This window comes from Kibdelosporangium banguiense, assembly GCF_017876405.1.
GTDB lineage: Bacteria > Actinomycetota > Actinomycetes > Mycobacteriales > Pseudonocardiaceae > Kibdelosporangium > Kibdelosporangium banguiense.
The window spans coordinates 5155355-5211906 of record NZ_JAGINW010000001.1 but is presented as its reverse complement, the minus strand read 5'-3'; the positions used below and the strand labels follow the sequence as shown (position 1 = coordinate 5211906).

Genomic DNA, 56552 nt, shown 5'->3' with positions numbered 1-56552 from the left:
GCCAACATGGCCAAGATACCCGAGAATGTCCCCGACGACATGGCGGTGTACTGCGCCGACATGCTCTCCACCGGGTTCATGGGGGCAGAGAATGGGAACATCCCTGTCGGCGGGACTGTCGCGGTACTCGCCCAAGGGCCCGTAGGGCTGATGGCGACCGCAGGAGCCAAGCTTCGCGGAGCAGGCCTCATCATCGGAGTCGAGTCGGTCCCGAACCGGCAGGTGCTTGCCCGAACCTACGGCGTGGACGCGATCGTGGACTTCACGAAAGAGGATGTCGTGGATCGGATCCTCGACCTGACGCGAGGTGAGGGAGTGGACACCGCGATTGAAGCCCTTGGCGCGGACATCACATTCCAGACTGCCGTCAAGATAACGAAACCCGGCGGCACGGTGTCCAACACCGGCTACTTCGGAGACGGGGAATTCGTCCACATTCCGCGCCTCGATTGGGGCGTCGGAATGGCCGACAAGACGATCGCGACAGGACTCTGCCCCGGAGGCAGGCTGCGCATGGAACGGCTGCTGCGTGTACTGGAGACCAAGCGCGTCGATCCAACGCTCATGACGACCCACACGTTCCGCTTCGACGCCGTGGAACAAGCCTTCGAGGTCTACGACAAGAAACTTGACGACGTCATAAAGCCGCTTATCGTATTCTGACGCTGTCCCGATACTGTTTCAGTATCCAGGGTTGCGGGCCGCAGAGGCGCTCGCATTGGTCCGCCACAGGCCACGGTCGCGGCCCGCCAGCCGGTACGATGCTACGTCGTCCGCAGAGGTCAAGGTGCGGCGCAAGCAGTGTGCTCGCGGTCTCATCCTGGTTCTTCAGCGAACAACTCGCGCAGCCGGTTTTCCTCTGCGACAGAGAGGTTCGTGTACATCAACTCGGGCTTGTCGTGCTCGAAAGAGTTGCGGATCCGGTCAAGAACCGCGTCGGAGCTGAGGATGAACAATGCGGATGTGCCTGGGACGACCTTTTGGCGAACCCGTCGGATCAGGTCGTCACTGATGCCCACGTCGGTCATCACCCCGGTCAGTACGCCGAGGCCGGCGCCGACCGCCGCGCCGAGCAGTGGCACGAAAAAAATCAGGCCGATGAGCATGCCCCAGAACGCTCCGCTGAGAGCGCTCGCCCCGGTGATGTGATGAAGCTGGCGTGTACTGGGCCTTTTGCTGCCTTCAGGCCAGGAAACCATTGCCGCGTCATGCACTGCGATCAGTTTGTCCCCGGCCAGCTTCGCCAGGATCTGTGCCGCACGATCGGCTCCGTCCGGTCTGCTGAATCGCCAAACTGTCAACGTGGCCACGGGCGGGTCCTCTCGCTGGGCAGTGGAGACAAAAGCCATTCCACCGTGGCAGACATGGAGTGCGCCTCATCCGGTTGGGGTGATCATCGACGTTCACCGCAGCGCTTCCGTTCATCGGCTGCACAGTCCTGATCGCGGCGTTACCGTTGCTCTGCTACATCCTCTTCCGCGACCGTGCCGAGGTGCTCATGCCGAAGGTCCGCGACTGGATGAACGAGCGAAGCTGGCTGGTCAATATCGTCGTGTGTCTTTTCTTCGCGCTGCTCATCTTGTTGTGACGAGTGAGCGCGGCGGCCCAGTTGGCACCCGGGTCGATGTCCACAAGCACCGCCATGACGAGCAGCGTCGCCGGAATGGCCAGCAGCGTTCCCAATGGTCCGAGTACCCACGCCCAGAACACCAGCGCCACGAAGGTCATGACCGGCGACAGTCCAATACTGTCGCCGACATATATGGGCTGGATCAGGGACTGTACAACGAAGTTGACCGCACAGTAGATCAGGATGACGATCAGCATGAGCTGCCAACCGCCACTGAGCAGGGCAAGCGCCGCAGGCGGAACCAGGCCCATCAGGAATCCGATGTTGGGGATGTAGTTGGTCACGAACGACAGTAGTCCCCAGAGGACGGCCAGCGGGATGTTCAACAACGCCAACGCGATGGTGTCCAGGACGGCGATGATGAGGCCGAAGATCGTGGTCACGACCAGGTAGCGGCGGGTTCGACCGGCGAAGCTGCGTAGTGCCGAAGCTGCTTGTGGACTGCCTGTGGTGATCGCGGCCAGCCGGACCTCGACACCGGTTGCCTCAATACTCAGAAACAGCAGCAACGCGAGCAAGAACACCAGGCTGGTGCTCAGGCCTGTCAGGTCTCGGATGATCGAACCGAGATACGGCGCGATTTTTCCGAAATCCAGTGACGCCAGCGCGTCGCGCACCTGGGCGGGTGCGACGCCGAGCCGGTCCAACACGGCGGCTACATCCGCAATGATGCCGTTGAAGCGGTCGGCATACGCCGGCAACGTCGCGGTCAGCTGGGCCAGCGACACGAACGCGACCACGACGAACGTGATGAGCGTGCTGTAGACAAGCAGCACAAGCACCAAGGTCGCTGCCCAAGCGGGAAACCCCGCGCGTCTCAGCCGCCGGTGTACCGGGCTCACCGCGATCACGATGACGAGCGCCAGCAAGATCGGCGTCACCAGCCACGCGGTCGTCCGGACTCCGGCGACCGTGACGACGGCCGCCGCGGTGCCAAGAAGAATGACCAAAGCGCGCGGTATACCAGCCGTCCGCTCAGGAACTGTCACGGCAGATCGCTCGGGGCATCCTTGCCGTGCACGACGACTGCCCAGATCACCAGCACGCACAAGGCAATGACGATTGTGGACCAGAGGGGGTACGTGGGGATGAATGTCAGCTGGGCGATCGCGTTGACCGAGGCGACCGCGACGGTGACAACCCGGGCCCAGGTGGCCCCGGACAGCAGCGCGATTCCGGCGAGCCCCATCAGGACGCCGAGGAGCAGGTGCGTCCAGCCCCACCCGGTCAGGCTGAACAACAGCAGGTGCTCGCCGTTCGTGACATAGAACGCACGCTTCAACAGGGCCACCACGCCCTCAACGGCGTTGAACACGCCGGTGATGATCATGACGATGGCGGCGAACCAGATCCAGCCTGACCACATGGTGATCCGGCTGCTGTGGCGTGGTGCCGACCCGATGTCACGGTGCTGGATGTGTTCGGTCATCATGCCTCCTGCCGGTAGTTCCTGGAGCGATGTACGGCAGAATTGCCGGTGCGGGATGTGCGTTCTTCGCCTATCGCGGGTGATGACGATCCGCTGTGCGCCGGTTGTGGCAGGTCCTGAGCACGAGGTGCACGTCAAGGCCCGACAGTGGAATCATGTGACTGCCCAGCAGGTGTTCGACCGGAAAACGCTGGAACCAGCCGACCGCGCGGGCGAAAGGCGTGCTGCGGGCCCGCTGGAAGCGGGGACCCATGCCGTGTGACCACATCGCCGGCTCGTCGGCGATCACCGCCACTCGATGTCTCGGCAGATAGAGGTTCGTACCGCCGATCATGCCCGCGCTGATCGGCAGCATGCGCACAGTGACCCCGGAAAGGTCGAGGATGCACTCGCGGTCGATGAGAAGATTGGGTGCCACTCCAGGGTGGTAACAGCTGTCACGACGCCCTGCCGCGACGATCACGACATTGCCGCACCTGGCGTTGTCCTGATCGGTGATGGCGGTTGTGCCCTGGCAACTGGTGGTGGGGTGGTGTGGATAGATGATGGTGGTGACCGGCTCGCTGGTCAGGCTTGCAATCTGCTTGCTGATGGCCGTGCCGTGCCGGTGGCTTGTTCCGGTATTGATGAGCATCAGTCCGTCCGGCCCGGCGATCAGAACGCTGTTGAGCGGTCGTCCAGTCGTCGTGCGCAGAATCCAGATGGGCAGGTCCGCGAGTTGCCCCACGGACAGGCGTGGCTCGCCGCGCCGGTAAGGGCGTGCGGCAGCCCCCGAACCTCGGGGAATAGACATGCGACTCTCGCTTGTGTGAACGGGCTCAGGTTATGGCGGTCACGGTCGCTTCATGCGCCTGCGATCGCCTCACCCCTAGCAGGCGATCTGGGTGTGGGGAGAGATCAATTGCCGGTCGACGCGTGAACGCGCTTGAGCGCGGACCACAATTCCCCGGCGGCCTGGCTGGGCACCGAGTCGCCCACCCGGTCCATTTCGGAGTAGACCTGTCTGGTGAGCTCGGCGGCCAACGTCCGCACGTTGGTGTTCGACCGCCGGCAGGCGTCCTGCAGCAGCATCCAGGCCATTGTCTGGTCGATCCCGCAGGTGGCCATGACGACCCCCTTGGCCTGTTCGACCACATCTCTTCGTTGCAGCGCCGCAAGAACCCGGTTGGTGCGCTGGTCCGGGCCTGAGAATGCCGACAGTGCGGCGACATCGGCGGTGACGAGCCGTTCGTATCGAGTCATGACGTCCAACGCGCCATCGGTGGATGCCTCGGCGAGGTAGACGGTGATGACGATGAGCCCGCTGTCGTCCTGAAGCCCGGGTAGCGCGGCGGTGCCGCACACTTTCCGCAATACGCGAGCATGCTGAGGATGCTCGGTACATGCCTGTGCCAGGTTGAGCCTGGGCCATCGCCTGTCGTTCCACAGGTTGTCGCTCGTGACCGGCCCGTCTGTGATCGCCGCCTCCCGGGTCGGTCCGGTTTGGCACAGCACCTGAACATCCTGCAGGGCCGACCCGGCGCCGCAAGTGGCGAACACGATCGGACGGTCATCCCGGTACGCGGTGATGTCCGCGCCGAGCAGCCATGGCATGTCCTGCGCCATTCCAGCCAGTACGTTCGACATGAGGTCATCGACCCGTAGGTGGTTCACTTGCATTGTTCCTCCCTCGCATCACAGTTGGTGACAAGACGGACTGTGGCCGGGCCGGGAAGCTTCCGCGTCCCCCGTACCGGATGAGTGTCGCCCGTAGTGATGAGCACTGTCAGAGCAAGCCACGCTGACGCGCTACTGCGACGGCGTCTCGCCTGTGGTTCACGCCGAGCTTGCGGTAGATCCCGCGCAGATGGCTCTTGACCGTGTTGACCGAGACGAACAGTGCGCCGGCGATCTCTTCGGCGGTCTGCAACGAAGGAAGTTCGACCAGCAACTCTTGCTCGCGGTTGGTGAGCTGGTCTACCGGTACAGCAGATGAGGGGGGCAGTTTCGCCAGCATGGTGGTCACGAAACGGTCGAGCTTGCCGAACCGTCCCGCACCTTTGACGAGCAGGTCACGCACTGGCGGGCCGCCGTCACGAAACGGCCGAAGCGCGGATATCGGCACAGCTAGGATCAAAGCCTTGGTCATCGCGCTGTGTGCGCGATGCCAGTCGTCCGCGGCGGCCAGCAGGCTTGCCTCCAGCAGCCAGGCGTCGATCGCTGTGGTGACCACTACCGCTTGGGCGTCTCCGATGAGGGCCGGTACCAGGAGCCTGCGAGCTTGACCGGGTTTGGCTCGGTGAGCCTGCAGCGCTGCTTGAACGAGGGCTTGCTCGGCAGTGCACGCCAATGTCGCCTCAACGTGCTCCATCACATCTGTCGCCCAGTGCTGTTGCCCAGCGCGTAGGGCGATCCGTTGCATAGTCGGTGCGGTATAGGCGATCAGTTGAGGGGCGATTTGAGCGCTGCTGAGACATCGCCAGCGGTCATGGACTTGCTCAGCGGCGGTGGTCGAAAGCTCGGTGCCTTCGAGCGTGAGAACCGCGTCGAGAACGAGGGTGGCCAGGGCCGCTGGTGGCTCGGTGTGTGCAGGCACGAGTTGCTTTGCCAATGCGGAGAACTGCCTTGCTCGCTCAGAATCGAGCTGGAGATACGCCTTGGCACCTCTCATGGTGTACGCCGCGGCGCAGTCCATTGTCCTCGCCCAGCCCCGTGCAGTGGCGTATTCGACCGCGTGGGCAGCCTGTTTGTCCATCCGCGCCAGGTCACCGCGTGCACCGGAGACGGCCGCCAGCTGAATGAGGCTTTGCAGCACGGCATGCTCCAGCCGTCCATGAGTCGCAAGCTCCAGCGCACGTTGCAGGATCTGCTCCGCTTGAGCATGCTCGCCGTGGCTCAGCATGGCGATACCCCGGTTGATCATGCCCAGTGTGTCCAGGTTCAGATCGCCGGTGCGGTCTTTCGCGGTAGCGGCGAGGACCTCCGGTGATTCGGTGACCTGGCCGTCGAACCGGGCGCGCTGCAGCTTGACAGTGGAATGCAAGGCACGTAGACGACCGGAGGGCAACGGCCGGCCGAGTTTGTCTATTGCAGACAGACGATCGTCGGCCACGGGCAACTCACACACGTCGAGTGCGGCCGCTGCGGCAATGAGTACGGTGAACGGCCTGGCACGCATGGCCGTGGGCAGACCGCTCAGCAGGCGATGCAGCACACCGGCGTGACCTTTCAGGATTTCCTGCAGCCCATACGCTTCGACCAATTCATTGACGAGCTGGTCGTGTCCGGCCGCGATGGCGTGCTCCAGGGCAGTCAGAGGTTGGCTGGAGTCGCGAAACCATTCGGCCGCCGTCTGGTGCAGCCCGCGCCTGACGAACGGCTGCAGGCGATCCAGTTCGGCTAGCAGAACGCTGCGGAGGACCGGGTGGTAGCGATACCAGCCGCCAGGGCGGCTGGTTCTGTCCACAAGCGAGTTGGCGCGGTCCAGTCTGTCCAGGATCTCGCCGGAATTGTCCTGCCCCGCCAGCGCGGTGGCCAGATCGGCCGAGATGACATCGCAAATGCTCGTCGCCCGCAGGAACTGGTGAACCCGGTACGGGTGCGAACCGAGTACCTCCTCGGCCAGATAGTGCGTCACCGCGTGGTCATTACCAGGGAAAGCCGCGAGTTTCGCCGTACGCGTGGATTCGTCGCCGAGCGACATCGCAGCCAGCCGCAGGCCTGCCGGCCATCCCTCTGTCCGGTGCATCAGCAGGTCGAGTTCGGCCGGGGTGAGCCGCACCCGGTGACTGCTGAAAAGCGCCTCGGCCTCCGGCCTGGTGAACGCTAGTTCCGGCATGCCGATCTCCAACAGCCGGCCCTCCAGCCTCAGCCGGGAAAGATGCAGCCGCGGCAGGGTTCTCGCCGCCAGCACCAGCCGGAGGTTGTCCGGAGTCTGCCGGACGAGCGTTTCCAGGCTGCACAACGCTTTCTTGTCGCGCAGGCGGTCGGTTTCGTCGAGGAACAGCCACACTGGCACGCCCGCTGTATCGATCACGTTCATGACGCCGGCCGTGTCCTGTGGTGGCGGCCGGCTGGTCAGCGTACTCGTGGTGTCATGGATCCCGCTGAGCGACAGCGCTTCCGCGATGGCCGCCCACAGCCGGGTCGGGGCGTTGTCTCGCGCGTCGAGCGTGACCCACGCGACTCGGTACCCCTCACCCACGGCGAGGGAGCGCTGGGCGAGTTTGCGGGCCCAGGTCGCCAGTAATGTCGTCTTGCCAGACCCTGCCGGGCCGGATACCGCGGTAACAGGTCTTGGCCCTGAAGGGCCACGGTCGTCCAAGATAGCCAGCAACCGTCCGCGACAAATCGGTGCGATCGCGGTGTGGGGGATACGTAACTTGAGCGGTATCGACGGAGCGGGCTGCTTTGCGGATTGCCCGGCGTCCGCCTGTTCTCCCGGCTCCGTGGGAACATCCTGTGCCAGCATGGTCGCTCCCGGATCATCAAGCGGATGAATGGCCCAATTGCTCGAAGGGGCCGGGAGACTCGCCTGGCCGGCGGGTCAGCAGGACGTAGCGCGCGAGCGGACCGAGAATCCGCAACAAGTCGATCGGAATGCAGGTAAGCGTGCTCAACAAGGTGTTGTTCGTCTCGCAGGCGGGCCCCTCACGCGATTTCGCGGTCATCGGCATGAGTACCAGAAGAAGCCCGACGAGAACGAGTCTTCGTCCTCGATGTCTGCCGGACCCGTGTGACATGTTGACGCCTCCTCGATTGTCTCACGTCATGATCACCAACTCGAGGAGAGACTTCCTCGTCCGGTTCGGGTGAGTTTCTCATCCAAGTTCATCCGAACGGGGCGATCTGGATTCCAGATGTGACCCAGTAGCGTCGACGGCCAGCCATTGGGAGATCAGATGGGAACGCATCGAATTATCCGGAGCGGGGGATGACAGTGCGCGGTGCGGCATTCCTTGACGTGGGCTCCACGGTCGACACCAGAATCCTCGCATTGCTCGGTGAAGCCGGCACTGTTGCCAGTTCCGCTGTCTTGCGGCCGTTCCTCATCGCGGGCGTGGCGGCCTACCACAGGGATAAGCCGGGGCAAAGCTGGGCGCGATACCCGTCCAGCCAGGATAGCCACATTACCGCCTAAGGAGGCTGCGCACCCACGGCGGCCGGAGAGGTGCGGTCATCCGCGTTGGATGACGACCGGAATCCCGTCACCCCGCCAAGGTTTCGGTCGAGTCACCGGACCTCGAGGAGTTTCAGTGGATGAGTACCCATTGATCGCCGACCACGGCCTGATCGGGGATCTGCAAACGACCGCGCTGGTGAGCACCGAAGGCACCGTCGATTGGTTCTGCTGCCCGAGATTCGATTCACCGAGCGTTTTCGCGGCGCTGCTGGACCATCGCCACGGAGGCCACTGCCGAGTCAGGCCGGCGCGAGGGCGCTATCTGGTAAGACAGTTTTACCTTCCCGAGACGGCCGTCAAGCTGACACTCAAGCTCCTGACATACGTACCAACCGGCGCCATATGGTGGCGGCGCCCACCGCCGGGCTGCCCGAACAGATCGGCGGCGTGCGGAACTGGGACTATCGCTACACCTGGATCAGGGATGCGTCGTTTGCGGTGTACTCGTTGCTCAATCTGGGCTTCACCGAGGAAGCCGCCGATTTCGCTCGCTGGCTGGCCGACCGGTATCAGCAGGGAAGCGGCGGCGCGTGCGGGCCGATGAACTCACCTCGGCTTGTACGCCGGGGAAATCGATCCCGTGGGTGAACATCTCGGCAACTTCCCGCAGGCGTTCACCCATCTCGCCCTCATTGACGCCGCGATCACGCTCGATCACGCGTTGGACCAGCCAGTCGCGACATCGGCGCCGTAGTCACCGACGCCGTAGTCCCCATGAGTGCGCCGGCGGTGCTGGACCGGTCTGGGCGGCACGCAATCCGTCGCCATCGGCCACGGCCCCGAGCTTCACGCCGCCACGCCCAGGTGTGATCCGGTCCGGTCCAGCACCTGAGTATGACTATGCGAAGCCTGTTTCAGGCAGTCAGCACCCGCAGAGGATGATCACGCGCGCTACTCCGGGTATGCCCAGTCGGTTCCATTGCCGATCTTTTGGCGTCGGCCCGATAGGTCACCCGTTGCGGATGAGGGCTGCTCACTGGAATATCCGGTTGCGTCACCTGCCGTCGACGCGGGTCGTAGTCGCGGATTCCAGGCGGCCGAAGCCGGGACCAGGGCAGATCCTTCCGAAGCCGGGACCCGGGCAGATCCTTGAAGATCAGATGAACAGGCTCTGCGGATCCTCGGCACTACGCCTGCGCGTGTGCCCTGCCGCCCATCGGTCGTTCTCGTCGCGTCAGCCCGCTGACCAGGATCCCACCTGTTCGGAGTGAGGTAGTCGCGGGCCGAGGGACACAGGCTGGGTCGTGTCTTCCGCCGAGATCCCGCCTCGGGAGGTCGCCTGTGTATGTCGTGCCAGTGGTGCTTGTAGTGCTGATGATCGGCCCGTTGTTGCTCGAACGGTTGGAGCGGCGAGTGCCCGCGCTGCCGCGAAAGTCCACAGTGGAAAGAAGGCTTTCGTGAGCACCGATCTCCCTTCGTCTGCCGGCGGGCTGGACCCTGGACGGCTATGGGCGGGCGGATTGGCGACCGCGGTGGTGGCCGGCCTGATCGCCGTGGCCGGAATTCTGGTCGCCCGCGGTTTGTTCGATGTCGCGGTGCTTGCCCCCAAAGGCGAAGGGCTGTGGGGCAACGCGAACACGGCGACATACGCCCTGTCCGCAGGCGCCTGCGCACTCGCGGCCACCGCACTGCTGCAGTTGCTGGCCGCGAGCACGCCTGGCTTCGGCCGGTTCTTCACCTGGATCATGTTGCTGCTCACCGTTGTGGCGACAGCACTTCCGCTGAGTCTCGACGTCGAGCAGTCCAGCATGATCGCGACAGCGGTCATCAACTACGTGATCGGTATCGCCATCCTGACCATTCTGAACGGAGTCGCCCGCAGCGCCGGGCACGTCACACGCGGACAGTCCCGTTGAGACAATGCGATCAGAACCTTGCGCTGGCGCAGCCGACTGGGGTTCCAACCCGGACACCCAGGTTGCGTGGCCCGTCGTTCACGTCGAGTGCAAACCATCCGGTTCGGATGACCCTCGGTGTCCGCGTCGGCGGATCAGTTGCGCCCGTCCCGGCAGGAAGTAAAGGGAACATTTGCTCTCCGGCGTAGTGTCGATGCGTCATGTCGTCTACCGGTGCCGGGGTAGGGAATCTTCCTGCGGAGCAGACGAGCTTCGTGGGCCGTCGACCTGAAATGGCCGAGGTCAAACGGTTGCTGTCGCAGTCTCGTCTGGTGACGTTGACCGGGGTGGGAGGTGTGGGCAAGACCCGGCTGGGGGTGCGGGTGGCGGCCACGAGGCAGCGGGCGTTCGCCGATGGGGCGTGGCTGGTGGAGTTGGGCCAGGTGCACCAGCCGGCGTTGGTGAGCCACACCGTCATGGTGGCGTTGGGGTTGCGGGATCAGTCGTTGGGGCGTACGCCGGTGGAGCTGCTGGCTGACTATCTGGTGCCGCGGCAGGTGTTGTTGGTGTTGGACAGCTGTGAGCAGGTGGTGGATGCGGTGGCGAAGATGGTGCACGTGCTGCTGCGGTTCTGTCCCCACGTGCGGGTGTTGGCCACCAGCCGGGAGTCGTTGGGCATCGATGGGGAGACCGTGTTGCCGGTGCAGCCGCTGCCAGTGCCCGACCCCGAGCGACCCATTGCGCCGCGCCGGAAACAGTCTCTGGTGGCGGCTATGGCCCTCTTTGCTGACCGGGCTGCGGCGGTGGTGCCGGAGTTCGTCGTCACCCAGGACAACTGGGGGACGGTGGCCCAGATCTGTCAGCGGTTGGAGGGTGTGCCGTTGGCGATCGAGTTGGCCGCAACGCAACTGCGGGCGCTTTCGGCGGACGAGATTCTGCGGCGATTGGATGACCGCTACCGGTTGCTGACCGGTGGTGCCAGTGGGGTGCCGGAGCGGCAGCGGACGTTGCGGGCATGTATGGAGTGGAGTTATGGGCTGTGTGCGCCGTTGGAGCGGTTGTTGTGGGCGCGGGTGTCGGTGTTCGCCGGCAGCTTCGAGATGGACGCGGCCGAGGACATCTGCACCGATCAGGAGCTCCCCGAGGAGGACGTGCTGGACCTGGTACACGCTCTCATCGACAAGTCGATCCTGACCAGGGAGGAGCACGAGGGTCCGGCGCGGTACCGGCTGTTGGACGCCATTCGGGATTTCGGCCGGGAGAAGCTGGGCGAGACCGGTGAGGATCTGGTGTTGCGGCGGCACCGGGACTGGTACCAGCAGTTGATCCAGCGGGCCGACGCTGACGTGATCAGTGCTCGGCAGGTGGAGTGGCAGGCCCGGCTGGATCGGGAGTTGTCCAACGTCCGGGCCGCCCTGGAGTTCAGCCTGACCGAGCCGGGTGAGGCCGACGTGGGTCTACGGATGGCGGTGGCGCTGGGCTGGTACTGGTTCCGGGGCTTGTTGGGCGAGGGGCGGCAGTGGCTGGACCAAGCCCTGGCGCGACAGAGCGGCCCGCCGACCATCACCCGGCTTGAGGCGGTGTACCTCGGTGCGTTCTTTGCCGGGTTCCAGGGAGATGTGGAGGCGGCCCCAGCTCTGGCGACGCAGGCGCAAACGCTGGCTGAGCAGGTGAACACCCCCCTGGCGCGGGCACTCGCCACGCATCTGCGCGGGCACCTCGCTGCCTTCAGCAGGGATCTCGGCCAGGCGGCCGCATGTTATGAAGAGGTCATCGACGCGTATCGGGCCGAGGGGAACCTCCCCCGCCTGTGCGAAGCCCTCATGCCGCTGATCTTGGCTGCCGGGCTGCCAGGGGATGTCGAACGCGCGACCGCCTCCTACGAGGAGTTGTTGGCGATCACGCAACCGCAGGGGGAAGCCCTGTACCGGTCGTTTGCCCTGCATCACCTGGGAGTGGTGCTGCTTTGTCAGGGTGAGTGCCAGCGGCCGGCCGGGCTGGTGGAGGAGGGCCTGCGCCTGGCCCGCCTGGTGGGTGCCCCGCTCAACATCGCGTTCTGCATGGCATCCGCGGCATGGGTCGCCCTCCGCGAGCGGCATGCCCGTCGGGCCGCCACCCTGCTGGGAGCCGTCCAGAAGCTCTACCGCACTCTGGGCACACCCCCGGGCATCTGGCCTGACCTGGTGGCCCACCATGAGGAGTGTGAGCGCAAGACCCGTCGTGCGCTCGGTGCGCGGGAGTACCAGGTGGCCTTCCAGCACGGCACCGGCCTGAGCGTTGCCGAGACGATCGCTTACGCGCTGCGCGAGACACCCGAGCAGGAGCCGGCTCCGACCGAGGCTGAGGCGGTTCTCACCCGGCGCGAGCAGCAGGTTGTCGAGTTGATCACCCAGGGGTTGAGCAACAAGGAGATCGCCGCTCGTCTGCTGATCGCGCAGCGGACCGCGGAGGGGCATGTGGAGCACGTTCTTGCCAAGCTCGGCCTGAGCTCCCGAACTCAGATCGCCGCCTGGGCCGCCAGGCAGCAGAAGCCATCGTGATCATGGTCTGATCGATGCGGGCTGGTCTGGTCAGGCGTCAATTGCCATTTGGTTCGGCTCTCTCGCTGCTTGCGGTGCGCCACGAGTTCGTCGCCATGTCCCGCACGCTGCGCACATTGACATCGACGCCTTCCGAGCCGATGAAGAAGCCGTCCTCCCATGAACCACCTGGAGAGTCCCGCCAGGGCGCCCGGTCGGTGACGAGTAGTCCGGTCGGTGGCATGACGGCGCTATTGGCCTGTTCCAGGGCGCTCAGGGGCGCACGCGAATGACGGTCTTGCCCTTGCGCCGCTCGGTCGGGTTGAGCGCAGGGATGGCGTTGTCGAGGGTCGCGACGGTTCCGATGTGCGTGCGAAGGCGCCCGTCCCGCACCCAGTCGACGATCTCCACCAGCTGACTCGGAACGGACTCGACGACGAAGTCGATCGCGAGGCCGTCGACAGGGCGAGCTTGCGCAGGCCCGACCACCGACACCAGCGTCCCGCCAGGCCGGATAATGCTCGCCGAGCGCCTTTGGATGTCACCGCCGATGACATCGAAGACCAGGTCGACCCCGCCGATGTCGTCGAGATCCTCGTGGTCGAGGTCGAGGAACTCGTTCGCGCCGAAGTCGAGCGCCGCCTGGCGGTCCGCCACCCGCCCGGTACCGATGACGTAGGCGCCGAACTCCCGGGCGAGCTGCGTCACCACGGACCCGACCGCGCCGGCGGCACCGTGTGCGAGGACGCTCTGCCCCGCTTGAAGACGACCGTGCTGCAACAGGCCCTGCCACGCGGTCAGGCCGGAGATCGGCAGGCTCGCACCCACCGTGAAGTCGACGTTCCCCGGCAGCGGCGCAAGGTTGCGTGCCTCCACGGCCGCGTACTCGGCCAGGGTTCCATCGCGGTGCCAGTCCGTGATCCCGAACACCCGCTGTCCCAGCGAGAGTCCCGTCGTGCCGTAGCCGAGGGAGGAGACCACTCCGGCGAACTCGTGGCCGATGATCGCCTGGGCTCGATCGTGACCGGAGCGATCGACCCATGTCGAGGGCCACTCCCACTCTGCAGGGACGAAGCCCGACGCATGGACTTCAACGACGACGTCGTTGATCGCCGGCGTCGGCTCAGGCCGCTCCGCGAGTGTGATCCCGGCTGCTTCCGCGGCCTGGTCCGTCGCGAGGATTGCTTTCATTGGTGCCTCCGTATATCTCGTGCTCGCCGGCTCTGTGCGCCGGCCTGTGACGGTGTGTGGTCCTCGTCGAGCTCCTGCAACGTCGCACCGGCCGAAGTCGCCATGGTCGAGGAAGGCCGGTCTGTGCCCCGCGGACCCAGGGGCGGTCATCGTTCGCGAACACGAGCGTCCCAGCCGAGCGGGGTACGGTCGGTTCCCACAAAGAAACGCGGTCGAAACTCGCGGACAGAACCATACGCCGAAACGACGAGCAAGATGCCTATGACGAGCACGTAGAACGCGCCCGCCGGCTCGACGTAATGCAGCGCGCCGAAAACGAGTTCGATCCAGTCCCCTTCGACGCCGAAGCAGCCAGAATCTACGGACGAGTATCCGCAGCGGTGATCACCAGCGGACGCAAACCACGACGCAGGATGATCGCCCTCATGATCGCCGCCACCGCGATCGCCGAAGACCTCCCGCTGTTCACCACCAACCCAGGGATTTCAAGGGCCTTCACGACCTGCTGACGGTCGTGCCGGTCACCCGCCCGCAAGTGCCTCACGAGTCGCCATGACTCGTATCGAGCCATCTGTTCACCGCTGATGCGATATTCTGTTTCCGGGAGGCGTAGGAAAAACGGGCTCTCCGGAAAACTTCACGTCGTTGATCAACGACGTTTCCTCGCGCCTGTCCGACGTCTTGCCCGACGACACGTGGTTCTACCCAGGCCACAGAGATGACTCGACGTTGGGCGAGCAGAAGCCGCGCATCGACGAATGGCGCGAACGCGGCTGGTGAATTGAGACGTTCCTGAACGAGGTCGTCTGACAACCAGGCGGCCGTCTGTCGCCAGTGGCCACTCGAAGGTCTGCCGCGACCGGGAGTCGAGAAACGTCCGGAACGTGTCACAGAGTCCACACCCGCATCCGGTCCATTCGATCGACCAGTTGTCTTTGTCGCGCGGTGGCCGGGCGACGATCGCGCTGAGCCGCTGCGCGCAGTCCCGTGCGATCGTGGCGGGGCCCGCCGTCCGCAGTGTGTCCGCCAGACGCAGCGCCGGCATCAAGCACTCCAGTACGTTGTCCCTGTACTCCCGCAGCGTGCGCGTGATCCCTTCGCACAGTGTGTCGTCGGTTGCTTCCATATCCGCACCAGGGGCGAGCTGAGCATCTCCAACTGCGGCTGCCGGACCTCGCTTCGTGAAACCCCACTCGCAGGTCGCGGCGGACGAGATCGGACCCGACTACCTCGCTCGTGTCACCGAATAGAGCTTTCGTGACCTGGCGTTACGTAGAAGTCTCGGATGCAGGGGGTCGGACGGTACAGTCGACACCGTCCGGCCGGTGCGTCACGCGAGAGGAGCGCTGCTCATGAGTGTCGCAGCAGTGGCGCATTTCACGCTGCCAGATTCGCCTTACGCCATGTGGGTGCGTGACGAGTTGGCTGGTTACTTGCACCTGCCGAAGGACGGCACGCGTGTCGAGGTCGTCGGAGGAGAGATCGTCGTGTCGCCTGGCCCTTCCGTCGATCACAACGGCATGGTCAGGGATATCGAGCGTGGACTGTTCGCTGCGGAGTTGACCGATCCCGACTTCGTTTGGCGTTCGGTACAGACGACCGATCTCAACATGTTCGAGATAGGTGACGGCTACATCCCGGACTTGATCGTCATGGATGCTGAGGTCTTGGCGGAGGCGCGCGAGACAAAAGCCAAGCATTTGCTGCCATATCAAGTCGAACTCGTCGTCGAAGTCACTTCGCGGTCGAACGCTGCCAGTGACCGGCAACCGGACCGAAAGCGCAAGGTCGGAACCAAATGGAGCGGATACGCGCACGCGGGTATTCCTTACTACCTGCTTGTCGACCGTGATCCGAAGGCGTGCGTCACCGCGTTGTATGGGAATCCGGACACGCGAGCCGGGACTTACGTCGAGCTTCGGACCTGGGACTTTGGTGAGTCGATCAGCCTGCCGCAACCGTTCGGCTTCGAGATTTCAACCGAACACTGGGACCATTGGGACGACTAAGTCAATGACCGCTGTGGTGAGCACGACGCCGTGAGGACGCCGCCACATACATACCCATATCGACTCGGCAGGGCTACTGGTTCACCAATGTTCGGTCATGCGTGGCCCAACGCGATTGGGAACGACTCCGCCGAATGGTCACCCGCCGGGCGGGACATACATGCGAGATATGTGGACGGACAGAAGATCGTGACGAGCGGCGATGGATCGAGGTCCACGAACGCTGGGCCTACGACCCTGCCCGGCGCGTACAGACTCTTCGCCGACTGATCTGCCTGTGCACTGACTGCCATCGCGTCACGCATTTCGGTCTCGCGAACATCAAAGGGCTCGCCGAAGTCGCATTCGCCCACCTAAAGGCAGTGACAGGGTGGTCCACTCAGCAAGCGCGCGAGCACGTGGACGCCGCATTCGCAGAATGGCAACAAAGATCACGAACGATGTGGGCACTGAACCTCGACATCCTCACCGGCGTCGGTATAACGGTCACACGACCACCAGACGCTCACGCTCGACGCCAAGTGGCCGAAGACGAACTTCGAGGTCGATAGCGACAGTGAGGTCGAGCAACGGGAGGGTCAATCTACACCCGGGTGTAGCACTCTATAGCACAGCGTGCCACACTGGGCTAGAATCGTTGCCATGACGGCACAGCCGGAGATCACACAGCGAGACCTTCGAAACAGATCCAAGGAGATCATGGACGCTGTCGAGAGTGGACGGTCGTTCACTGTTACCCGCGACGGCCACGAGATCGGCGAACTGATCCCACTGCGGCGACGCCGACGCTTCGTCTCACGAGCCGAGTTCGCTGCGATGTCCCGCAATGCCGCACACGTCGACATCGACGCCTTCCGTGCCGACCAGGAAGCCGCACTGGACCAGGAGCCCCGAGACCCCTATGAGCGGTAGCTCGCACGAGCAGGGCCTGCTCGACACCAACATCTTGATCCTGCGCCGCTGGATCGACCCCGCAGAACTTCCGGACGAGATGGCCATCAGCGCGATCACGCTTGCCGAACTCTCGGCAGGACCACACGAAGTACGCCGGAACGACGAGCAAGACACCTACGGCGAGCACGTAGAACGCGCCCGCCGGCTCGACGTACTACAGCGCGCCGAAAGCGAGTTCGACCCGGTCCCCTTCGACGCTGAAGCGGCCAGGATCTACGGACGAGTGTCCGCAGCAGTGATCGCCAGTGGACGCAAACCGCGACGCAGGATGGTCGACCTCATGATCGCCGCGACCGCGATCGCTGAAGATCTCCCGCTGTTCACCACCAATCCAGAAGACTTCAAGGGACTTCACGACCTGCTGACAGTCGTGCCGGTCAGCCGCCCACGAGTGCCTCGCGAATCGTCATGACCCACACCGTCTTCATCGCTGAGGAGATACTCTCCTCCCCGGCGGCGTCGGCTGCACGACCTCGCCTTCGGATTTCGAGTCGTTGATCAACGACGTGTCTTCGCGGATCTTCGACTGCCTGCCCGACGACACCTGGTTCCATCCAGGCCACGCGAAGGCGCGCTCTCGGCAGGCTTCATCCCGTGTTCCTGATCCGGTGGCATCACGGCGGCGGGAATTCGGCTGCGACTTCGACCAATCCATCGAGGAACTCCGGCTGAGGATTTCCGCGAAGTGGCTCGGTTTCGGCGATCACCGCCGGATCGTCGTGAGTGCCGACGGACCTCAACTGAGTTCGCGCGCCTGGTGAGCTGCCCAATCGACGCTCCACGCCTTGACCGCGTCCAGCACCGGCCCCAGTCGCGTACCGATGCCGGTGAGTGTGTAACGAACCTCGACAGGCCGGGCTACCGTCACCACCCGCTCCACGACTCCGGCCTGCTCAAGCTCCTTGAGCCGCTGGGAAAGCATCGCGTCGGTGATGCGAGGGATGCGTTCACGCAACTCGTTGAACCGCAACGCGCCTGAGAACAGCTGCTCCAGATCACGCCGGTCCACCGTCGGCCGATCAGCTCGATGGCCGTGTGGTGAAGGCCAGGGCGGGCAGCCTGGTCAGCGCCTGGGTGGTCGTGCTGCCGGACACAGCCAGGTTGGTCAGGCGGACTTCCTTGTGGCGCAAGGACAACGCGTGTCGCAGGATCTCGAACCAGGACAGGCGGTCGGCTGTCGTGCTCTCCCCGACGACGGCCACGTGCGGGCCCAGGTCGAACTTCACGTCGGCGAATGGCGTTCCTGCCGCTGGTAGAACCCGCGATTGCCTGCCGAGGTCGTAGCTACCGCAGGCCTAGTGCGTTGCGCAGACGATCTGGGTTCATGACGCCTGGGTTGCCGGGGTCGGCGGGGAATGAGTTGAGGAGGCGGATCAGATCGCCGCGGCGGGTCGGATCTGCGGCAGCTTGACGAGGGGTGTGGCCTGCCAGGGCTGGGATCGGCTCGTCGAGCCATTTTTGTTCGTAGGCGCGGATGTACTGGTTGAGCGTGGCCGCGACCTCAGGAGTGACAGGAGCAGGTACGGACCGCTCCCGAGCGGCGAATTCCAGAGCGGATTGGCGGGTCTCGTTCACGACGGTGAGTGTTGGGTCGAGTGCGCGGACAGTGTCCAGCACGCGGTCGGCACGGGCCTCGCTGTTGGTTTGAACAGTCAGTTCGTGCTCGTCCAGACGGAGCGTGGCCCGGATGGGTTCGAGGTCGTCGGCGCCGGTGACCTCAAGCCACTCTGGGTTGTCGCCGTCGCGTTTGTAGGTTCTGTCGAGTTCGGCTGTCAGCGCGGCTGGGTCGTCGGTTCGGAGGATGATCTCGCACAGCATCAGTGGCTCGCCCTCGGTGTTGTGCAGGGCGGGTGGGGCGAAGCGCCGGCTGAGGAAGGAGACCAGGTCGACCGGGTCGGGTTTGGCGTCCAGCAACGCCATGAGCTCGTCACGCTCCTGCAACTCGACGGGTTCGATGCCACCGAAGATCTGCATTGTCGTGCCGGCTGGCACCACGCGGGCGCAGATCAATGCTCCCGCCTTCAGCTGTCGGCTGCCTGACCGTTCCTGCACTACGTGGACGTCGCCGGTGCGCAAGTCACGGACCGTGCAGCCCTCACCGCTACGGACCTGCTCAACCTCGTACACGGACCGTTCGATCAGCTGCCACTGACCTGCAAGGAGCCGCTCGTCATCGGGTAGCAACGCGCCTCGTGTCTGCACGAACTCGGCGAACACTCCGCCTTCGAACAGGATTGCGTCGGTGACCAACGGGTCGCGTTCCATCGCGTTGATCAGGGCGAGCCGGTCGTCGGAGTGCTGTGACCGCACGCTTGCCACGGTGAACACCTCGGTACCGAACGGTCCCTGGGCCATGAATATGGCTGCCTTCTGGTACAGCCAGGCCGCGCGTTCTTCCAGCGGGAGTTCTTCGCGGTGCAGGTGGCACTTCTTGTACTTACGGCCGGATCCGCACCAGCATGGATCGTTACGACCGATGTCGTGCCTGGGCTCGACCTGGAACCGCTCGAGCAGACCAGCCAGGAAGTCGTCCAGCGGGACGTCAGCGCGACGCAGCAGCGCGAGCCCACGCGCCGCGTCACCGCGATCGCTGGCGTAGCGGGCAAGATCGACCAACGCCAATGGCCAGTCCGGGTCGAGCGATTCCGCTGCCTGGTAGTCGGCCTCGGCCTGCGTCACGTCAGCCAGCCGCTCATGTGCCTTGCCACGCAACCACTTCAGCGCCGGCTGGGCACCGCGCGGGGCGAACGACTCCAGCGACTCGGCGAACAACCCCAGTGCCGCAGCGCCGTCGCTGCCGGCAGCGATTGTCTCGGCAAGGACAGCTTCGGCGATGACAGGCTCGGCCAGCGCCGGGAGGGCAGCTTCGACCGCGGTCCTGCTGTCGGGGGCAGTGATGAACTCGGCCAGCGCCGCGGCCCCCTGCAGTTCGGCGACCTTTTCATACAGCATGACGACCGCCAGGACAGCGAAAGCTTCGTCGTCATCGAGGTCGTTGCGTCGGGCGATCTCCGCGCGCCGTCCGTTCGTACGCCAGCGCTGGAGGTCGAATCCACGGGGAATCAGCAACTCGTCTTCGTACGCCAGCCCTGAGGTGTCCAGTACCTCGCCCAGCGGCGGCAGTGGCTCGGCGAACAGCTCGGGATCGTCCGCGCACGCGGTCCAGACCACCGTGTCCAGCGAAACAGGTTCGCCGTCTCCGAAGTCCAGCGCCGTGCTCAGCTGGTCTCCCACAGTGTTCGCCCGCTGCAGCATCGCCGCCTCGTCCGCGACGGCCTCCAGCACCAACCCGTCGTCCGCGATTCGCAGCGCGATGACATCGCCCTCGGCCAATCCCTTTGCACCGAGGTAGCCGGGCGCAAGGAGCAAGGCTCCGTTGTCACCGACCACATCGAGCGGGATACCGCGCTCGGCCAGCAGACCTGAATCGAAGGGAAGAAGCACCTCGACCACGGGCGAACCTTCGGGCACCAGTCGCTGATACCTCTCATGCCCGATCAGCGCGTTGAGCGCGTCCAGATCGGGCCCGGCGTCGAGGAAGTCGTGCTCGACCTCCGGACCTGTCAATCGATGCGTGAACATCCGGCCGGTCAGCATAGCCGGCAACGACGCCCAGCGTTCGTCGGCGAGCACGGTCACCAGGTCGTCCTCGTCGTCCAGTACCTCGGTCAGCAAGTCCTCGACGTCATCATCCCCAAGAACCACACCACGCTCCGCCAGCACGGAAACGAGCTTCTCCTCCGTCATCGGGCCCAGTTCAGCCAGCACACCGGCGACCACATCGACGAGATCAGAAGTCACAGCGAGGGTGGAGTCAGTCACGGCCGAGCACGGTACCGCCTCTGTTGCGGCCGCGCATCGCGGCCATCGCAGCCAAACCTCCGACAGCAGCCACGACACCGATGCCGAACGCCACCCACAGCAGGGTTGTGAGGTTGCTGGTGAATGCGTCGTAGAACGCGCCTGCCAGCTCAGGTGACTGGCTGCGAGCAGTGAGCTGACCGCGGCTGATTGACTGGTACAGCACGACAAGCAGCATCGAAACGACCAGCCCGAGGCCTGTGACGATCAAGGTCTGGCGACGTCGGGCGGAGATGGCCAGGCTGAGGACAAGCAATGCCACGACGATGATCGGCAGGATGACACTCAGGTCTTGTAAGAGGGCGAACGCCGGGATCGCCTGACGGATCGCCGGCCGCGAGAAGAGGCGGACTGACGCGTCGACATCGGGAAGTTGCCGTGCGAACGGCACGTCTTCGTCGATTAGCCGGGATTTGATCCGGTCGGCGACCACGCCCAGGTCGAGCAGTACGGTGTCGTCGACGATGCGCAGACTGCTCGGTTCGTCTCGCAGCATCTTGATGACTTCAGGCTGCGCGGTCCTGTTCGCCGCCGCCCAGCCGGTACGGAAACTGTCGCTTTCCACGAACTTTGTCACCGCTGAGTGCAGCAGGCGCCGGGCGCTCTCGGGCAGCTGCAGGTCGCCTGGTGTCAGCTTCGCCGCGGCTGTCTCGCTGATCCGATCGGCCAGTTCCTGACGGACCGCTGGATTGCCTGCTATCGGCGTGACCGCCTGTACGTACCTGTCCTGGTCGGCCAACTGGTGGTCCAGCGAGTAGGCCGCGATCGCGGGCCCTGCAAGCAGACATCCCAGCAGCGCGAGAACTGTGGCGGCCCCCGTGCGTGACACATCGTCAAGCCTAAACGACAGTGCCGAGGTCGCGAACCACTTTGGCGAGTGCCCGGATGGGATCGGTTTCGGCCTCGCTGCGCCAGACCAGGCCCCACCGCAGGCCCGGCCAGTCGCGAATCGGCAGATAGACGATGTCGGGCCGGGCGTGGTAGCGGGTGACGTGCAGGCCCAGGGCATGCAGGCCCTCACCGGACGCCACATGGGTGAAGATGTCGTCCAGGCTCGCGATGTGCGGGGCGTGGCGCTCGATCGGGCGGCCGCTGGGCGTATGGAAGGGCATGAACGCGTCTGCCCAGTAGTCAGGCCCGGCCGGGCCCTGCAGGATGCCGGCGTCGCCGAGGATCTCCAGGGAGACCTCTTTGTCCCTGGCCAGTTTGTGGTCGGCATCCAGCAGGACCACCGAGGGTTCCTGGTACACGACCGGGCCGACGGTCAAGTCGGGTTCCTCGACGGGCAACCAGGCGACCAAGACGTCGATGTCCCCGTTACGCAGCAGGCCGAAAGCGTCGACGAAGGGATTGTGCCGAATCCGCAAACCCCATTGCGGATGGCGGGCGCGGAAGGTCTCCCAATAAGGGCGCAGATCGTGGGCGTTGCTGGGCAACATGCCCACACGCAACACGTGAGTCTTGCCCTGGGCAGCCATTCTGGCCCGCTCCAGGCTGTCCTTCAGCCCGCGGTAGACCGGCACCAGCTCCGCGCGTAACTGCTCACCGACCAGGGTCAGGCGTACGTTGCGGCTGTTGCGTTCGAACAACTCCCCACCGACGCCGCGTTCCTGTTTCTTGATGGCCTGGCTCACTCGCGCCTGGGACACGTGCAGCCGTTCGGCGGTCCTGCCGAAGTGGAGTTCTTCCGCCAGCGTCAGGAAGATCTCGATGTCCCTCAGCTCCACCGCGCTCCCCCAGCCATAACCGCGCTGTTATCGGACCCTTGCGGGATCTGCCGTTGTTCCTGCCCTGGCCAGGCGAAAAGCTTGATCATGTCGCTGGCGACAGCTAATCACAGCCATGGGCCGGCTCAACGGATGAGCCACGCCCGCCTGCTGGTGACACATACCTGATCAGGCGAAGGAGAGAGACCATGTCACAGGCCGTGAGCTGGGATGACAAGGGCAACTGGACGATGACCGACCCCGCGGGCCGGGGCCTGTCGGCAAAAGGGCTGCGCCGGATGCATGACGTCCTGGCCAGACACGTGGAGTCGGGTATCGCACCCGGACTGGTGGCCTTGGTCAGCCGAGGTGATGAGACGCATGTCGAAGCGATGGGGACGCTGCACGCCGGCGGCAGTACGCCGATGCGCCGGGACACGATCTTCCGGATGGCGTCGCTGACCAAGCCGGTCACGGCCGCGGCGGCGATGATCCTGGTCGAGGAATGCCGGCTGCGGCTGGACGACCCCGTCGAGACATGGCTGCCGGAGCTCGCCGACCGCCAGGTGCTGACCCGGATCGACGCCTCCTTACAGGACACGGTGCCGGCTCGGCGGTCGATCACCGTGCGGGACCTGCTCACCCTGACCTTCGGGTTCGGACTGGTCCTGGCGCCGCCGGACACCTATCCGATCCAGGTGGCCATCCGCGAACTGGGGATCGTCGGCGACGGCACCTCGGGGTGGCCGACGACCGGGCCCGACGAGTGGATCAAGCAGTTGGGCACACTTCCGCTGATGTACCAGCCAGGCGAGCGGTGGCAGTACCACGTCGGCTCCGACGTGCTCGGTGTCCTGGTCGCGAGGGTGGCGGAGCAGTCGTTCGGCTCGTTTCTGGCCGAGCGCTTGTTCGGCCCGCTGGGGATGGCCGACACCGGCTTCCACGTCCCCGCCGACAAGATCCACCGGCTGCCCACCAGCTACGCCCACGACCCGATGACCGGCGAACTGTCGGTATGGGACTCCGCCGACGGCGGGAAATACAGCCGGCCGCCGGTGTTCGAGGCCGGCGGCGACGGACTGGTGTCCACTGTCGACGATTACCACGCGTTCTATCGGATGCTGCTGAACAACGGGACTCACGGCGGCGAGCGCGTGCTGTCCCGGGCCTCGGTCGAGCTGATGACGATGGACCACCTGACGGCCGGCCAGAAGGTCGAGAAGGACCAGTTCGGCGACCACTTCGGGCGGCACGGCGGCTTCGGTTTCGGGATGGCGGTACGTACTCACCGTCGTGATCTCGCGTCGGTCGGACAGTTCGGCTGGGACGGTGGCCTGGGCACGACGGCGTATGCCGACCCGGCCAGGCAGTTCGCCGGGATCCTGCTGACCCAGACGGCCATGGACTCAATGGACACACCCCGCCTGCACCGGGATTTCTGGACCACCGCCTACCAGACGATCGGCTGACCTGGACATCCACGGTGGACGCTGCCGTGATAGACTGGCCGTGGTCGTAGGTTTTGTGTGTTCGTTTTGGTACGCGCTCGCGAAACGTTGTTGCGGGTATGCGTATTTCCTCCTGGCAGAGCCGGAGGATCTCCCGTCACTGACAGGCCCGGTCCGCCGCACCTGCGGCGTGCCGAATCCGCCAACCTGTCGAGGAGACAAACATGGCACAGGGCACCGTGAAGTGGTTCAACGCCGAGAAGGGCTTCGGCTTCATCGCCCCCGAGGACGGTAGCGCCGACGTTTTCGTGCACTACTCGGAGATCCAGGGCGGCGGCTTCAAGTCGCTCGAGGAGAACCAGCGGGTGCAGTTCGAGGTCGGCCAGGGCCAGAAGGGCCCGCAGGCCACCGGCGTCACCGTGATCTGACTCTCAGTCAGGCAAAGGGGCCCCCTTCCGCGGAAGGGGGCCCCTTTGCCTATGGCCTTACGGCTTCTCGAAGTGCTGGTAGTCGATCGGGGTCTCCCAGTATCCGCCCCACTGCCAGCCGCGGCTCTCGAAGGCGCGCACCGTCGAGTCGTCGGCGTGGATCAGGCCCTGGTCGGTCCTGGTCCGGTCGACGTACGGCGCTCCGTTGGGCGGGTACACCGCGCCGCTACGCGAGATGTACGGGTTCTGCACCGGGTTGATGTCGATCGCCCGGCCGTACGAGTGGTTCGACCAGGCCGTGCCGCCGGTGATCGGGCGGCAGTTGAAGGCCGAGGTGTTGTTGGCCTCCATGGATTTGTCGTCGTCGGCGTCGTACTTCTCGACTGTCTCCATTCGCTCGATCGGGTAGCGGTTGAAGTACAGATCACCGAACGTGCGGGCGACCTCGGTGGCGACCGCCTTGTCCACAACGAGTTCGCCGCGGTACACCTTGCCGTCGAAACCGAGCACGCTGAGGTTGATCAGCCGCAGCTGGTCGGGCCCGAGCGGGCAGCCCTCGCGCCAGCTCTTGCCCAGGCGCTCGGTCGTGACCGGCGTGATGACCGCGACGTACGGCGGCAAACCGCTCGCCGCCGGCCCGGTCACGCGAATTTCCTGTTCAGCCGCACCGGCCGTGAACCCAGACCCCAGCCCCACAGCCGCTGTGATGATCACTGTCGATGTCAGTCTTGTGATGATCCCCATGCCTCCCAGACTCCCACAACACCCCGGAGGTTGATCAAGTTCTACATTTTGCTGCAAACTTCCAGAAAAAATCGGCACGCAGCGCGACAAGGTGGTCACGTTCGGTATAGTGACGGAGTGGACTTCGACGACCAAGTCGTGGAGATCTACACAGATGGAGCGTGCTCAGGCAATCCTGGGCCAGGTGGTTGGGGCGTGCTGCTGCGGTACGGGCGGCGCGAGATAGAGCTCTTCGGGGGCGAAAAAGGGATTACGACCAACAACCGGATGGAACTGACGGCGCCTATCCGGGCGCTGGAAAGCCTGCCACGACCATCGGTTGTACGAATCTTCACAGACAGCACCTACGTGCAGACGGGCATCACCGCCTGGCTGCCCAGATGGAAGAGGAACGGCTGGTTGACCGCTGCCAAGCAGCCGGTCAAGAACACCGACTTGTGGCTCCGGCTCGAACAGGCCGCGGCCCGGCACAAAGTGCAGTGGCTCTGGATCAAGGGCCATGCCGGACATCCAGGAAACGAGCGGGCGGACCGGCTCGCGACCAGAGGCTTGGCAGAAGTCGCTGGCGTGCAACCGATCCGGCTACCAAGACCGCGTGCCGCGCCCGAGCGGCGGCGCGGCGTCAATCACCTTGCCGATCACCGCGGCAGGCAGAACGCACATCCGAGACTGTTCTGAACTCGTTGGGGGAAAACATGTTTTCGAGGCGACCTACGATCAATGCCGTCGGCACCGCCAGGATTGCCGTGAACGCAAGGGCTCCGCAGGCGCAACGCAGCAATATTCTTGCGGTAGCAGGGAAAGGTAACCGGCTCGTCTATGGACAGGTCACGCGTTCGTTCCCCACGTTACGGCCGCCGGACGCGTCGGTGCTGGTGCCCAGGTCGTAGCGAACGCCGACCAGATGACCGGCGAGTACTCGGGATCGCCGGTCTCCTCCCATCGGGTCGCCTGGAGGCGTTGCCATTCGGCCAAAGCGGCGATCGGGTCCGGCGCCGCCTGGGCCGCGTCGACGGCGAGTACGGCATGGCTGAGAACCGAAGTGTCAGCGGGGAACCCGGGAACGAGGTGAGTGAGGCCGGCATCGGTCGGCAGGGTCCACCTGGTTGACACGACGTGTTCGGCTCCGCCGTGGATCATGGCGGCCACCAGGCCGGACGGCTCTGCGAAGCGAGTGTCGCCGCCGCTTTCGCAGGCGACAAGGGCAACGCGATTGGGGATGCGCCAGGGCTGGGGTGCGTCAGGGCGATGGCCGAGTGCGATGTCGGCGGCGGTGAGCGGCCGGTGAGCGCCCAGCAGGGCAGCGCGGCCGGTTGTGGAGGCATTGCAGGACAGGTGCATTCGGGCGTCGAGAGCGTGACCGCCGGTGGTGACGTGCCCGACGTACAGAAACCGGGAGGCTTCCGACAGGGCGCCTTCCAGAAAGTCACGGTCCACGTCGGCGCGGCCGATGCCGTGGGCTTCGGCGAGCCTGGCCAGTTCCGGCCCAGGCGAGCCGAGAACTGCGCCAAGCGCGGGCACAAGCGAGTCCAGCACACCGACCACAGGACCATCGGGATCGAAGGGAGAAACCTTACGTTCCAACGAATTCCGCACGGTAGCGGGCGGGAGAACCGAGACATCCGCGTTGTGGATAGTTCGTTCGCCCTCGTCGACACGCAGTGATTCCCACGGCACCAACGCGGTCGACGGTGACGGCTGGATTCGCAGATGCGGGCGGATTCCCTGTGTTATCAACGAGTTGAGCTCAACGGCGAGCTGATAGGGCAGCAATGCCCGGGAAAGCTCCCCTGCCAGGGCGATCTCGCGGGACCGATCCACCAGCGGCCCGTGGGTGAGCGACCGGACCAAGGCAGCATGGGCGCTTTCGCCAGGCAGTGGTGACGGCACGGCCTGCGCGAGAGCGTCGAGAGCGCCCTGAACGAGGGTGCGTGGCAGTACCAGGACCCGGGCCTGGTCTGGCGCGTGCTCCCATCGCCAGGACACATAAAGCTGGCCGGCGTCAACGAACTTCACCTGCACAGCTACCACGACGCCACCGCCTGCGCGGACCGGACCGGGAATCCGTAGCGCTGCTCCGCGACATCGATCCAGCGGTCCAGGGCGGAAACAACAGCCGGATCAACTCTGACTCGAGGAGGAAGCGAGAAGCCACACGACGGGAACGCGGGATCCATGCCTGTGGTGACGCAGAACGAAGCCGCATAGGGCAGTTCCGTCCGCATGTCAGGTAGCGGCGGCGTGGGGAACGACAGCAGTTCGTCACGAACGAGAGGAGGTCCGGCTTGCAGAGACACTGTCCCGGAGACGTGGTCGATGTATTCGGCAGCCAGCTGAACGTCTTCAACGGCGGCTATCGCCTCGAACGCGGAGCGAGTCGCGGGCGCGGTTGCGAGAGCGACCCAGCGCTCTCGCAATGGGCCGTGCGCAAAGCGTTGCCGCACAGCCTCTGCGGCCAGCGCTGCGGGCAATGCCAGATCCAGGGCACGACGGCTTAGCTCCTGGCGTTGCTCACCGGACACAGTGGATGCCCAGCGCACGAGGGCGTCCGCGCGCCACCAGGCGATGCCAATGGCCACATGCCACAGGCCGGCCTGTTCGCTGGCGGCCATGGCCGCCTCGTAACGCTCGTCTGCTTGGGCGTACTCCCCCAGGCTTTCCAGGGCTCCGCCTTGTACCTGGAAGACCGCAACGCGTTCGGTCGGAGTCTTGTCCAGCACACCGACGACTTGATCGAGCAGGTCCAGTGCCACGCGCGGCTGGCCTCGGCTGATCTTGACGGCGGCGTGGCCATGCGCGCAAACGGCAAGCCCACGGTCGTTCCCGGTCGCCCGGAACAATTGCTCGGCTTCGTCGTAGAGCGTGTCGGCGCGGTCGTTGTCCGAGGCGAGGTAGGCCAGGCGTGCCAGGCTCAGCACTGCTGCGGCCTCGTTGGCCTCGTCACCGGTTGCGGCGCACAGCTCGCGGGCCAACGAGTGATGTTCGGCGCTGCCGGCGAGGTCCCCGGTCGAGCCAGCGATCTCCGCAAGGAGCATGTGGACGGACGCAGCCAGGTACGGCGCGTCCTGGTACGCGAGGTCGAGAGCGGTCCGCGCCGCAACGGCGGCCTCGCCGAACTGCCCGGTCGACACCAGCACGGAGGCCCATGAAGCATGCATACCGGCGTTCACAGAGCGCAGGAACTCCTCCTCGTGCGCAGCCGCGCACGCGAGGCCGTCCTCGACGTCCTGCCAGGCCTCGTCCCAACGTCCAAGCCGCATAAGAATATCGGCCCGGGTCCCGAGCACGATGCCACGAACCGACTCGGTCAGGCCCAACGCCTCGGTGAGCAAATCGATCGCGCGTTCGTGGTCCCCGCCGATGTCGACTGCAGCAGAAAGGTTGACCAACGTAGATGCCCGGTCATCGTCCGTGGGCGCTTCCAGGCAGGCTGCTTCGAAAGCAGCCTGGGCGCCCGCGATATCCCCGCCCTGGAGCAGCTCCGCTCCCCCGTTGTGCAACTCCTGCCACCGGGTCACTGGCCCGCCAGCCGTTCAGTCAACGTCGCAGTCGGCATGGCGGAGCGAGACCGCGCGTAGGCGATGATCGCTTGCCGGCGCGCGGAATTCCCCTCCTCAGCGGGACCAGGTTGCGCGAAATCCGGCGCGTAGACCGTGAGCACCCGTTGAGCCGGTGGCAGCAGAAGCACAGTCGGGGGCACAGAAGCCCGGCCGGTCAGCCGGCCGAAGCCGTCGGCCTGGTCAAGCTGCACGTCGAACTGTCCAAAACGCGCGGCCAGGGTGGGGCGCGCACGGGCGACCAGCGATACAGCAACCTCCAAATAGGTCGCGCCCTGGTTGCGGACAACGGCCCACTCCGCGTCAGCCGCCGCGTCGACCACACCAGACGGTACCAACGCCCAATCGACGGGGTCAGTTCCACTCAGGACAGTCACACCCTCTGCGCGTTCGCCGCCGGCGGCCAGGGCGTAGTCAACCTGGCTCGGGGCAACGACTTCACGCAGGACAACGCCGTAGTCGTCGGCCAGCGCAGCAAGCCTCGTCGCGAAAGCGTCGACCATCGGGGCGACGGACAGCGCACGCGCGGTGGCGTCCTCGTCGTCGAGCAGGTGCTCGACTTCGCTGGTGGTGACTGCGCGTTCGGCTCGCAACAGGTCCAGGCTGATCGTCGGGACGCCTGCGGTATCCGACGCGGGCCACCAGGCCTCGACCCAGGCCAACTGGGCGAGAACCCGGCATGTGCCCCGGACCCGCCAGTCACCGTCGGCCGGTACAGTCACGTCGTCCGCGCCGCCCAAGATCTCGGCAGCCGCAGTTCCGTAGATCTCCCAAAGCCACTCAGCTGCTTGTGCCTCGTCGTGCACGCGGGCTGCGGGCACGGCGCCCTCAGCCAAGACATCCCATGCCAACAAGGCACCCCGGGCCTCCAGCAGCGCCGTCTGCTCCGGGTGCGATGGCCAGTCACCGACGAGGATCTCGGTGCCATTCCGTTCGATTCTCATCGCGACTGCCGCTCCAGGACCGACCGCAGCCGATCACGCTGGTCCAGGATCACCGAACGGAGCACGCCGTCCAGCATGTCCCACAACTCGTCCGCGACGATCTCGTCGCGCCGCAATTCCCTGCCGTGCACACGGACCCAGAGCCGCCGGAGATACGCCTCCCGCACGCCTTGCACGTCCGCCCGAACGCTCTCTGGTACCGCAGAAGGCATTCGCTGCACGCGATGGACGTATGCCTCACGTTCCCAGCGCAATCTGAGACGCGCGGCAGCTCCTTCGGCCGGCCCGCCCATCAATGGCGCGGACGCCTCACGGCCAAGGATCATGACGACCCGGCCCGGTTCCTCCGCCAGCTGCCACGGCATCACTGATCGGGTGATCTCGTTGCTGACCAATGTCGGGATGTCCGCCAGCAACGATCGGGAGGCCGCATTGGTCACCGGGCCGAACAGACGCTCCAAAATGGATCGGTCGAACGGCCTGGGCAGGGCGTTCTTCGACGCCGTCGCCCCGAGCGCCGGCTGAGCCGGCCGGACGCGGACCGTCAGGCCGTATCCGGCGGCGACTCCCGGATGGGACAGTTCCGCGGCACCATGAGTGCCGGTCTGCTCCTTGAGCAGGGCTTTGAACAAGGCGCGATCGGGAGCAGTCGCGCAGGTCGCGAGGAACGCCGTTGTCCGCGCGGACTCGACGGGGCGGGACGTGGTGGGCCTGTCTGCCCACTCCCTGTCGAGCCGCCGAGCCAACATGTCGGCGTTCGCGGCCAGGAAATCGCGCAGCTGCGCCATTGTCGGCCCGTCCTGGCCATGTACCTCCGCCAGGACAGCAGCCACGCGCCGGGCCGCGTCCGGTTGTGGGTGGCCATGTTCGGTCGCCAGTTCGTAGCAGCGCTGGAAATACAGGTCCTGTGGATTTCCGTCGGTAATGCCTGCGCGGCGCCTTTCCTTCTTCATCACCAGAAACCAGGCCGCGGTCGCCGCCAGCACCGGGCCGGCCTGCACGATCCGGTCCCGCAACGCGTCGACATGCTCGATGCCGATCGCACCGGCCGCGAACGCCGGATTGAGCACCGGCCGCAGCACCAGCGGGTCGAGGATGAGTTTGACTGTCCGCGCCAACGGTCGGCCACTCGCGTTGCTCAACGGCGCCACGGCGTCGCCCAGCGTCGACCACGCCTGCGCGATCAGCAGCCCTCTCGGCAGAGCTGCCTGGACGTGGACCGTACTCACCAGCCGAGCCTAACCATTTCTGTGATCGGTAGGGCAGGGCACGGCCGCACTCTGCTCCCATGAACTACACGCTCCCGGTGGCGCCCTACGAGTCGCCACGCCCCCGGCGCCGTCGCTTCCCGGTGCTGTTCTTCGTCCCGTTCCTGATTGTCGGCTTCATGCTGTTCGGGGTCTCCTACTTGGCCTTCCCCGAGCCGGATGTCGAGGTCCAGCCCGGTGTCGGGGTGACCAAGGCCGGTGGACGCGAGATCGTCCTGGTGCCGTACGCGCGACACGGTGTCCGCGGCATGTTCCAGTTGATCTTCCGTGACATGTTCCAGGTGCGCCTGGCCGCTGCCGACGCCGGTACCGGCGAGGTTCTCTGGGACACACAACTGTCGGACGAACTGATCTGGGAAGCGTCCGTGCTGGCCGCGGGCGAACGGTACGTCTACCTCGCCACCGACTCCGGCCTGACCGTGCTCGACGTGCGTGACGGGTCGCTTGTCGACGGATTGCCCAGCCCACTGGTCGCGGCGCGGTCGGCGTACGGATATGACGCCCAGAACCGTCAGATCATGGCGCTGAACACCCAGGGCGCCGTCCTCGCCATCCGTCTGGATGCCCTGAGCGCGGCACCCGCAGAGCCCCAGGCCGCCGCAGCGTGGGCGCAGACCCTCTCAGCCGAGCGTCACATCGCCAGCCCACCAAGCGCGATAGCAGCCGAGGCCACCCTCGCCGCAGGAGAACGACTCAAGCTGCACCAACTCGCTCTGGGCAGCGTGCTCGTCCGCGTCGCGGCCGACGGCAAGGAGACGCCGGTCAACGGCACCGTCTTCCACCGTGCGGCCATCGTCGTCGACGGCCCCGCAGCGGCCGGCGGCCAGTACGCCCTGATCAAGCACAGCGCCAGCGTGAACGACACAAGCACCGTGCTCACCGCCGTATCACTCGAAACCGGCACCGTCACCGGCTCGCTGACCATCGGTGCCCCAGAACGCGCCGTCGCTCTCCCCAACGGCATGACGGCCGTCGTCACCGACAGCGGCTTCGCCACGGTCGGCACAGACGGCCGCGTCACCGCCCTGCCCATCGGGGCCACCGACTTCTTCGGCAACTAGACAGCAACTAGGCAAAGGAAACATCGCCATGAAGGCACTCGCGTGGATCGCCCTGGCCGTCAGCCTCGTCTGCACCGGCCTGTACGTCACTGACAGCACCTGGGAGAACGGCTGGATGTTCGGCCCAATCCTGCTCGTGTCGGTCGTCCCAATCCTGTTCTCCATCGCCAACAAGCTCGACGGTGGACTCGCCGCCCTACGCGGCACCGTGCCCCGCGCCTTCCGCGACGCACCGATCGGCATCGGCACCGTCGTCTCCGTGTCCCGCACCGGGCTTACCGTCAACGACCAGCCCCAACTCGAGATCGAACTGAACGTCGACACCCCCAACGGCCTCACGTTCCGCGCCACCACCAGGCAGATCGTCGATCTCATGGAGCTCGGCGCGGTACACCCCGGCGCCGTCCTGCCCGTCCGCTACCTGCCCGACGGCCAGGTCACCCTCGCCATCGACGCCTCCCGCGACGAACTCCAAACCGCCTTCGACCGCGTCCAACTATCCAAGGGCCTCATCACCCCCAAGCAGCTGCACATCACCGAACACGGCGTCGACGCCCAGGCCGTCATCCTCGCCATGGCCCCCACCGGCGAAATCCGCGGCGACCGCGCCGTGGTCAACCTGACGCTCCGCATCACCCGCCCCAACCACACCATGTTCGACCTGATCCAGCAAAAGGCCCTACCACCCAGCGCCATCGCCCAGACCCAGCCCGGCTCTGCCGTCCGCGTGCGCTACCTCCCCCAGGACGAATCCGAGGTCACCATCCTCACCGCGCTCACGCCGAGCTGACTCGCAAGCCGTCCAGGACCATTACAGCAATGCCAATGCCGCAACTGAGTTCTGGTCTGAATAGGACAGCTGTTGGTTACCGCCCATTCCATGGAGAACACACCGGCGATGATCGGCTCAAGTCCACTCTCATAACTCGATAGGGTGCTGTGTGACCGGCGTGACTATTGCGATTTGCGGGAGCCAATAGATCTTCCGGCCGGTCACATTGTCCGGTATCGGTCTGTCCGGGTATTCGGCCGGTCTGGTGTTTTTCTGGCTGGACCAGGGCGGGTTCGTCTCGTGGCCGGCGACCGGACGGCTATTTGGACGACGGGCGGGCGACGATAGCCCGGTGAACCTCCCGCCAAGCGCACCCGTTACTTGTACTGGGTGGTCGCGAACGAGGCCATGAGGGACGTAGGTGCGGAGGGATCGGCATGACAACGGACGGGCGCTTTCTGAGCGACGCCCCCGGTGAGCCGCGAGCGTGGCGACGGGTCGCGGCATCGGTGACGACGGCTCTGGCCGGTCTGCTCCTGCTGTTCGCCTTGGTCGCGCCGAACCAGCTCAATGACCTCTCAGTATGGGCTTTTGTCCGGATTCCGATCGAGGGCCTGCTCGGTGTGGCCATTGTGCTCATGTTGCCGCCGCGGCCCCGGCAGATCGCCGTGATGCTGGCCGGCACTGTTCTGGGTGTGCTGACCGTGTTGAAGATCATCGACATGGGATTCTTCTCCACCCTCAACCGGCCGTTCGACCCGGTGTTCGACTGGAGCTTCTTCGGGCCCGCCATCGACTTCCTGTCCAACTCGATCGGCCGGACCGGTGCGGTCGCGGCCGGGATCGGCGCCGCGATCCTGGCCCTCGGCCTGATCATGCTCGTTCCGCTGTCCGCGATGCGGTTGACCAAACTCGTGGTCGCCCACCGGATGGCAGCGACCCGCACCATCACGGTGCTGACGGTCATCTGGGTCATCTCCGCGGCGTTCAGCCTGCCGATCGCGTCGAAGAGCGCGGCCTCGCTCGCCTACGCGCACGCAGTTCAGGCGAACGCGTCACTGAAGGACAGCGACGCGTTCGCCAAGGAAACGGCCGTTGACCAATTCCGCGACACGCCCCCTGACCAGCTGCTGACCGCGTTGCGCGGCAAGGATGTGGTGATCTCGTTCGTCGAGAGCTACGGCCGGGTCGCAGTCGAGGACCCGGTCATCTCCCCGCCGATCGACGCCCTGCTCGACGCCGGGACAAGCAAACTGCAGGCGGCCGGATTCGGTGCGAAGAGCGCATTCCTGACCTCGTCGACTTCCGGTGGCGGCAGCTGGCTGGCGCACGCCACGCTGCAATCCGGTCTTTACGTCAACAACCAGAAGCGCTACAACACGTTCACCAGCGGCGACCGGCTGACCCTCAGCAGCGCGTTCCGCAGTGCCGGCTGGCGGACCGTCGGCATCGTGCCGCAGAACGACCAGCCCTGGCCAGAAGGCGACATCTACAACTACAGCAAGTACTACGAGAAGCACAACGTCGGCTACAAGGGCAAGAACTTCTTCTACGCCGCCATGCCCGACCAGTACACGCTGTCGGCCTTCCAGCGCAACGAACGCTCGGCACCTGACCGTCAGCCGGTGATGGCCGAGATCGACCTCGTCTCCAGCCACACCCCGTTCGTGCCGCTGCCCCAGCTCATCGACTGGAACGCGGTCGGCGACGGTTCGGTTTTCGGCCCGATGGCCGACAAGGGCCAGAAACCCGAAGAGGTCTGGAACGACGCGGGCAAGACCCGCACCGCCTACGGCGAGTCGATCCAGTACTCGCTCAGCACGCTCATCTCGTACGTGCAGACCTACGGCGACGACAATCTCGTCCTTGTCGTCCTGGGCGACCACCAGCCCGCGCCCGTGGTGACCGGTGATGGCGCCGGCCGCGACGTCCCCATCACCATCATCGCCAAGGACCCCACCGTCCTCGACAAAATCTCCGGCTGGCGCTGGCACGACGGCCTCAACCCCGGCCCGCAGGCCCCGGTCTGGCCGATGAACTCGTTCCGCGACCAGTTCATGACCGCCTTCGGCTCTCAGCCTGCCCACCCGCACCGTTAGGGTGCACGCCGTGGGTGAGCAGGTTGTGGAGATTTACACCGATGGCGCGTGCAGCGGGAACCCTGGGCCAGGCGGCTGGGGCGCTGTGCTGCGGTACGGCAAGCACGAGAAGGAGCTCTACGGCGGCGAATCCACCGCCACGACCAACAACCGGATGGAGCTGATGGCGCCGATCCGGGCGTTGGAGAGCCTGAAGCGACCGTCCGTCGTGCACATGTACACCGACAGCACGTACGTCCGTAACGGCATCACGCAGTGGATGGCCAACTGGAAACGCAACGGCTGGCAGACCACAGCGAAGCAACCCGTGAAGAACGCCGACCTGTGGCGACGCCTTGACGAGGCCACCAAGCCGCACGAAGTCGAATGGCACTGGGTCAAAGGGCACGCGGGCCACCCGGACAACGAGCGAGCCGACCAGCTCGCTGTCCGGGGAGTGCAGGAGTCGAAGGGCTAGTTGTGGTGCACCGGCTCGAGCGGACCGAGCAACAGTCCGCCGTTCACCTCAAGCACTTGCCCCGTGACCCAACGGGCGTCGTCTGAGGCGAAGAACGCGACCGCGTCGCCGATGTCCGTCGGCTCGCCGACGCGACCGAGTGCGGTGATGCCCACGGTTCCGTCCGCTGCACCAGGATTCTCGTCGAGCCACGCGTTCATGTCGGTCCGCGTGATTCCCGGTGAAACGGTGTTCACCGTGATTCCCTTTTCTCCCAGTGTATTCGCCAGCGATCGGCCGAGGACATTCAGCGCACCCTTGGTCATCGCGTAGATGACCTCCGGGACAGCGAACCAGGTCACGCCGGAGGATATGTTGATGATCCGGCCGCCGTCGGGCATCAACGGCAACGCACGCTGGATGATGAAGAGCGGCGCCTTCACGTTGACCGCGAAGGTCCGGTCGAACTCTTCGGGCGTGGCGGTCAGTACCGTGCTGCCCTCGAACATGGCCGCGTTGTTGACCACAATGTCCAGCGGCCGGTCGGCGATGGCGTCGAAGAGCCGATCGACGCCATCCGGTGCTTGCAGGTCGGCCTGCACAGCGAAGGCCTTGCCACCCGCCAGTTCTATCGCCGCGACAGTCTCCTCAGCCTTCGCCGCGTTGCTGCCGTAGTGCACGATCACCTGCGCGCCGTCAGCCGCCAATCGTTCCGCGATCGCTCGGCCAAGCCCTCTTGACGCACCCGTCACAAGTGCTGTCTTCGTCATCTTCTCTCCCCTGACCCCTTGTTAGGGAACGTTCCCTAACAAAGCGGTAAGCTAGCGTGCCTACGGACACTTACGCAAGGGGGGACGATGCGCCGGACAGCGGCTGAGACTCGTGAGCACGTGCTCGCCGTCGCCCACGACCTCTTCTACTGGCACGGCATCCGGGCCGTCGGCATCGACCGGCTCGCCGCCGAGGCGGGCGCAGCACCCACCACGCTGTATCGGATCTTCACCGACAAGGACGACCTCGTCGCCGCCTACATCGAACGAGCGCACGCCCTCTCCGAAGCCTGGTTCAGCACCGCGGTCAAGAACGCGGGCCCCGACCCCCTCGCCCAGATCGACGCGGCATTCGTCGCCCTGGCCGACCAGTTGGACCCTGCGAAATTCCGCGGCTGCGCCTGCATGATGGCTCTCGCCGAGTTCCCCGACCCGAACCTGCCGGCTCACAAACTCGCGATCGCCTCAAAACGCTGGATCCACACCCAATTCACCGAGATGACCAGCCGAATCGAGGACATCGACGCCTCAGTCCTCGCCGACCAGCTCACCCTGATCTGGGAAGGTGCCAACACCTCCGCCGCGGCCCTCGGCACCGACGGCCCCGCCCGCCAGGCCCGCACCCTCGCCGCCACAGCCCTCACCGCGGCCACCACCACCCCAAAAAGACACACAATCGGGTGAGATTCTCCAAAATCTGTCCGGATTTGGGGGTCTCGGCCCTCCCGGTAGGGAACCGTGCGCCGGCCGGCCAGGGGAAGAGGGACCGACCCGCGCCCCACACAACCGCCGACTCCGTCCGTGTGGCGGTGGCCGGCGTAGGCCCGAGGAGGGGCCCGGAGCGGGTGAATCTCACCCGTGGGCCAGACGATTTGGATTGCGGCCATGAAGTGACCGCAATGGGCCATAGTGTTCCGACCATAGCCAGCGGACAACCGAAGGAATGGTCATGGACTTCAAGCTCGAGCTCATCGCGGTGCCGGTGTCGGATGTCGACCGGGCGAAGGCGTTCTACGTGCAGGTCGGGTTCAACGCTGATCACGACCATGTCGTGAGCGACGAGATTCGGTTTGTGCAGCTCACGCCGCCTGGGTCGGCGTGCTCGATCGCGATCGGCAAGGGAGTGAGCGACGCGGCGCCGGGCTCGGTCAAGGGGTTGCAGGTGGTCGTGACCGACATCGAGGCCGCGCACAAGGAACTGACCGCCCGGGGCATCGAGGTCAGCGAAATCCAGGACATGCCCTGGGGATCGTTCGTGTTCTTCAGCGACCCGGACGGCAACGGCTGGGCCGTTCAGCAGATTGTGCCGCGTAACGCCTAGTTCGAGATCGAGGCGGGGAGCCAGGCAGCCGAGGTACCGAGGCCGTGGGGGAGCAGCGTCGCCGCCGGATAGGCGTTGCGGCGCAGCTCCGCCTCGGTGTAGCGGGCGCATTTCCGGTGCCACTCAAGGATTCCGGACATCCAGTCCTTGAGGCCCTCGGCGTGGCGAAGCAGCAGCTGCTGTGCGTCGTCGTCGAGTTCGTACTCGTCGAACAGCACTGGCAGGTCGTCGGCGCCGATGTGCTCGAACTGCTGCATCCGGGCGGTCATCAGGTTGCTGGCGATGTCGCGTGCCTGCCAGCGGTTGACGCCGAGGTACTTCTCGATCACCAGGACGAGATTGTGTGACTCGCCCTCGAACTCGATCTCTTTCTGGTACGAGAACACATCGTTGGCGAAACACGCGTAATCCATGGCCGCGGTCTCCAGCTCCCGGATCACGCTCGTCTGATAGATCTCGTCCGGAATCAGCTCGCCGTACGGGAGCCGGGCCAGACTTATGGTCAGTTCCGCGCCGAACGTCCGGCGCCGCATCTCCACGTAGTCGATCGGGTCCGGGATCCTGTTCTCCGCCTGGTTGAACAACTCCCACAGCCAGCTGTCGAGCATCCGCACCAGTCCCTTACGGAACTGCTGCCGCGCGGGCACGGACATCGGCGCCACTGTGCGCGGCCACAGGTCGGCCAGGCCGCGTTCGACCGGGTCCTGTGGCTCGGGAACAGGACCGAGATCCATTGGCATGAACGACTTCAGCCGATCGGTCGCCAGCTTGGCCGCGGTGAGGTTCCGGTTCGGGCCGTACACCATCGGGTAGTAATCGTCGGCATACGTCTTCCAGCAGAGCCAGCCTGACGAGATCTTCAGCTGTTCGAGATCCGCGTCGGCGTGGATCATCGCGGCACAGTGCGCGAGATCCACGATACGCAGCCTCTGTTCGTCCCACACCACGTCGTGGAAACCCATGTCACGGCCCCAGCGCACGAGATACTCCCGCGCCTGCTCAAGGTGCTGGTTCACGCGGAAGTCGTACGGCATATAGAAAGCCGGCAGCGGCAAGTGCCCGACCTGCGGGAAGGACCGATACGAATGCTGCCGCACACGGGTCTTGAGACCGATTCTCCCAGGCGTGAGCGCGGCCATGCCCAACCCGCTGGGACTGCCGAGTACGGCTCCTTCGTTCATGTATCGGCTGGAACGCGCGTGCCACTCGTGCCCGCCGGACTGCCAGTCCTGCAAACCCTTGATGTACAGGGCAATGCGCTGCTGTTCGTCCGGAAGCACCTGCTCGGCGGCGAAAACGACAGGCAACTCGGCCAATGCCGTGTTCTCGAACTGCTGGACGCGAGACGTCAGCAGGTCGTTGACCATTTCGGCGGCGTCCTGCGTGCGGCAGCCGAAGAACTTCTCGAACACCAGGACCGCGTTGGAGTTCTCCCCTTCCTCCTGCACTTCCCGTTGATAGGAGAACAAGTCGTTACGCAGGTGCACCGCGTCGGAGAACGTGTCGGCCAAGACCTCCATCTGCCGCGTACGCGCCAGCCGGTCGGGTATCTCGGCGCCGCAGGCGTATTCGACCAGGTTGGCCGACCAGGGCGCGCCCCCGACCCGGCGCCGCATCTGGATGTACTCGATCGGGTTGGCGATCCGGCCGATGTGGATGTTCTTGAGCTCCCACATCGACTCCACCATCAGGTTGTGGGTGCTGACGATGAACCGCTCCCGCCAGTCCGGCGACATCGCGGGAACGGTCCGCGCCCACAGGTCCATCAGGCCCCGCTCGGACGGGTTCGCCGGCTCGGGCGGCGTTTCCCCCTGCCTGGTCATGAACTCCTCGAGCCGGTCCAGGTACTTGCGAGCTCCCTTGAAGTCGCGGGTGTACTTGAACTGCGCGAGAAAGTCGTCGTCGAAGAAGAACACCCAGACGTACCAGTCGGTGATGAGATCGAGTGTCGACCCGTCACAGTCCGGATGGGTGTAGGCACACATCAGCGCGTAGTCCATCTTGGCCAGCGCCTGTTCTGTCCAGACCACACCGCCGTCAGGGCTGGGCGCGTCAAGCATGCCCATCTGCTCGGCCCACGCCATGCTGTGCGTCCGGGTCCCTTCCAGATTCGGGTTCAGCCTGGCCGGATACGGCATGTAAAAGTCGGGCAGTGTGAATGCCTGCATGAACGCGCCCACTCCGTTCTCGAGCCGAGTAGCACCATCGACGACCCTGGCACCCCGGCCCGGCACGGGGATACGGCCAGCCGGGCGGATGTCACCCCCTAATGGCTGAATTCCAGCGGGGCCCATTCGCGTAACGCGATCACCCGAACGCCGGGCCGCGGGTCAGGGCGACCCGAAGATCACGCTGCCCGGCGCGCAGCAAGGGCTGGCCGAGAGCATCGGAATGACCCGGGTGTCGGTCAACCGAGCACTACGGACTTTGGCCGGTGAAGGACTCGTCCGAGTCGAACCGGGTGCCGTCAATATCCTTGCGCCTGAGCTGCTTGTCCTGCGCGCCAACGGCAAGCTCCGCTAGCGCGAAATCCCGAGCGTGCTCTGAGACGGCAGCAGTCCCGACTGGACGATTGCCATCGTCACCGGGATCACGAGCTGCGCGAACCGGCCAGGATCGACGCCTTGCCAAGGCGCTGCGGCAAGCTCGTCGGTCATACGCTCAACGGATTCGCGTCCTTCCTTTCCTTCGACAGTCGCGTTTCCGTCAGCGTCGACCCAGCCGCGCGCGACGAGCCGGTCCTGCGCCGCCGCCCATTGCGACGACGTCCACTGCCTGCTGGCGAAGACCTCGACAGGAGCCGCGCCTACCGCGGCGAACGACACCAAAGCCTCACACGGGTCGAGCCCCGCGGTCAGCAGAGCAGCGATGTGCCCGTCCCCACGGTGTTCCCGGATGATCGTGGCCGCGTGCCACAGCACCAGATGCGGCTCCTCAGGCCACGGCAAAGCCGCATTCGCCGCAGCCAACGGCCGGCCGGCGGTGTTGACAGCCTTCGCGACCTGCCGAGCAGCCTCCGCGACCTCAGGGCTGACCACGTCGATCAGCCGACGAAGCGCCCGGTCGATACCACGGGTCCGTGCGGCAAGGACCTGTTCAGGCGAAGCCACCTGCCACGCCGCCGGAACGTGAGCCGCGACCATGTCCGGGTTGAAGCTGTAGAACGTGGCCGCGACCAGCTCCGCACTCGCCGCACCCAACGGCGCGGCACGTAAGGCGAAGTAGCTGGGCCAGCGGGTATCCACTTCGTATCCGAGTTCCGCGAACTCCTCGAACACCTCGGGCGCGTAGTAGACGAGCGCGTGCACCGGCTCCAGCAGCTGCCACATCTGACGCATCAGAACCTCCCCAATCTTGTCAACGCCAAGATTAGAAGGGCACATCAATCTTGTCAACGACAAGATTGGGAGTATGGTCCTGATATGCCCTACCACCACGGCGACCTGCGCCGAGCCGTCCTGGACGCGGCACTCGAAGTGATCGCGGCGGACGGCCCGAGCGCGATCAGCCTGCGTGACCTCGCCCGCCGGGCGGGCGTCTCGCACGCCGCCCCCGCCCACCACTTCAAGGACAAGGCCGGGCTGCTGACGGCGATAGCGTTGGAGGGTAACGAGATCCTCGCGGATTCGCTAGCCGAGGCGATCGCCGAGGACCGCACCGAACTGATCGACCTCGGCGTGCGATACGTCCGGTTCGCGCTGGAGCACCCCGCGCACTTCGAGGTGATGTACCGGCCTGACCTGTACCACCGCAAGGACCCCGACCTGGTCGCGGCGCGTGAACGCACCGGCAAGATGCTGCGCGGCAGGGTCGAAGCGATGACAGAAAAACGCCAGCTTCCCGACGCGCGCCTGGCGCAACTGGCTGCCTGGTCGGTCGCACACGGCTTCGCCAACCTCGTCCGCGGCGGCAACCTGGACCGCACCATCGGCGACGAGGATCCGGCCGAGGTGTTCCGCTCACTGGCAAGCACGATGTTCGGCGGGCATGACACGGTGGCGCAATGACCGATTTCGAGCAGTTTCGGGTCGGGCTGACCGGCTACTGCTACCGGATGCTCGGTGCGACGCTCGAAGCCGAGGACGCCGTGCAGGAGACGTTCCTGCGTGGCTGGCGGAATCTCGACCGGCAGCACGGCAACCTCAAGAGCTGGCTGTACGCGATCGCCACGAATGTGTGTTTCGACATGCTGCGCAGCGCCCAGCGACGCGCGGTCGTCATGGACATCTCCGAACCGTCGGCCCCCGGCACACCTTTGGGCGTACCCCTGCCCGAAACCGTTTGGGTGCAGCCGATTCCGGACAACCGCGTGCTCGATCCGGCAGAGCTGGTGACCAAAAGGGAATCGATCCGGCTCGCCTTCGTCGCGGCCCTGCAGTACCTGCCGCCCAAACAGCGTGCCGTGCTCATCCTGCGGGAAGTCCTGGCATGGAAGGCCGACGAGGTCGCAACACTGCTGGAAACCAGCGTCGCTTCCGTCAACAGCGCGCTGCAACGCGCACGCACGACACTCGCAACACGACCGACGGCAACGCCGATCGACCGTGAAGACGAGGAACTACTCGCCCGGTACATGAAGGCGTTCACGAGCTACGACCTCGACACGCTGGTGACGTTGCTGCACCAAGACGCCACCATGACCATGCCGCCGTTCACCTGGTGGATGCGGGGCCGCGACAACCTGATGGGAGCGTTGCGCGGCGCAGGTACGGAAAGCACGTGCCAGATCTCCACGTTCGTCCCGGCACTGAGGGCCAACGGACTGCCTGCCTACGGCCAGTACCTCGACGGTGAGCCGTTCGCCCTGCAGGTGTTCGAGATCTCGGCTGGCCTGATCGTCGGATCCACGACGTATCTGCAGGCCAAGGAGCTTTTCCCGATTTTCGGGCTGAGCGAGCGATGAGTTCCGGCCGGCCATTTCGTCCTAGGTGAGGAAGGCTGTTTTCCGACCGAAAGGACTCTTGTGGCCGGCTATGTGACAGTGAACGGCGTCCGCTCCTGGTACGACGTGCACGGCGAAGGAGATCCGCTGGTGTTGCTGCACGGCGGTTTCTCCGACTCGCGTGACTTCGAGATCAGCCTCCAGACCCTGGCGGGCCGGTTCCAGGTGTTCCTGCTGGACCGGCGCGCACACGGCCGTACGCCGGATGTCGAAGGCCCCGTGACTCTCGACATGCTGGCCGATGACGTGAGCGCGTTCATCGAGTCGGTTGTCGGAGGCCCAGCGCATGTGGCCGGCTACAGCTCGGGCGGTGTCGTCGCGCTCGCCCTGGCTTTGCGGCGCCCGGATCTGGTGCGGCGGCTCGTGTTGATGAACACCGGGTACAGCAAGGACGGCTGGATGTTCCTGCCCGAACCGGACGGCGAGTTCCCCGATGTGGTCGTCGACGCCTACGCCGAGGTCTCCCCCGACGGCCGCGACCACTTCCCTGTGATGGTCCGGAAGTTCGCCACCATGGACATGGACCTTGCCTTGGATCCGTCCGCGATCACCAGTCCCACACTGGTTCTCGGCGCGGACGACGACATCGTGCACCTGTCGCACACAATCGGGATGTACCAGGCCATTGCGAACGCCCAGCTGGCGATTCTGCCGGGCACGTCCCATCTTCTGCTCTTCGAGAAGCCCGAGCAGGCCACTGCCGTGGTCGAGGAGTTCCTGAGCAAGGATCCCGTGCGGCTCATGCCGATCCGGCATGCCGCACAGTCTGCTCCGCAACCCTCGTAGCCACCCGGACGAAAGCCGCGACGGCCCGGGAGCGCGAGCGCTCGGGCCACGCGATCAGTACTGTCGTGATCGGACCGTCGAGGACAGGCACAGCCACCAGATCCCGGCGCAGATGCTGCCAGGCTGAGGACGGCAGCACGGCGACAGCCTGGCCGACCGCGATGAGCTGCATGAGCTGCCCGCTGTCCTCGACTTCCGGCCCGGTTCCCGGCTTTCCGGGCCAGCGCGGCAGTGTCTCGCCTTCGAGATCGGCCATGCACAGGCTTGTCCGACCGGCCAGCCTGTGCCAAGCCGGCAGCACCGCGACGGCACCCTCGACCAGCAGTTCCTCGGTGTCGAAACCGGAGATGTCGTCCCAGGGCAGGTGCAGCAGGGCAACGTCGGCCCGGCCGTCCCGCAGGACGGCGGCCTGCCCGCCGACCCCGCACACCCGCAGCTGCACGGGGATGCTGTCCGGCTCGGCGGCGTAGGTGTCCAAAATGTCCTGCAGGATCCCGCCATCGCTGGCGGCCTTCATCACGAGCACCAGCCGCGGCTGCTCATGTCCCGCCCGCTGCGTTCGCCTGGCAGCGGCCGCCACGGCCTCAAGCGCCTTTCTCGCCTCGTGCAGCAGGACTTCACCGGCCGGGGTCAGCGTGTTGTGACGGCTGGTGCGCTCGATCAACATCACGCCCAGACGCTGCTCCAGCTGCTTGATCGCGCGGGACAGCGGCGGCTGCGCGATGCCGAGCCGCTCGGCCGCTCGGCCGAAATGCAGCTCCTCGGCGATCGCGACGAAGTACTTCAGCTCCCGCGTCTCCAGCCCGTCCATACCCTCACGGTATCGGGCCGGACCGGATCGGTCTTGGCGCCGCACGAAAACCGGTGCTGAGCTGGTGACATGAGTGAGAACAAGATCGCCCTGATCACCGGGGCGAACAAAGGCATCGGTTACGAGACCGCGGCGCAGCTGGCCGCGCTCGGCATGACCGTCGTGATCGGCGCCCGGGACACGCAGCGCCGTGAGGAGGCCGCGAAGGCGCTGCGGGTCCAATCCGTCGCACTCGACGTCACCGACCCGGCGTCCGCGCAGAGCGCCGCCGAACAGGTCGAAGAGCGGTTCGGACGGCTGGACGTGCTGGTCAACAACGCCGGAATCACCGGCGGCTCGTACGACCCGCCCAGCAAGATCGACCTGGACATCGTCCGGCAGGTGTTCGAGACCAACTACTTCGGCGTGATCGCGGTGACCAATGCCATGCTGCCGCTGCTTTTGCGGTCGCCGGCACCCCGGATTGTCAACATGTCCAGCACTGTCGGGTCGTTGGCCTCGATGACCGACGCGGAAAGCCCGCTCGCCGCGATGCCCGCGTCGGCAACGTATCCGGTGTCGAAGACCGCGCTGAACGCACTGACAGTCCAGTACGCCAAGGAGTTCGCCAAGGACGGCATCCTGATCAACGCCGCCTGCCCCGGCTACTGCGACACAGATCTGACCAACCACGCCGGTTTCCGTACCGCCGCGCAGGGCGCTGCGATCGCCGTCAAGCTGGCGACGCTCGGCGCGGACGGCCCCACCGGCGAGTTCTTCGACGACAACGGCCGGGTGGCCTGGTAGGACTCGCGCTAAGTCACGCCGCCGCCAGCAGGGCTTGTCCAGACGGCGTCAGGCGCGCTCGTTCTGGCTCAGGCCCCGCGGCGGCGATCAGACCGGCCTGCGCCAGCCGCATGGCGGCGAACTGGTCGCAGCAGCCGACGCCGTCGATGCTCAGGCAGACTCCGGCGATCTCACACCGGCCTGCGGCGACGGCTCGCAGAACGGCCCGGTCCCTGTGGCTGATCATGGTGGTCATCTCGGCTCCCCTTTTCCCTCTGTCAGTGCTTCGGTGTGCGGCCCCTTGCGGACTGCTCTCACCTACACGTCGATCCGACCCCCACCGGATCGACACGTGACTTCCCTCTGACGTAAAAGAGGCCGAAAAGTATCCCTCGAATACACGATTCACATACTGTTGCCAAAAAACTACCCTCGGTGCGTGACAGTCCGGGCGGCCAGCTTCAGATCCGTGCTCGCCGTCGGCGAGTTCCGGGCCATCTGGCTGGCCGAACTGCTGTCGCAGGCCGGTGACCAGCTCGCCCGGGTCGCCCTGTCGGTGCTGGTCTACCAGCAGACGAACTCGGCCGCGCTGACCGGGCTGACCTTCGCGCTGACGTATCTGCCGACCATGCTCGGCGGGTTGTTGTTGTCGGGTCTCGGCGACCGGTTCCCGCGCCGCGCGGTGATGATCGTCGCGGACGTGCTGCGAGCCGTGCTCGTGGCCGGGATGGCGATTCCCGGTGTTCCGTTCTGGTTGCTCTGTCTGCTGCTGACGGCCGTGGTGATGGCCAACGGGCCGTTCAAGGCAGCCCAATTGGCTCTGCTGCCCGATGTGCTCTCCGACGACCGCTATGTCGTCGGGCTTGCCGTGCGCAACGTGACCGTGCAGTCCGCACAGGTCGCCGGGTTCGCCGGTGGCGGCTTTCTGGTGAGCCTGCTCAACCCGTACCTCGCGTTGGGGCTGGACGCGTTGACGTTCGCGGTGTCGGCCGTTGTCATCGCGTTCGGCGTGCGCCGCAGGCCGGCTTCCCGGACCGCCGGGAACAAGGCATCCGGTGGTTCCTTCAGTGCGATCTGGCGGGATCCAAGGCTGCGGTTGATAGCGCTGATCTCGTGGCTGTCGCTGTTCTACATCGCACCGGAAAGCCTTGCGGCACCGTACGCGGCGGAGCTGGGCCTCGGCGCGTTCGCGGTCGGCTTGATCATGGCGAGCCATCCGGTCGGTAGCATCATCGGCGCGTATGTGTTCACCCGGTTCGTCGGCGAGCAGGATCGGCTCAGAGTGCTTGGCCTGCTTGGCATCCTGGCCGGGGTCCCGTTGGTGTTCTGCCTGCTGCGGCCGGATCTGGCCGTGTCGATGGTGTTGTTCGCGTTGACGGGCGCGTTCAGCACCGCATACACACTGCAATGCGCCGCGACTGCGATGCGCTTGCTACCCGACAGCGGGCGGGCACAAGGGATCGGCTTGCTGGCAACCGCAGCGCTTACCGCACAAGGCATCGGCGCGTTGCTGGCCGGCGCGCTCGCCGATCTGGCAGGCGCTTCACTCGCCGTGGCGATCGCGGGCAGCGCCGGGGTTGTCGTCGCGATCCCCCTGGCCCGGGCATGGTCTCAGTCCACCCGGCCGCTGACGTGATCGGCCATCCACGCCTCGGCCTCCGGATAGACGCCCGAGCATGCCCAGGGCTGCCCGTGGACGTCCAGAACGAGCAATTGATCACCAGGATCCAGTTGCGAGGCCAGGATGTCACGGACCTCGTCCAAGTGATAACCGGTAGCCACCAACCACACGTTCTCGGCTGGATGCCACCAGCGTCCTAACGAAGTGATCATTCGGGCCAGGCCCGCACCGGGAGTATTCACCCCCACGCGAGACACCGAATAGCAGATCAGCAGGGCGCGCACTGAATCCATGATTCCGTACCGGTACCCCTTCCGTCGCCACCCACATGGAGCACTTGCCGCGGTTGAACTCCGGCCACGGGGGGTATTCCGATGCACAAACCAAGGTTGGAGGCAGCATGTTAGCCGTCATCGGTGCGGTTCTGTTCGCGCTCGCCCTGATCCTCGATCTGGCCGACGCGACTCTCGGCGAGACGGTCACCGCGGGAACCATCGTGACCGCCGGACTCCTGTGCGTCGCCTTGCATCTGGCCGGTATCGGCTCGCGGGTGGGCAGCAGTGGTGGTGGCTGGCGGCTGCGCAGCCGTCGTTAAGTGTGGTTAACCTTCTCTCGTGCGTGAGTCGGCCACGCACGAGAGAAGCACAATAGTTACTGACTGGATATCACAGAGCGCTGTGACAGACTTTCATCGATCGTGCACGTCTTGCGAGTGCGCAACTCCCGGGCCGCGAGCAGCACGGCGATCATGATGATGAGCACGGCCACGCCTATCGCGACGGCCATACCCACCTGATACCGCCCACCGGCCACATTGGTGCCGATGTGGAACGCGGCCACGAGCAACGCGGCGCCGATCGCGGTCCCGATCCGTTGCCCGGTCTGCATCGCGCCCCCGGCCGCACCGGCCATCCGGACCGGCACGTTCTCCAGTGTCAGTGTCACGTTCGGCGCGATCACCGCGCCGCCACCGATACCGGCCAGCAGCAACGGAATCGACATCCACAAGCCGGCCCCGTCGGCCGGGACGAGCAACGCCACCACACCGGCCGCCGCCATTCCCAGCGCGACGACGCTCAACGCCGTAACAGTGATTCTGCGTCCCCACCGGGCGACGAGTTGCCCGGCAACCGCTGCCGACACCGCGGAACCGAGCGCGAACGACGTCACCGCCAACCCGGATTCCAAAGCGGTGTAGTGCAACCCGCTCTGGAAGAACATCGCCAGCACCACGAAGATCCCGGCGAAGCCACAGAAGTAGACCGCGCCGATCGCCGCGCCCGAGGCGAATCCCGCGGTATTGGTGAACAGCCGCATGTCCAACAGGGGCTCGCGGCCCTCGCGCACAGTCCGGTGTTCCCAACGGACAAACAGGAATCCGAGCACGACCGCGACCGGGAACAGCACCAGCAACCACCACTGGGTCGCGCCGCCGCCTTCCAGCTGAACCACAGGGAACAGCACGCAGACGACCGCGAGGCCGAGCAGGAACGCACCCAGGAAGTCGATCTCCTTGCGCACATCGATCCGACGGCGTTCCTCTTTCGGCAGCAACCGCGCGGCGAAGATCAGGGCCACGACGCCGATCGGCACGTTGACGTAGAACACCCAGCGCCAACCGGACTCCGCGCCGAACGCGGCGATGATCAGCCCGCCGAGAATCGGCCCGACCGCCGTGGAGATCCCGATCGTCGCGCCCAGCAGTCCGAACGCCTTGCCGCGTTCCGCGCCGCTGAACATGCTCTGGATCAGCCCGGAGCTTTGTGGCGTCAGCAATCCGGCCGACGCACCCTGCACCAGCCGGGCCAGGATCAGCAACTCGATCGACGGCGCCGCACCGGCCAGCGCGCTGGTGAGCACGAACCCGGCCAGCGCGACGATGAAGATCGCCCGGCGGCCGAACGCGTCACCAAGCCGGCCGCCGGCGACCAGCGTGAGCCCGAACGCCAACGCGTACCCCGACACCACCCACTGCACGTCGCCCGCGGACGCGTTCAGCCCGATCTGCATCGAGGGCAGGGCAACGTTCACGATGCTCACGTCGAGCAGGCTCATGAAACCCACACCGAGGGTCACCGAGAGCGCTCGCCACCGCCGGGGATCCGGCTGTTCGCTGGTCACCCTCCCATCCTCATACCTGGCGGCGGGTCGTGCACCAGTGGTCGCCCATCAGGTCAGCGGTTTGCCGTTCACGGTCACGGAGCTGTACGCGGGCTTGGCGGCGTTCTTGATCTTCGGGGTGGCCGTGCCGATCTTGGTGAAGGTGCTGTTGGAGATCGACACACCGGTGATCTTCGAGTCGCTGAGACCGTCCAGGCTCAGCGCGTAGCTGGCCCCCTCCACGGTCATGCCGTCCACAGTGATGTTGCGGACCGCCGGATTCACGATCGGCCCGAAACCCGGCCCGGTCAGGCTGTAGTTCAGCGTCACGTTGATCGCCTCACGCTGCACGCCGGTCGCGCGGATCCGTCGCGCGTGCACACCGTCGACCGTGCCACCGCGGCGCTTGTTCGTCTTGATGTAGAGCACGTGGAAAGCGCTGTACGACGAGCCTTTCTTGATGGTGCAGTCCTCGAAGAACACGTTGCGCACGCCACCGGACATCTCGCTGCCGACGGTCAGCGCGCCCCAGCGACCGAGGTGCGTGCAGTTCTGGATGACGATGTTCTCGCTGGGCACACCGATCCGGCGGCCGTCGGTGTCCCGGCCGGACTTGATCGCCACACCGTCGTCGCCGGTGTCGAACTGGCAGCCGGTGATGTGCACGTCGGAGCTGGCTTCCGGGTCGCAGCCGTCCACCATGCCGCCACGGCTGTAGACCTTCACGTTGCGAACTGTCACGTTCTTCGCGAGTACGGGGTGGATTGTCCACATTGCCGGATTGCGCAGCGACACATCGGAGACCAGGACGTTCCGGCACTCGTAGAGCTGGATCATGTTCGGCTTGAGATAGTGCCCGGATCCGAAGTTCCGGCTGGTCACGGGCACATTGTCGACCGCCATCTGCTGTAGGCGGTCCCAGTCCGGGCCGCGTTTGTCGTCGTAGTCGAACCAGGGGCCGGACGGGCCCTGGCCGTCGATCGTGCCGGGCCCGGTGATCGCGACGTTCTGCTGGCCGCGGGCGTAGATGAACGGCGAGAAGTTCATGCACTCGATCCCCTGCCAGCGGGTGAAGATCCGCGGGTAGTCCTTCGGGTCGGTGCTGAACTTCAGCGTGGCGCCGTTCGAGACGACCAGGTTCACGTTGGACAGCAGCGTCACCGCGCCGGTCAGGAAGCTGCCTGACGGTACGACCACCCGGCCGCCGCCTGCCTTGTTGCACGCCTCGATGGCCTTGCGGAAGGCTTCGGTGTTCTTGGTCTTGCCGTCGCCTTTCGCGCCGTACGCGGTCACATCGAAGGCCACGTCCGGGAAGCTCGGCGGGACGATCCGGCCGAGGATGACCGGCACCTCGTCCCAGGGGGACGCCGGCGCCGCGTACGCCGTCCCCGGCAGCAGCGCCCCGGCCGCCACCAGGCCGGATGCTTTCAGGAAGTCGCGACGGGAACGATCATTCGCCATGCTCACGCGGTCCCTTCGGATCAGGCGGCGGCGTATGAAAACGTTTACATTCCTAGGTGTACTCCCGCACTGGCGCTGACGTCAAGATGCGGCACGGCGTACCCCCAGACCGCCGTACCGCGCTCTGAGTACACCTCGTCACTCGCTGTACGTCCAGCGCGGACGCCTAGGACGATTGGAGGGCTTGTCCGACCGGCGCGCCGATTTGCTGCTTGGCCAGGTAAAACGTCGCCTCATGCGGCTTGGCGCCATTGTCGACTGTGTACGCGCTCTCCAGGACGCCGTCGGCTCCCGGGAACAACGCTGTGAGGTTGGGGCGCGCGGCGACCAGGTCGTCCTGGTCGGCGATGTTGACCCAGCGCTGAACCTTCGGCGGCACGCCCGGTGGCTGTGGCCGTAGCCGGTCGTAGACGATCGTCTGCAGGCCCAACGGCGAACCGAGGGTCAACAACAGTGGCAGCGGGCGTTCAAGCTGGTGAGCGGCCTCGTAGGCGACCACCGAGCCCAACGAGTGACCGATGATGACCTTGGTGTCCTCGCCGATCAAGGCGCCGACCCGCTGCTGCACCGCGACGCGGATCTCCTCCTCGGTCAGATAGCGCGTGACCTGGCGCAACGCCTTCACGACGACGCGTTCCGCGAGCGCGACGCCGAACTTCGCGAACGGCCTCAATCTGGTCAAACTGTTGATCAACGGCCGCAACGCCGCCCGCGCGCCCTGCGTTTCCCCGATCTGACCTTGTAGTTCTCGCTCGGCCACGACCCGGTCGGACTCGCGGCTCGAATCCTCAGCGGCTCGTTGCAGCCATTCGGCGGCGAGCTGCTCGGCGAATTCCCACTCCGCGCCGGTCAGTTCGTCGGACGCGCCCTGCTGGTCCTTGGACAGGAAGAGATCGCCGTAGAAGGCCATCCGGATGTCGATCTGCCTGGTCCGCCACAACCGGTCGGCCAGCTCGGGGTGGCCTGCCACCCGGACGCCACCGGCCAGGCTGGGCAGCCATTCGGCTTCGAGGCCGTCCGCCGACTTCTGTTCCTGCGCGATCCCGTGGACGAGTACGACCTCCGCCATGCGGTGAGGCTATCGTGATTCGCGTGGGAGAACGTCGAGCGCTGGTGATCGCATCCCAGTGTGAGGGTTTGAACCTGCTGTCGTTCCTGCCGGACGCTGCCAGCGACGTCGCCACCGCGTTGCTGGATCCCGCCGTGGGCGGGTGCGTGCCCGCGTTGCCGGAGCGTCCGATGCTCGTCGACCCGACCGTCGGCGAACTCGACGACGCGATCACCGAGGCATTCGCCCGGGCTTCCGAAGACGAGGCCACGCTGTTCATCGCGCTGGTCGGGCACGGCGAATACACCGACGACGACTTCTACTTCCTGACCAAGGACACCAAGCTGCCGCCGTCCAGCCGGACCGCTTTCATGCTGGCGCAGCGGGTCAAGGAACTGCTCGCCGAGCACTCCATGCTGGACGGCCTGGTCCTGCTGCTCGACACGTGCCACGCCGGAATCGCCGCCCAGCAGGCCGCCGGCCGCTGGATCAAGATCGTCGGCCAGGCGGGGCGGCGCTTCGAAGTCCTCACCGCGTCCGACGAACGCACTGCCGCGAACGGCTGCTTCAGCCGGCAACTGGTGCAAGTGCTGCGATCCGGGCATCCCAAACTCGGCGAACGCCTGCGCTGCCCGGACATGAAGACCGTGCTGGCATCTCTCTGTCCTATGCAGACCGCTGTGCACCTGGCGTTCGACGGCCGTCGCGAGATCGAGACCGGCGACGAGGGACTGTGGCTGGCGATGAACTCGTCCGAGGCGTGGCGCGGCTCGCCCGCCGCCGACAACCCGGCATCCACTGAGATCGACCGATTGACCCGGGACTACACCCCTCCGCACGCCCTCGCGTCGCTGGTCAGCATTATCTTGAGCGGCACGACTTTTGTGGCCGTCAACGGCCCGGCGGGTTCGGGCAAATCCAGCATGATCGCCGCACTGGCGCGACCTTCGGTCGCTGAGCGATTCGTCCCGCCGAAGCTGATGGACGCCGTGCTTTTCTTGTCCGCCACGGATACCGCCGAGCGGATCGCGGCCGAGCTGGCCCGTCAGCTCAGCCGTTCAGTTCCCGGGTTCGCTGACGCGGTTGCCGCGTACCGGGATTCCGCCGATTCCGCCGCCTGGCAGGCCGCGGATTCGTTTCAACGAGCCGTCCTCGGCCCGCTCGCCGGGATCAACGAGAAAATCCGGGTCGCGGTCGACGGTATCGACAATCTGCCGGAGACCCTCCGCAGTCGATTCCGCCGTGCGCTGGATCCTCGTGCTCTCAATGGGAAGCTGCAACTCGTACTGGCATCCCGGGAAGAACTGCCGGCCCAGCGGACCGTGCGGCTGGGCACGGTCGTTGTCCTCAACGAGATCCTGGAATCCGGCTCGGCGCGCAGTATCCAGGGCCATGTCATCGACAGGCCGATCTCATTTCCCGGCAAGGTCGCTGTGCCGCCGGACAACGATCCTGTTCTCGACGTGCTCAACGCCGCCGGGAAAGCCCAGCTTCCGACCACTTTGCTGGTTGCCGCAAGTGGCTGTCCGGTCAGTGCGGTCCGTGACTTCATCGTCCACGAAGCCGCCATGGTCAGCCGCAGAAACGCCGGCACACCTGCGGAAACTGTCACCCGTTTCACCGATGGCCCACCCGGATCAGCCTCAGCACACAATGCTCTCGTCAGCGCGCTGGCCTCTCTGGCACCAATCTCAGACCGCGCATCCGGTTCACCCGAACAGGTTTACGCCGACGCGGCCGAAGCCGAACACTGCTGGCAGGCAGGCCTGAAAGAGGAGGCACTCCAGAGCCTGACAAACCGTGCCCCGGCCGTTCCCGCCGAAAACCGCGATCTCTGGGACTTCTGGCGGCAGCGAATCATCGCCGCCGAAGGCTCCCGCTCGCGCCTGGCCATTGTCGCCCAGGCCCGATACCTCACCGCCGTCGGCAAAACAGGCGACCGCGCCGCGGCCCTCACCGGCTTCCAGAATCTGCTCCCCATTGCCACCGAGGTCCTCGACCGCGCCGATCCCGAGATCTTCAGTATCCGCAACAACATCGGTTACCTGCTGTTCGAGCTCGCATCCTTCGAGGAGTCACGTGAACAGCTGCGATCACTGGTCGACGACACGACCGCAATCCTCGGCGCCGAGAACGAAGAGACCTTGCACGCACGTCACCTGCACGCCGTGGTCATTGGAAAACTCGGCGATGGTACGGAGTCCGCGCGGCTTTCTCTCGAACTGATCGCCGATGCCGAGGCCGAACTCGGGCCGCACCACGATGTGACCGTGAACGCCCGGCTGAACTATTACTTCTATACCCTCGAAAACGAGCAACCCCCCCTGTTTTGGAGAACCGCCGGCGGCTCGCCCGAATCGTGGCGGAGCTAGCGGATGACGATCCACGCGCACTCGAGATCGGCGTCATCATCCACTGGGACAACGTTTCCCTGCTCAAGCCGTTATGGGACAGGTCGGTCCGGCTGCACAAACGACTCGACCATCCGGAAACACTCAAGATCTCCGCGAGGGTTCGAGAACTCGGCGGCTGAGCCGTGAGCCTCCGGGTCGCGCTGCTGTCCTATCGCGGCAAGGAGCATTGCGGCGGCCAAGGCGTGTACATCCGGCATCTGAGCCGGGAACTGGCCGCGCTGGGGCACTATGTCGAAGTGATCGCCGGGCCGCCATATCCAGTTGTCGATCCCGGTGTCCGGCTCACCAAGCTGCCTGGGCTCGACCTCTATGCCGAACCGAACCCGTTCCGCACACCTCGGCTGTCGGAACTGCGCCGAATCCCGGACTGGGTGGAGTTCGCCGGCATGCGGCTCGGCCGTTTCTCCGAGCCGTTGGCATTCTCGTTGCGCGTCAGGCGACACTTGGCAGCAAGACGTGGTGAATTCGATGTGGTGCACGACAACCAAAGCCTGGGGTACGGCCTGCTTGGCATTCGTGGCGTTCCTGTCATGGCGACAATCCATCACCCGGTGAGCATCGACAGCGAGATGACATCCGGTTCTCAACGGTGGTACCGGTTCACCCGGATGCAGCGCCGAGTGGCTCAGCGCCTGCCTTTGGTCCTCACGGTTTCGTCGGCTTCCCGGGCAGAGATCATCTCGCGGATGGACGTGCGGCCGGCCCGTATCCGGGTGACGCCGCTCAGTGCCGATCGGATCTTCCGTCCCGGGAAACCCGTGCCCGGCAGGATCGTCTGCGTCGCAAGCGCGGACGAACCCCTGAAAGGACTCGACTATCTGCTGGCCGCGTTCGCCGAGGCCCGGCGTCAACGGGACTGCGAACTCTTGGTGATCGGGCGTCCCAAACCGGCCCGGCAGAGTGACGCCACATTTGTGGCAAACCTTCCGGCCGCCGAGTACGCGGAACTGATCGCGAGTGCCGAGATCGTGTGCGTTCCATCCCTGTTCGAAGGGTTCTCCTTACCCGCGGTGGAAGCAATGGCGTGCGGGGTCCCGGTCGTCGCGACCACTGGCGGGGCCTTGCCGGAAGTGGTCGGCAACGGCGGAATGCTGGTCCCGCCCGGCGATTCGGCCGCGCTCGCCCGCGCTCTGACCGATTTGCTGGCCGATTCCGCGGCGAGAGCACGTGCCGGACAGGCAGGTATCGCTCGTGCCAGTCAGTTGAGCTGGCGCCGGACCGCCGAGGAGACCGTTGCCTGTTACCACGAACTGCTCGGGAGCGTGCGTCCTTGCTGACCGTCCATTTCGGCCGTTTCAGAGTCGGGCCAGGCGACCGTGTCCTTGATCTCGGATGCGGCGGCGGCCGGCACGCTTTCGAAGCAGGCAAACGTGGCGCGAATGTCGTGGCGCTCGATGTCAACAGCGCTGACTTGAAAGACGTCCGCGATATGTTCCAGGCTCTGGCCGACGCCGGGGACACCGCCGGTGCGACGCTCGCACTACGTGCCAGTGGACTCGCGCTGCCCTTTCCCGACGGCAGCTTCGATCGGGTGATCGCGGCCGAGATCCTCGAACACGTCCCCGGTGATCAGGCAATGATCACCGAAGCCGCGCGGGTGCTGAAACCCGGCGGCATGATCGCGGTGACCGTGCCGCGCTGGTGGCCGGAACGAATCTGCTGGGCGCTTTCCGATTCATATCACCAGGTCGAGGGCGGCCATGTCCGGATCTATCGCCGGAATGGGCTGATCAGGCAATTGCGGGCCGCCGGTCTGGAGCCGGTCCGGACGCACCACGCGCACGCCCTGCATTCTCCTTACTGGTGGCTCAAATGCGCCGCCGGGCCGGAGAACGACACAGCCGTCGTCCGTCTCTATCACCAGTTCCTGTGCTGGGACATCATGCGTGGACCCAAACTCGTCCGCCTGCTCGAACGGATGCTGAACCCCTTCCTCGGCAAGAGTCTTGTCATCTATGCCAGGAAGCCCGGTTCATGACGGCGGCATGGATCGCTTCGGTTCAGCAGGATTCCGGCGCGATTCCGTGGTATCCCGGTGGTCCGGCGGATGCGTGGAATCACATCGAGGCGGCCATGGGACTCGACATCGGTGGCTATCCCGAGGAAGCGGCCGCCGCCTATCGATGGCTCGCCAGAACCCAGAATGCCGATGGCTCCTGGTATGCGGAGTATCAGGACGGGACCGTCACGAATCCGGCGAAGGACGCCAACTTCACCGCCTATGTCGCGGTCGGCGTCCTACATCACTCATTGCTCCGCGGCACTTCATTTCTGGTGGAGTTGTGGCCGACCGTGCGGGCTGCCATGGATTTTGTCCTCCAGATGCAGTCTCCTGAAGGCCCGATCCGGTGGCGGGACACGTCCGAAGAGTTCCTGCTGGCCGGATGCGCCAGTATCCACCAGTCGCTGCTTTGCGCTTCCATCATCGCCGCCCGCGTCGGTCAGCCGCGGCCGGACTGGATCGCGGCTGCCGCCAATGTCGCCACTGCGATCCGCAACCGGCCGGAACTGTTCGCCGCCAAGCCACACTCGATGGACTGGTACTACCCGGTACTCTGCTCGATCTTCACTGGATCCGCTGCCGCAGAACGGCTTTCCCGCGACTGGGATCGGTTCGTCGAGCCCGGCTTGGGCGTCAGGTGCGTGCGGGACCAGCCGTGGGTCACCGGTGGCGAGACTGCCGAGCTCGCGTTGACCCTGGCTCTGCGTGGTGACGGGCGCGTTCAGGACCTGTTGGCAGACATCGAGTTGCTCCGCCACGAAGACGGTTCTTATTGGACGGGCTACCAGTTCGCCAACGAGGTGATCTGGCCGGCCGAACGCACGACCTGGACCGCCGGCGCGATCTTGCTGGCCCGGGCCGCCGTCACCGGCGACCCGGCCATCCATACGGTCTTCAAACCCTTGTCCGCCAAGGAAATCAGCACGCTACCCGATCGAGTGATGCCGATCGAACATCCGTTCGACTAACGTGGAGGCATGCGCCACTCACCGCAACGCGATCCAAGCCCGCTGTCCCAGCCCGTCCAGTCCACTGACCATCAGCCCGGCGTCCGACAGGGTCCACAACTCGTCGCCGATCACCAGCGACCGCCTGATCATGCCGTTGGTGTGCGAGATCCGGCCGGCCTCGGTGAGCCTGCCCTGGTCGATCCTGAGCACCAGGGCGTAGTTGGCCTGCTGGTAGTCGCCGTTCAACGAGCGCGCGATCTTCGTGTCCATCACCGGGACCACCACGAGGTTGCGCTCCGGCCAGTACAGGAAGGCGTGCGCGTCGTACTCCACCTCGGACGATCCGCCCTCAATCTGGTACTGGGCAAGACGGTTCGGCGCCGCCGGGTTGGCGACATCGAACAACGAGACCTGGGAGCCCAGGCGCCTGCCCTGGTCGGTGGCCTCCTGGCCCACGCCGAGAATCTTGCCTTCGCCCACCGGGTGCAGGTAGGCCGAGTACCCGGTGA

Annotated in this window: 56 protein-coding genes and 4 pseudogenes (2 of these 60 running past the window's edge); 32 read left to right on the top strand and 28 right to left on the bottom strand. The window is 65.5% G+C overall.

What is annotated here, in order from left to right; translation table 11 throughout:
* Positions 1-663, top strand: partial view of an NAD(P)-dependent alcohol dehydrogenase gene (locus tag JOF56_RS24730; protein ID WP_209641910.1) — the 3' portion only. Its footprint begins 387 nt before the window's first position; 663 of the gene's 1050 nt are visible here — the last part of the coding sequence; its start codon lies off the left edge, out of view; the stop codon is at positions 661-663.
* Between the two features lie 152 nt (positions 664-815).
* Here JOF56_RS24730 and JOF56_RS24725 read toward each other — a convergent pair whose 3' ends face one another.
* On the bottom strand, positions 816-1199 hold the full coding sequence (locus tag JOF56_RS24725) for a DUF1269 domain-containing protein (protein ID WP_307855800.1): 384 nt from the start codon (positions 1197-1199) through the stop codon (positions 816-818).
* A gap of 257 nt (positions 1200-1456) precedes the next feature.
* Here JOF56_RS24725 and JOF56_RS24720 point away from each other — a divergent pair, with 257 nt between their 5' ends.
* Complete coding sequence (locus JOF56_RS24720; protein ID WP_245378381.1) at positions 1457-1588, top strand: GAP family protein; 132 nt, start codon at positions 1457-1459, stop codon at positions 1586-1588.
* 56 nt (positions 1589-1644) lie between these two features.
* Here the strand turns inward: JOF56_RS24720 and JOF56_RS24715 are convergent.
* The 6 genes and pseudogenes from JOF56_RS24715 to JOF56_RS24690 form a co-directional block, all read right to left on the bottom strand.
* Positions 1645-2619: pseudogene (locus tag JOF56_RS24715) on the bottom strand (AI-2E family transporter); the annotation flags it as partial.
* Positions 2616-3059 carry a DUF7144 family membrane protein gene (locus JOF56_RS24710; RefSeq protein ID WP_245378380.1) on the bottom strand — a complete coding sequence of 148 codons (444 nt, stop codon included), beginning with the start codon at positions 3057-3059 and terminating at the stop codon, positions 2616-2618. The gene JOF56_RS24710 and the pseudogene JOF56_RS24715, both read right to left, overlap by 4 nt.
* 70 nt (positions 3060-3129) lie before the next feature.
* On the bottom strand, positions 3130-3852 hold the full coding sequence (locus JOF56_RS24705; RefSeq protein WP_209641908.1) for an MBL fold metallo-hydrolase: 723 nt from the start codon (positions 3850-3852) through the stop codon (positions 3130-3132).
* A gap of 104 nt (positions 3853-3956) precedes the next feature.
* Complete coding sequence (locus JOF56_RS24700) at positions 3957-4718, bottom strand: ANTAR domain-containing protein (RefSeq protein ID WP_209641907.1); 762 nt, start codon at positions 4716-4718, stop codon at positions 3957-3959.
* A gap of 106 nt (positions 4719-4824) precedes the next feature.
* Positions 4825-7509, bottom strand: a complete 2685-nt coding sequence (locus JOF56_RS24695; protein ID WP_245378379.1) for a winged helix-turn-helix domain-containing protein — start codon at positions 7507-7509, stop codon at positions 4825-4827.
* Positions 7510-7525: 16 nt separating this feature from the next.
* Positions 7526-7708: a hypothetical protein gene (locus JOF56_RS24690; protein ID WP_209641905.1), complete on the bottom strand. Its 183-nt coding sequence runs from the start codon at positions 7706-7708 to the stop codon at positions 7526-7528.
* 519 nt (positions 7709-8227) lie between these two features.
* Between JOF56_RS24690 and JOF56_RS24685 the strand changes: the two are divergent.
* The 3 genes and pseudogenes from JOF56_RS24685 to JOF56_RS60190 all read left to right on the top strand — a co-directional run.
* Positions 8228-8763: pseudogene (locus JOF56_RS24685) on the top strand (glycoside hydrolase family 15 protein); the annotation flags it as partial.
* An 854-nt stretch (positions 8764-9617) separates the two neighbouring features.
* Entirely contained in the window at positions 9618-10076 is a 459-nt protein-coding gene (locus tag JOF56_RS24680; RefSeq protein WP_307855241.1) for a DUF6069 family protein, read from the top strand.
* A gap of 254 nt (positions 10077-10330) precedes the next feature.
* Positions 10331-12595: an ATP-binding protein gene (locus tag JOF56_RS60190; protein ID WP_209641904.1), complete on the top strand. Its 2265-nt coding sequence runs from the start codon at positions 10331-10333 to the stop codon at positions 12593-12595.
* Positions 12596-12847: 252 nt separating this feature from the next.
* On the opposite strand, the gene JOF56_RS24670 is transcribed toward JOF56_RS60190, so the two are convergent.
* Positions 12848-13765: an NADP-dependent oxidoreductase gene (locus tag JOF56_RS24670; RefSeq protein ID WP_209641903.1), complete on the bottom strand. Its 918-nt coding sequence runs from the start codon at positions 13763-13765 to the stop codon at positions 12848-12850.
* 299 nt (positions 13766-14064) lie between these two features.
* Here JOF56_RS24670 and JOF56_RS24665 point away from each other — a divergent pair, with 299 nt between their 5' ends.
* The 6 genes and pseudogenes from JOF56_RS24665 to JOF56_RS58205 form a co-directional block, all read left to right on the top strand.
* Positions 14065-14274, top strand: a complete 210-nt coding sequence (locus JOF56_RS24665; RefSeq protein ID WP_209641902.1) for a PIN domain-containing protein — start codon at positions 14065-14067, stop codon at positions 14272-14274.
* Positions 14275-14353: 79 nt separating this feature from the next.
* Positions 14354-14545: pseudogene (locus JOF56_RS24660) on the top strand (MBL fold metallo-hydrolase); the annotation flags it as partial.
* A gap of 572 nt (positions 14546-15117) precedes the next feature.
* Positions 15118-15774, top strand: a complete 657-nt coding sequence (locus JOF56_RS24655) for a Uma2 family endonuclease (RefSeq protein WP_209641901.1) — start codon at positions 15118-15120, stop codon at positions 15772-15774.
* Positions 15775-16416: 642 nt separating this feature from the next.
* Positions 16417-16686: a type II toxin-antitoxin system Phd/YefM family antitoxin gene (locus JOF56_RS24650; protein WP_209641900.1), complete on the top strand. Its 270-nt coding sequence runs from the start codon at positions 16417-16419 to the stop codon at positions 16684-16686.
* The gene (locus JOF56_RS24645) at positions 16676-17140 is read left to right on the top strand and encodes a type II toxin-antitoxin system VapC family toxin (protein ID WP_209641899.1); all 465 of its coding nucleotides are present in this window, start codon (positions 16676-16678) and stop codon (positions 17138-17140) included. The genes JOF56_RS24650 and JOF56_RS24645 overlap by 11 nt, the downstream gene beginning before the upstream one ends.
* Before the next feature lie 22 nt (positions 17141-17162).
* A pseudogene (locus JOF56_RS58205) lies at positions 17163-17291 on the top strand (MBL fold metallo-hydrolase); the annotation flags it as partial.
* 173 nt (positions 17292-17464) lie between these two features.
* Here the strand turns inward: JOF56_RS58205 and JOF56_RS24640 are convergent.
* The 5 genes from JOF56_RS24640 to JOF56_RS24620 are packed head-to-tail and all read right to left on the bottom strand — an operon-like array spanning position 17465 to position 22316.
* Entirely contained in the window at positions 17465-17737 is a 273-nt protein-coding gene (locus JOF56_RS24640) for a winged helix-turn-helix transcriptional regulator (protein WP_307855240.1), read from the bottom strand.
* Between the two features lie 10 nt (positions 17738-17747).
* Positions 17748-17954 carry an SGNH/GDSL hydrolase family protein gene (locus JOF56_RS24635; RefSeq protein ID WP_209641898.1) on the bottom strand — a complete coding sequence of 69 codons (207 nt, stop codon included), beginning with the start codon at positions 17952-17954 and terminating at the stop codon, positions 17748-17750.
* A gap of 58 nt (positions 17955-18012) precedes the next feature.
* Positions 18013-20550: an SEC-C metal-binding domain-containing protein gene (locus JOF56_RS24630; protein ID WP_209641897.1), complete on the bottom strand. Its 2538-nt coding sequence runs from the start codon at positions 20548-20550 to the stop codon at positions 18013-18015.
* A complete protein-coding gene (locus JOF56_RS24625; protein ID WP_209641896.1) occupies positions 20543-21418 on the bottom strand; it encodes a hypothetical protein in 876 nt (291 codons plus the stop codon). Before JOF56_RS24625 ends, JOF56_RS24630 begins: the two co-directional genes overlap by 8 nt.
* Before the next feature lie 10 nt (positions 21419-21428).
* Positions 21429-22316, bottom strand: coding sequence for a LysR family transcriptional regulator (locus JOF56_RS24620; protein ID WP_209641895.1), 888 nt, complete (start codon positions 22314-22316; stop codon positions 21429-21431).
* Between the two features lie 188 nt (positions 22317-22504).
* On the opposite strand from JOF56_RS24620, the gene JOF56_RS24615 reads away from it, so the two are divergent.
* On the top strand, positions 22505-23764 hold the full coding sequence (locus tag JOF56_RS24615) for a serine hydrolase domain-containing protein (RefSeq protein WP_245378378.1): 1260 nt from the start codon (positions 22505-22507) through the stop codon (positions 23762-23764).
* A 203-nt stretch (positions 23765-23967) separates the two neighbouring features.
* A complete protein-coding gene (locus JOF56_RS24610) occupies positions 23968-24171 on the top strand; it encodes a cold-shock protein (RefSeq protein WP_209641894.1) in 204 nt (67 codons plus the stop codon).
* Positions 24172-24228: 57 nt separating this feature from the next.
* On the opposite strand, the gene JOF56_RS24605 is transcribed toward JOF56_RS24610, so the two are convergent.
* Complete coding sequence (locus JOF56_RS24605; protein ID WP_209641893.1) at positions 24229-24915, bottom strand: M15 family metallopeptidase; 687 nt, start codon at positions 24913-24915, stop codon at positions 24229-24231.
* Positions 24916-25032: 117 nt separating this feature from the next.
* Between JOF56_RS24605 and rnhA (JOF56_RS24600) the strand changes: the two genes are divergently transcribed.
* Positions 25033-25593, top strand: a complete 561-nt coding sequence (gene rnhA / locus JOF56_RS24600; RefSeq protein WP_209641892.1) for a ribonuclease HI — start codon at positions 25033-25035, stop codon at positions 25591-25593.
* 150 nt (positions 25594-25743) lie between these two features.
* Here the strand turns inward: rnhA (JOF56_RS24600) and JOF56_RS24595 are convergent, their stop codons facing one another.
* From JOF56_RS24595 to JOF56_RS24580, 4 genes are read right to left on the bottom strand one after another with little or no spacing between them, the layout of a single operon-like run.
* Complete coding sequence (locus JOF56_RS24595; protein WP_209641891.1) at positions 25744-26931, bottom strand: CHAT domain-containing protein; 1188 nt, start codon at positions 26929-26931, stop codon at positions 25744-25746.
* An 8-nt stretch (positions 26932-26939) separates the two neighbouring features.
* Positions 26940-28433: a tetratricopeptide repeat protein gene (locus JOF56_RS24590; protein ID WP_209641890.1), complete on the bottom strand. Its 1494-nt coding sequence runs from the start codon at positions 28431-28433 to the stop codon at positions 26940-26942.
* The gene (locus JOF56_RS24585; RefSeq protein ID WP_209641889.1) at positions 28430-29416 is read right to left on the bottom strand and encodes a hypothetical protein; all 987 of its coding nucleotides are present in this window, start codon (positions 29414-29416) and stop codon (positions 28430-28432) included. The genes JOF56_RS24590 and JOF56_RS24585 overlap by 4 nt, the downstream gene beginning before the upstream one ends.
* Positions 29413-30645, bottom strand: a complete 1233-nt coding sequence (locus tag JOF56_RS24580; RefSeq protein WP_209641888.1) for a hypothetical protein — start codon at positions 30643-30645, stop codon at positions 29413-29415. Before JOF56_RS24580 ends, JOF56_RS24585 begins: the two co-directional genes overlap by 4 nt.
* Before the next feature lie 59 nt (positions 30646-30704).
* Between JOF56_RS24580 and JOF56_RS24575 the strand changes: the two genes are divergently transcribed.
* The 4 genes from JOF56_RS24575 (at position 30705) to rnhA (JOF56_RS24560) (ending at position 35073) form a co-directional block, all read left to right on the top strand.
* Positions 30705-31745: a PA2928 family protein gene (locus JOF56_RS24575; protein ID WP_209641887.1), complete on the top strand. Its 1041-nt coding sequence runs from the start codon at positions 30705-30707 to the stop codon at positions 31743-31745.
* 28 nt (positions 31746-31773) lie between these two features.
* Entirely contained in the window at positions 31774-32535 is a 762-nt protein-coding gene (locus JOF56_RS24570) for a hypothetical protein (RefSeq protein ID WP_209641886.1), read from the top strand.
* A gap of 419 nt (positions 32536-32954) precedes the next feature.
* Positions 32955-34616, top strand: a complete 1662-nt coding sequence (locus tag JOF56_RS24565) for an alkaline phosphatase family protein (RefSeq protein WP_209641885.1) — start codon at positions 32955-32957, stop codon at positions 34614-34616.
* 10 nt (positions 34617-34626) lie between these two features.
* Complete coding sequence (gene rnhA, locus JOF56_RS24560; protein WP_209641884.1) at positions 34627-35073, top strand: ribonuclease HI; 447 nt, start codon at positions 34627-34629, stop codon at positions 35071-35073.
* Here the strand turns inward: rnhA (JOF56_RS24560) and JOF56_RS24555 are convergent.
* Positions 35070-35822 (bottom strand): SDR family oxidoreductase, encoded by a 753-nt coding sequence (locus JOF56_RS24555; protein ID WP_209641883.1) that lies wholly within the window; start codon positions 35820-35822, stop codon positions 35070-35072. The genes rnhA (JOF56_RS24560) and JOF56_RS24555 overlap by 4 nt on opposite strands.
* Positions 35823-35909: 87 nt before the next feature.
* On the opposite strand from JOF56_RS24555, the gene JOF56_RS24550 reads away from it, so the two are divergent.
* Positions 35910-36506 (top strand): TetR/AcrR family transcriptional regulator, encoded by a 597-nt coding sequence (locus JOF56_RS24550; protein WP_209641882.1) that lies wholly within the window; start codon positions 35910-35912, stop codon positions 36504-36506.
* Between the two features lie 265 nt (positions 36507-36771).
* Positions 36772-37143, top strand: coding sequence for a glyoxalase superfamily protein (locus JOF56_RS24545; RefSeq protein WP_209641881.1), 372 nt, complete (start codon positions 36772-36774; stop codon positions 37141-37143).
* Here JOF56_RS24545 and JOF56_RS24540 read toward each other — a convergent pair.
* Positions 37140-39311: a terpene synthase family protein gene (locus JOF56_RS24540; RefSeq protein WP_209641880.1), complete on the bottom strand. Its 2172-nt coding sequence runs from the start codon at positions 39309-39311 to the stop codon at positions 37140-37142. The genes JOF56_RS24545 and JOF56_RS24540 overlap by 4 nt on opposite strands.
* A gap of 109 nt (positions 39312-39420) precedes the next feature.
* On the opposite strand from JOF56_RS24540, the gene JOF56_RS58200 reads away from it, so the two are divergent.
* On the top strand, positions 39421-39666 hold the full coding sequence (locus JOF56_RS58200; protein ID WP_209648453.1) for a helix-turn-helix domain-containing protein: 246 nt from the start codon (positions 39421-39423) through the stop codon (positions 39664-39666).
* On the opposite strand, the gene JOF56_RS24530 is transcribed toward JOF56_RS58200, so the two are convergent.
* A complete protein-coding gene (locus tag JOF56_RS24530) occupies positions 39663-40481 on the bottom strand; it encodes an SCO6745 family protein (RefSeq protein ID WP_245378377.1) in 819 nt (272 codons plus the stop codon). The two genes, JOF56_RS58200 and JOF56_RS24530, sit on opposite strands and share 4 nt — an antisense overlap.
* 84 nt (positions 40482-40565) lie before the next feature.
* Between JOF56_RS24530 and JOF56_RS24525 the strand changes: the two genes are divergently transcribed.
* From JOF56_RS24525 to JOF56_RS24515, 3 genes are read left to right on the top strand one after another with little or no spacing between them, the layout of a single operon-like run.
* Positions 40566-41150 (top strand): TetR/AcrR family transcriptional regulator, encoded by a 585-nt coding sequence (locus JOF56_RS24525; RefSeq protein WP_209641878.1) that lies wholly within the window; start codon positions 40566-40568, stop codon positions 41148-41150.
* Positions 41147-42046: an RNA polymerase subunit sigma-70 gene (locus tag JOF56_RS24520; RefSeq protein WP_209641877.1), complete on the top strand. Its 900-nt coding sequence runs from the start codon at positions 41147-41149 to the stop codon at positions 42044-42046. The genes JOF56_RS24525 and JOF56_RS24520 overlap by 4 nt, the downstream gene beginning before the upstream one ends.
* Positions 42047-42106: 60 nt before the next feature.
* Positions 42107-42871: an alpha/beta fold hydrolase gene (locus JOF56_RS24515; protein ID WP_307855239.1), complete on the top strand. Its 765-nt coding sequence runs from the start codon at positions 42107-42109 to the stop codon at positions 42869-42871.
* On the opposite strand, the gene JOF56_RS24510 is transcribed toward JOF56_RS24515, so the two are convergent.
* On the bottom strand, positions 42825-43682 hold the full coding sequence (locus tag JOF56_RS24510) for a LysR family transcriptional regulator (protein WP_209641876.1): 858 nt from the start codon (positions 43680-43682) through the stop codon (positions 42825-42827). The two genes, JOF56_RS24515 and JOF56_RS24510, sit on opposite strands and share 47 nt — an antisense overlap.
* 69 nt (positions 43683-43751) lie before the next feature.
* Here JOF56_RS24510 and JOF56_RS24505 point away from each other — a divergent pair, with 69 nt between their 5' ends.
* On the top strand, positions 43752-44468 hold the full coding sequence (locus JOF56_RS24505) for an SDR family oxidoreductase (RefSeq protein WP_209641875.1): 717 nt from the start codon (positions 43752-43754) through the stop codon (positions 44466-44468).
* Positions 44469-44481: 13 nt separating this feature from the next.
* Here the strand turns inward: JOF56_RS24505 and JOF56_RS24500 are convergent, their stop codons facing one another.
* Positions 44482-44703: a hypothetical protein gene (locus tag JOF56_RS24500; protein ID WP_209641874.1), complete on the bottom strand. Its 222-nt coding sequence runs from the start codon at positions 44701-44703 to the stop codon at positions 44482-44484.
* Between the two features lie 183 nt (positions 44704-44886).
* On the opposite strand from JOF56_RS24500, the gene JOF56_RS24495 reads away from it, so the two are divergent.
* Entirely contained in the window at positions 44887-46083 is a 1197-nt protein-coding gene (locus JOF56_RS24495) for an MFS transporter (protein ID WP_209641873.1), read from the top strand.
* Here the strand turns inward: JOF56_RS24495 and JOF56_RS24490 are convergent.
* The gene (locus tag JOF56_RS24490) at positions 46059-46361 is read right to left on the bottom strand and encodes a hypothetical protein (protein ID WP_209641872.1); all 303 of its coding nucleotides are present in this window, start codon (positions 46359-46361) and stop codon (positions 46059-46061) included. The two genes, JOF56_RS24495 and JOF56_RS24490, sit on opposite strands and share 25 nt — an antisense overlap.
* Positions 46362-46468: 107 nt before the next feature.
* On the opposite strand from JOF56_RS24490, the gene JOF56_RS24485 reads away from it, so the two are divergent.
* Positions 46469-46663, top strand: a complete 195-nt coding sequence (locus JOF56_RS24485) for a hypothetical protein (protein ID WP_209641871.1) — start codon at positions 46469-46471, stop codon at positions 46661-46663.
* Between the two features lie 56 nt (positions 46664-46719).
* Here the strand turns inward: JOF56_RS24485 and JOF56_RS24480 are convergent, their stop codons facing one another.
* From JOF56_RS24480 to JOF56_RS24470, 3 genes are all read right to left on the bottom strand, one after another.
* Complete coding sequence (locus JOF56_RS24480) at positions 46720-48189, bottom strand: DHA2 family efflux MFS transporter permease subunit (protein ID WP_209641870.1); 1470 nt, start codon at positions 48187-48189, stop codon at positions 46720-46722.
* Between the two features lie 48 nt (positions 48190-48237).
* Positions 48238-49629: a glycoside hydrolase family 28 protein gene (locus tag JOF56_RS24475; protein ID WP_209641869.1), complete on the bottom strand. Its 1392-nt coding sequence runs from the start codon at positions 49627-49629 to the stop codon at positions 48238-48240.
* A gap of 166 nt (positions 49630-49795) precedes the next feature.
* The gene (locus JOF56_RS24470) at positions 49796-50698 is read right to left on the bottom strand and encodes an alpha/beta hydrolase family protein (RefSeq protein WP_209641868.1); all 903 of its coding nucleotides are present in this window, start codon (positions 50696-50698) and stop codon (positions 49796-49798) included.
* Between the two features lie 23 nt (positions 50699-50721).
* On the opposite strand from JOF56_RS24470, the gene JOF56_RS24465 reads away from it, so the two are divergent.
* Genes JOF56_RS24465 through JOF56_RS24445 form a run of 5 tightly spaced genes read left to right on the top strand, consistent with a single transcriptional unit; the run spans position 50722 to position 56061 of the window.
* Positions 50722-53049, top strand: a complete 2328-nt coding sequence (locus JOF56_RS24465) for a caspase family protein (RefSeq protein ID WP_209641867.1) — start codon at positions 50722-50724, stop codon at positions 53047-53049.
* Positions 53037-53210 carry a hypothetical protein gene (locus JOF56_RS24460; protein WP_209641866.1) on the top strand — a complete coding sequence of 58 codons (174 nt, stop codon included), beginning with the start codon at positions 53037-53039 and terminating at the stop codon, positions 53208-53210. The genes JOF56_RS24465 and JOF56_RS24460 overlap by 13 nt, the downstream gene beginning before the upstream one ends.
* A 3-nt stretch (positions 53211-53213) precedes the next feature.
* Positions 53214-54368, top strand: coding sequence for a glycosyltransferase family 4 protein (locus JOF56_RS24455; protein ID WP_209641865.1), 1155 nt, complete (start codon positions 53214-53216; stop codon positions 54366-54368).
* Positions 54362-55069: a class I SAM-dependent methyltransferase gene (locus JOF56_RS24450; RefSeq protein WP_209641864.1), complete on the top strand. Its 708-nt coding sequence runs from the start codon at positions 54362-54364 to the stop codon at positions 55067-55069. Before JOF56_RS24455 ends, JOF56_RS24450 begins: the two co-directional genes overlap by 7 nt.
* Positions 55066-56061, top strand: a complete 996-nt coding sequence (locus tag JOF56_RS24445; RefSeq protein ID WP_209641863.1) for a prenyltransferase/squalene oxidase repeat-containing protein — start codon at positions 55066-55068, stop codon at positions 56059-56061. The genes JOF56_RS24450 and JOF56_RS24445 overlap by 4 nt, the downstream gene beginning before the upstream one ends.
* Before the next feature lie 18 nt (positions 56062-56079).
* Here JOF56_RS24445 and JOF56_RS24440 read toward each other — a convergent pair whose 3' ends face one another.
* Positions 56080-56552, bottom strand: the final stretch of a protein-coding gene (locus JOF56_RS24440) for a beta-propeller domain-containing protein (RefSeq protein WP_209641862.1). It continues 1459 nt past the right edge of the window; the window shows 473 of its 1932 coding nt (coding positions 1460-1932); its start codon lies beyond the right edge, outside the window; the stop codon is at positions 56080-56082.

Coding starts and splice junctions, on each gene's coding strand:
- JOF56_RS24705 (WP_209641908.1), bottom strand. CDS start 3,852: ATGTCTATTCCCCGAGGTTCGGGGGCTGCCGCACGCCCTTACCGGCGC.
- JOF56_RS24555 (WP_209641883.1), bottom strand. CDS start 35,822: ATGACGAAGACAGCACTTGTGACGGGTGCGTCAAGAGGGCTTGGCCGA.
- JOF56_RS24525 (WP_209641878.1), top strand. CDS start 40,566: ATGCCCTACCACCACGGCGACCTGCGCCGAGCCGTCCTGGACGCGGCA.
- JOF56_RS24510 (WP_209641876.1), bottom strand. CDS start 43,682: ATGGACGGGCTGGAGACGCGGGAGCTGAAGTACTTCGTCGCGATCGCC.
- JOF56_RS24655 (WP_209641901.1), top strand. CDS start 15,118: ATGAGTGTCGCAGCAGTGGCGCATTTCACGCTGCCAGATTCGCCTTAC.
- JOF56_RS24445 (WP_209641863.1), top strand. CDS start 55,066: ATGACGGCGGCATGGATCGCTTCGGTTCAGCAGGATTCCGGCGCGATT.
- JOF56_RS24575 (WP_209641887.1), top strand. CDS start 30,705: ATGAACTACACGCTCCCGGTGGCGCCCTACGAGTCGCCACGCCCCCGG.
- JOF56_RS24500 (WP_209641874.1), bottom strand. CDS start 44,703: ATGACCACCATGATCAGCCACAGGGACCGGGCCGTTCTGCGAGCCGTC.
- JOF56_RS24700 (WP_209641907.1), bottom strand. CDS start 4,718: ATGCAAGTGAACCACCTACGGGTCGATGACCTCATGTCGAACGTACTG.
- JOF56_RS24540 (WP_209641880.1), bottom strand. CDS start 39,311: ATGCAGGCATTCACACTGCCCGACTTTTACATGCCGTATCCGGCCAGG.
- JOF56_RS24475 (WP_209641869.1), bottom strand. CDS start 49,629: ATGGCGAATGATCGTTCCCGTCGCGACTTCCTGAAAGCATCCGGCCTG.
- JOF56_RS24570 (WP_209641886.1), top strand. CDS start 31,774: ATGAAGGCACTCGCGTGGATCGCCCTGGCCGTCAGCCTCGTCTGCACC.
- JOF56_RS24550 (WP_209641882.1), top strand. CDS start 35,910: ATGCGCCGGACAGCGGCTGAGACTCGTGAGCACGTGCTCGCCGTCGCC.
- JOF56_RS24530 (WP_245378377.1), bottom strand. CDS start 40,481: ATGCGTCAGATGTGGCAGCTGCTGGAGCCGGTGCACGCGCTCGTCTAC.
- JOF56_RS24645 (WP_209641899.1), top strand. CDS start 16,676: ATGAGCGGTAGCTCGCACGAGCAGGGCCTGCTCGACACCAACATCTTG.
- JOF56_RS24490 (WP_209641872.1), bottom strand. CDS start 46,361: ATGGATTCAGTGCGCGCCCTGCTGATCTGCTATTCGGTGTCTCGCGTG.
- JOF56_RS24665 (WP_209641902.1), top strand. CDS start 14,065: ATGCAGCGCGCCGAAAACGAGTTCGATCCAGTCCCCTTCGACGCCGAA.
- JOF56_RS24585 (WP_209641889.1), bottom strand. CDS start 29,416: ATGAGAATCGAACGGAATGGCACCGAGATCCTCGTCGGTGACTGGCCA.
- JOF56_RS24610 (WP_209641894.1), top strand. CDS start 23,968: ATGGCACAGGGCACCGTGAAGTGGTTCAACGCCGAGAAGGGCTTCGGC.
- JOF56_RS24670 (WP_209641903.1), bottom strand. CDS start 13,765: ATGAAAGCAATCCTCGCGACGGACCAGGCCGCGGAAGCAGCCGGGATC.
- JOF56_RS24520 (WP_209641877.1), top strand. CDS start 41,147: ATGACCGATTTCGAGCAGTTTCGGGTCGGGCTGACCGGCTACTGCTAC.
- JOF56_RS24505 (WP_209641875.1), top strand. CDS start 43,752: ATGAGTGAGAACAAGATCGCCCTGATCACCGGGGCGAACAAAGGCATC.
- JOF56_RS24485 (WP_209641871.1), top strand. CDS start 46,469: ATGTTAGCCGTCATCGGTGCGGTTCTGTTCGCGCTCGCCCTGATCCTC.
- JOF56_RS24615 (WP_245378378.1), top strand. CDS start 22,505: ATGTCACAGGCCGTGAGCTGGGATGACAAGGGCAACTGGACGATGACC.
- JOF56_RS24545 (WP_209641881.1), top strand. CDS start 36,772: ATGGACTTCAAGCTCGAGCTCATCGCGGTGCCGGTGTCGGATGTCGAC.
- JOF56_RS24725 (WP_307855800.1), bottom strand. CDS start 1,199: ATGGTTTCCTGGCCTGAAGGCAGCAAAAGGCCCAGTACACGCCAGCTT.
- JOF56_RS24690 (WP_209641905.1), bottom strand. CDS start 7,708: ATGACCGCGAAATCGCGTGAGGGGCCCGCCTGCGAGACGAACAACACC.
- JOF56_RS24470 (WP_209641868.1), bottom strand. CDS start 50,698: ATGGCGGAGGTCGTACTCGTCCACGGGATCGCGCAGGAACAGAAGTCG.
- JOF56_RS24650 (WP_209641900.1), top strand. CDS start 16,417: ATGACGGCACAGCCGGAGATCACACAGCGAGACCTTCGAAACAGATCC.
- JOF56_RS24710 (WP_245378380.1), bottom strand. CDS start 3,059: ATGACCGAACACATCCAGCACCGTGACATCGGGTCGGCACCACGCCAC.
- JOF56_RS24605 (WP_209641893.1), bottom strand. CDS start 24,915: ATGGGGATCATCACAAGACTGACATCGACAGTGATCATCACAGCGGCT.
- JOF56_RS24565 (WP_209641885.1), top strand. CDS start 32,955: ATGACAACGGACGGGCGCTTTCTGAGCGACGCCCCCGGTGAGCCGCGA.
- JOF56_RS24695 (WP_245378379.1), bottom strand. CDS start 7,509: ATGCTGGCACAGGATGTTCCCACGGAGCCGGGAGAACAGGCGGACGCC.